The following is a 57,671-nucleotide window of genomic DNA, read 5'->3' on the forward strand; positions in this document are numbered from 1 at the left end:
TTGCGTTCACTGTATGGTTTTTGGATAACAATCCCGTAGGTTTGCGGTGATTATAGCGAGAGGGAAACGCCTGGTTCCATTCCGAACCCAGAAGCTAAGACTCTTCGCGCCGATGGTACTGCACTTTTGTGGGTGTGGGAGAGTAGGTCATCGCCGCTTTATTATTCAATAGCCCCGGCTTCGCCGGGGCTATTTTTGTTTGGGGAGGCCTAACCGCCTCCCCATTTGTCTTTAACATCCCATCAGTACGGGTGCACGGAAGGTGTTCTCTATACTAGAATGGTATGGCTTATGTTTAGGCATTAGCGGGTGCATCTAAGCACCCCTCATAGAGTTGATGCCTCAGGCAGCGGTTCGCCCGAATCGACTGCATACCCTACCCGCCCAAGAGCGGATACCTCCCAAGGAGATTCATGTCTGAGACCCCCCGTCACGAGTCTAACGGCTCCGGCCCCCGCCAGCACCGCAAGAACAGCGGAGGAAAGGACTTCCGCTCCAAGAAGGGCGGCAAGAACTTTGGCGGCAAGGGCGGTTTCAAGCGTAACGACCGCGGAGGCAAGAAGTTCGACGGCCGTCGCTCCGACTCCCGTTCCAAGGCACCTCGCTCCAACGGTCCCGAAGCAGAAGCACCTCGCGAAGAAGTACGCAGCATCGGTGGCCGTGTAGGCTACCGCCCCGCAAAGCCCAAGGCACCGGAAATTGACGATGACATCACCGGTCGCGAGCTGGACGGTGCAACCTTCCGTCAGCTGCGTGCTCTGGAACCCCGCAACGCAGAAACCGTTGCAAAGCACCTCGCCATGGCCGGTCGCTACCTCGACATCGACCCCGAATTCGCGCTGGAACACGCCGTTGCAGCATCCCGCAGTGCAGGCCGTATTGCCGCAGTACGTGAAGCCGTTGGCGTCGCCGCATACGTTGCAGAAGACTTCGAACTGGCACTGCGCGAACTGCGCACCCACCGCCGTATTAGCGGCTCCGTAGATCACCTGGCACTGCTGGTGGACTGCGAACGTGCACTCGGCCGTCTGCCCAAGGCAATGGAAATGATTGCAGAATTCAAGAAGGAAGAACTGCCCGCCAACGTGCGCGTAGAGCTCGCCATCGTTGAATCCGGCATCCTCAGTGATCAGGGCAAGAAGTCTGAAGCTGTCGTAGCGCTGCAGATTCCTCAGCTGAACCCCAAGCGTGCCTTCGAGTACAGCCCCCGTCTGTTCAGCGCATACTCCGACGCGCTGGCTAACGCAGGCCGTAACCAGGAAGCAGAACGCTGGGCACGCCTCGCATTCATGGCAGAAGCAGCACTGGGCCAGGGCAACTTCGCAGAACCCGAAATCTTCGACATGTTCGGTGAAGCAGGCCTCTTCGAACAGGAAGAGAAGTCCGTAGAACTCACTGAAACCGCAGAAGACGCTGAAGGGACCGCGGATGCTTCCGCTGAAGAGGAAGCAAACGAAGCTCAGGAAGAAGTAGCTGAGGACGAGAAGACCGAAGCGCCTAAGTCTGATGCGCCTAAGTCTGAAGAAGCAGAAGAAACCTCCGCAGAATAAGACTGCAGAGAATCTAAGAATTCTAAATACGTGACCTAAGTGTCAGCGTGAAACCGCTGGACGCCACACCCAAGCAGGGGAGAGCGTCCAGCGGTTTCGCACATAATCACCGGAAGGCACCTACGTATGAGTGTCTAACAGGTACGATTAATAGCGACAACCGCCAGAGCCCCCGAGAGGAACACTCTATGACCACGAACGCACTCCTATCCCGCTACGATGCCCTCCTCTCCGATCTGGACGGCGTGGTCTACGCGGGTCCCTTCGCCATCGAAGGCGCACCCGAAGCGCTCAACCGTGCCGAAGAAGAACTCAATGTACCGGTCATCTTCGTCACCAACAACGCATCGCGCTCCGTAGAATCCGTAGCAGAGCACCTGCGCGAACTGGGCGTGCACACCCGAGCAGAACGAGTCGTCAGCTCCGCACATGCAGGCGCCGCACTGCTCGCACAGCACGTACCCGCAGGCTCCAAAGTACTCATCACCGGCACCGAAGCACTCGCCGACTGCGTTCGTGCGGTAGGCCTCGAAACCGTACGCAAGGAAGAAGAAGGCCCCGTAGCCCTCATCCAGGGCTTCAACCCGAAGATGGGTTGGGAAGACCTCGCAGAAGCCGCCTACACCCTCGCAAACCCCGATGTGCTGTGGATCGCAACCAACACCGACCAGACCATCCCCAAGGAGCGCGGTCAGGCGCCCGGCAACGGAACTCTCGTTGCTGCCGTAGCAACCGCCTCACGCCGTACCCCGCTCGTTGCGGGCAAGCCCGAAGCGCCCATCTTCCACACTGCAGCAAAGGCCGTGAACTCCAGCCGCCCCGTCATTGTGGGCGACCGCCTGGACACCGACATTCTCGGTGCCAACAACGCAAAGATGGACGGTGCCCTCGTCCTCACCGGCGTACAGACCTACCAGGACGTCATCGAGGCAGTACCGAATCAGCGTCCGACCTATATTCTGCGCACCCTCGAGGACTTCTTCGCACCCTACCCCGAAATTGAGGTGCTCTACGAAGGCTACGAAGTCACCGCAACCGGCCCCACCTGGCAGGCACGAGTCCGCGGTGAAAACCTGAGCCTGACCGGCCCCGAGGTTGAAGACGCCGAAGCATTCGCAGGCAGCGAGAGTGAAGCCGAAGCATGGCGCGTAGCCTGCGCAGCATGGTGGGCAGCAAACCCCGAGCAGGCAGCACGCCCCAACATTCAGGGGATTCCCGGTGCCTAAGGACCAGGACACTAACAACAAAGCGGAGGAAACCGCTGAGCTTGACGCAGAATTCGAGCGCCAACTCGCGGTGACCCTCGCCATGGACCCTGTAGAGCGCGTCAAGCGCCTCGAAACGATGAGCGAGCAACTGGAAAAGGACCTCGAAAACCTCTCCTAGCTCGCGGCGGTGAACCCTCAGACAGCAAAGCTCTGAGGGTTCACCTGCACTAGATAACCCGTCGCCAGACAACGACAGAAAGAAGATAAGGACACGTGCGCCTCGATAAATACCTGGTCGAAGCCGGATTCGTGAGCTCCCGAACCCTCGCCGCAAAGCTTATTGCCGCCGGGGACGTGCAGGTCAACGGCAAGGCCGCGCGCAAGGCATCTATGATCGTGGGCCCGGAGGACACCCTCTACGTGCGCCAGAGCGAGCTGACTGAATACGTCAGCCGCGCAGGTCACAAGCTCGCCGGTGCCCTCGATGCATTCCCCGATATCGAGGTGGAAGGCAAACGTTGCCTGGACGCGGGAGCATCCACCGGAGGCTTTACCGACGTACTGCTTCGCCGAGGCGCCGCCCATGTGGCTGCCGTGGACGTGGGACACGGACAGCTTGTAGACGCGCTACGTGAAGAACCGCGAGTTGGCGTGTACGAAGGACTCAACGTCCGCTACATGAAGCCCGAAGATATTGGCGGGCAGGTCGAACTGACGGTTTCTGACCTCTCGTTCATCTCGCTGACCCTGGTTATGGAGGCGCTAGCGAACGCCACCGAAACCGGCGGCGACCTGGTGCTCATGGTCAAGCCGCAGTTCGAGGTCGGCAAGCACCGCATCGGACGTGGGGGAGTGGTGCACGAAGAATCCGCCCGCCGTGAAGCAGTAGAAAAAGTTCAGGCATCTGCGGTCAGCCACGGATTGCGTGTGATGGGTATGGAACCCAGCCCGCTCCCCGGACAGGACGGCAACGTAGAGTACTTCCTATGGTGCAAAAAATAAAGGTCTTCGGAATATATAGTGGAATTACTTTCTTAATAGTTTAAAAACAACTGGTGTTTAAATCGGATTTTCTGGTGGGATGTTAGGATAATCAATAGTATTATATAAAAGTATCAATCACATACGAGTGATACTTTGGGAAAAAAATAAAATAGTCCAATTTACTTGACCGTGTACTATGGTACATGGTTTATAATATTCAGGGGGTGAAATAAGATGATTTATCGCATTAGTGAGTTTGCAGATAAATGTGGAGTTAATAAAGAAACGATCAGATATTACGAGCGAAAAAATTTATTACAAGAACCTCACCGAACGGAAGCTGGTTATCGGATATATTCATATGATGACGTTAAGCGTGTTGGGTTTATTAAACGAATACAGGAACTTGGTTTCTCTTTAAGCGAGATTTATAAATTACTTGGTGTTGTAGATAAAGATGAAGTTCGTTGTTAAGATATGTTCGAATTTGTTTCTAAAAACAAAAGGAAGTGCAAAAACAAATAGAGGATTTAAAACGAGTTGAAACTATGTTATAGTAGAAACATTAACAAACGAAAGGAGCTTTTTTATGAATAAATTTAAGGTAAACATTTCAGGAATGACTTGTACGGGTTGTGAAAAACACGTAGAGTCAGCACTTGAAAAGATAGGTGCTAAAAATATTGAGTCTAGTTATCGTCGTGGTGAAGCAGTATTTGAACTGCCCGATGATATTGAGGTTGAAAGTGCAATAAAGGCGATTGATGAAGCAAATTACCAAGCCGGAGAAATTGAAGAAGTATCATCACTAGAAAACGTGGCGTTAATTAATGAAGACAATTATGACCTTCTTATTATTGGTTCTGGTGCTGCTGCCTTTTCTTCGGCAATTAAAGCTATAGAATACGGTGCAAAAGTTGGAATGATTGAGCGTGGAACGGTTGGGGGAACCTGTGTGAATATTGGCTGTGTTCCGTCAAAAACTCTTCTTAGGGCAGGGGAAATCAATCATTTATCAAAAGACAATCCGTTTATAGGTTTACAAACATCCGCTGGAGAAGTGGATTTAGCTAGTTTAATCACGCAAAAGGATAAATTGGTGAGCGAACTTCGGAATCAAAAATATATGGATTTAATTGATGAATATAATTTTGATTTAATTAAAGGTGAAGCAAAATTCGTTGATGCTAGTACGGTTGAGGTCAATGGGACAAAGTTATCTGCAAAACGCTTTTTAATTGCAACAGGTGCATCGCCTTCGTTGCCCCAAATTTCAGGACTTGAAAAAATGGACTATTTAACTAGTACAACACTTCTTGAGTTAAAGAAAATACCAAAACGATTAACTGTAATTGGTTCAGGATACATTGGAATGGAGCTTGGACAACTATTTCATCATTTAGGTTCAGAAATAACGCTTATGCAAAGAAGTGAGCGACTTTTAAAGGAGTATGATCCTGAGATTTCAGAGTCAGTTGAAAAAGCGTTAATTGAACAGGGTATAAACCTTGTCAAAGGGGCAACTTTTGAGCGTGTTGAACAAAGTGGAGAGATAAAAAGGGTTTACGTAACAGTAAATGGCAGTAGAGAAGTCATTGAATCAGATCAGTTACTTGTTGCCACTGGAAGAAAACCAAATACGGATTCTTTAAATTTAAGTGCAGCAGGTGTTGAAACTGGAAAAAATAATGAAATCCTGATCAATGATTTTGGTCAAACAAGTAATGAAAAGATTTATGCAGCAGGAGATGTGACTTTAGGACCACAATTTGTATATGTAGCAGCCTATGAAGGTGGAATTATTACTGATAATGCTATTGGTGGATTAAACAAAAAAATAGATTTATCGGTAGTTCCTGCTGTTACGTTTACGAATCCGACGGTTGCAACGGTTGGTTTAACAGAAGAACAAGCAAAAGAGAAAGGGTATGATGTGAAGACATCTGTATTACCTTTAGATGCTGTTCCAAGAGCAATTGTAAACCGTGAAACAACCGGTGTATTTAAACTAGTAGCAGATGCAGAAACACTAAAAGTATTAGGGGTTCATATTGTATCTGAAAATGCAGGAGATGTCATCTATGCAGCATCATTAGCTGTTAAATTTGGCTTAACGATAGAAGATTTAACAGAAACCCTAGCGCCATATTTAACAATGGCTGAAGGGCTAAAATTAGTTGCACTTACGTTCGATAAAGATATTTCGAAATTATCTTGTTGTGCAGGCTAAGGGAACTTTTTTACAACTCCCTATTCAACGATGTCGAAAGTAAATATAGTGCCGAAAATAAATAGTGGTATTGGCAGTCTGAGAAAACCGCTCGGTAACGCAGGACGCGTTGAGGGTGGGGCTTTCTCAGGCTGCCGCGCTATTCACAGGTATTTTTACAGGTATTTTAGAGATACCCCAGCTGTACATTATTCGAAATAATCTTCTAAAAATATAGTTCTTTAGAAAATCTTCGAGAACATATTCGGTATGATAGGTGTAGATACACCATCTCAACACCCCGATCTCAACACCTCGATGGGAGAGAGTCGTTATGGCAGAACACGAAAGCCACGCACCGCAGGAAGCAACCGCGCAGGAAGCTTCCGCGGGTGCGCGTCATGGTTCCGAACACCACAGTTTCGAACGTCATGGTTCCGAAGACTCGGTGGAACAACGTCACCGTAAGATTCTCGTCTTCGCCCACGTGGGGCGCAAAGAAGCACGAGATGCCGCCCGACAGGCATGCACCCAGCTCTACGAAGCGGGACTCGCGCCCGTCATGACTCGCTCCGATCTGGAGACCCTGAGTGAAAACTGGGACGAGCCCGTCCCCGTGCAGGTCGTCCACGAATCCGTGGCGCTCATCGATATTGAACTCGGCGTGGTGCTCGGTGGTGACGGTTCGATTCTTCGCGCCGCAGAAATGGTGCGCCGAACCAGTGTTCCGCTCATCGGCGTGAACCTGGGACACGTCGGCTTCCTCGCCGAATCCGAAGAGAGCGACCTGACCGAAACCGTTCGCTGCATCGTCAACAACGAATACACCGTTGAAGAACGCATGGCAATCGACGTGGAAGTCTGGAACGACGGCAAGCGCGTGCACAGCGACTGGGCGCTGAACGAAGCCAGTGTCGAAAAGGGCAACCGCGAAAAAATGATTGAAGTCATTATCGAGGTGGACTGCCGCCCGCTCAGCAGCTTTGGCTGCGACGGCGTGGTCATGGGAACCCCCACCGGCTCGACCGCCTACGCTTTCTCCGGCGGCGGCCCGGTCGTCTGGCCCGAAGTTGAAGCAATTCTCATGGTGCCGCTCTCGGCTCACGCGCTCTTCGCGCGCCCGCTGGTAGCAGCGCCGACCTCCACCCTGGCGGTAGAAATGATGCCCGGAAACGGCGCCTCCGGCGTGCTCTGGTGCGATGGCCGCCGAACCGTAGAGCTGGACCCCGGCTCCCGTATTGAGGTGCGACGCTCCGAAAAGTCGGTGCTGCTCGCCCGTATCCACCCGGCTCCCTTCTCTGAGCGACTGGTGCGTAAATTTGAGCTTCCGATCCGTGGCTGGCGTGGCCCGCAGGACACCGAGAAGCACTAAAGAAAAGGAATGAACGTTCGTGATTGAGGAAATCCATATTCGAGACCTCGGCGTCATCACCGATGCGAGGCTCCCCCTCGAACCCGGATTCTCCGTGCTGACCGGTGAAACCGGCGCAGGTAAAACCATGGTCGTCACCGCCCTCGGCATGCTCCTGGGCGCCCGATCCGACGCCTCCAGCGTGCGCAACGGTGCCAAGAGCGCCCTCGCCGAAGCCGTGATTCGCCTGCCCCACGGGCACCGCGCCCTCGAGCTTGCCGAAGAAGCCGGCGGCACCGCCGAAGACATCGACGAACAGACCTCCGAGCTGCTTCTGGCACGCACCGTCAACGCCTCGGGACGCTCCCGCGCCCACGTCGGCGGTTGCTCTGCACCCATCGGAACCCTGTCTCAGATTGGTCAGACTCTTGTTGCAGTCCACGGCCAGTCCGATCAGCTGCGCCTCAAATCAGCGGCAGAGCAGCGCCAGTCCCTCGACCTGTACGCCGGCGAAGAGCTCTCCAACCTGCTGGAGAAGTATCGCGAAAACTACGAGCGATACCGCGCCGCCGCCGCAGAGCTGAAGGAAGTACGCGAAAACTCGCGCGCACGAGCCCTCGAAGCGCAGACCCTGCAGGGCGCCCTCGAAGAAATCAGCGCCGTCAACCCTCAGGCCGGGGAAGAAGAAGAGCTCAAATCCGAAATGGTGAAGCTCATGAACGTTGAAGCGCTACGCATTGCCTCGGCAACCGCCTCCGCAGCGCTCAGCGGTAGCGAATACTCCACAGGCGACGAGCAGAGCGTCATGAGCCTGCTCGATGCAAGCCGCTCCGCGCTACAGGCGCAGGCAGACGCTGACGAAGAGCTTGCTTCTCTCGCCGCGCGCGTCAACGAACTGTTGATTCTTGCCACCGATATCTCCTCGGATCTGTCCTCCTACATGGCCTCCCTGGATGTTGAAGGCCCCGAACGTCTGGCGCAGGTGCAGACTCGCCGCGCCCAGCTGGCGACTCTCACCCGCAAGTACGGTGCCGATATTGCCGAGGTTCTCGAATGGGCCGAAGAATCCCGCGCACGCCTCGAGACCCTGGTGGATGATCCGCAGCGACAGGAAACCCTCGAAACCGAGCTGGTACAGCTACGCAAGGTGCTTGGCGCCCAGGCAGAAGAGCTGACCGCCCTGCGCCGTGCTGCCGCGCAGAAACTGGCGGATGCCGTCAGCGAAGAGCTCACTGCTCTTGCCATGCCGAACGCCTCCCTGGTCGTGGAGGTTGCCGAAGCTGAAAAGTTCTCGGTACACGGCCGAGACACCGTGACCTTCATGCTGGCGCCGCACCGAACCGCCGTGCCGCGCCCGCTCGGTAAGGGCGCCTCCGGCGGTGAGCTCTCCCGCGTGATGCTCGCTCTGGAGGTAGTGCTTGCCGAAGTGGACCCCGTACCCACCTTCATCTTCGACGAGGTGGACTCCGGCGTGGGCGGTAAGGCCGCTATCGAAATCGGTCGCCGCCTCGCTATGCTCGCTCGACACGTGCAGGTTCTGGTGGTCACCCACCTGCCGCAGGTTGCCGCCTTCGCGGACCAGCACATCCTCGTGCTGAAAAATGATGACGCGTCCCTCTCAAAGGTCAAGGTACTTTCCGAAGAGGAACGAGTGGTGGAACTGGCGCGAATGCTCTCCGGACACGATCAATCAGAATCGGCACGAGAGCACGCCCGAGAGCTGTTGGCAGCCGGTCGAGAAGTGCCGCAGGGGCGCTGAAACTGACGGCAAACCTGCCGGGAAAAGCATTGGGAAAGTGCTGGCAAACGCGCCGAAAGATGGCATCTTTCGCACTAAAGACCATCAAAGGGGGCTGAAGCGCGCGAGTGTGCCCCGGAAAGTTGTCAGTACAGCCCATGCTGGTGACCAATAGCGGCGCATGGAGCTCAGAGGATGTGAGATACTCTGTGAATGCTCCTACACCTGCTTCTACACGGCGCGGCGGGAATAATAAATCTCCAGCTCCGTTTACAGTGGTGATAAGGACAAATAGGGGAGGGAAAACCGCCGGAGAGAATCCTCTCACGGCAAAACCCTCTGCTTGGATAGCAGACAAGAAAATGGTAGGCTTAAATTCCGTGGTGAATGAAAAAAATAACGCTCTGAACGCGTCCTCTAACGACAAGGTAACCCGCCAGATTTTCGTGACCGGCGGCGTTGCATCTTCTCTCGGTAAGGGCCTGTCGGCCTCTTCCCTCGGTCAGCTTCTTCGCGCACGTGGCCTCTCTGTGACCATGCAGAAGTTCGACCCCTACCTGAACGTCGACCCCGGTACGATGAACCCCTTCCAGCACGGTGAAGTCTTTGTCACCGACGACGGTGCTGAAACCGACCTCGACATCGGACACTACGAGCGCTTCCTGGACGAAAACCTCGACCAGTCCGCTAACGTGACCACCGGCCAGGTCTACTCCTCCGTCATCGCAAAGGAACGCCGCGGCGAATACCTCGGCGATACCGTCCAGGTCATCCCTCACATTACCGACGAAATCAAGGCCCGCATGCGTCACGCAGCGGAAATTGACAACGCACCCGACATCATCATCACCGAAATCGGTGGTACCGTCGGCGATATCGAGTCCCTGCCCTTCATGGAAGCAGCACGCCAGGTACGCCGCGATGTTGGCCGCAAGAACGTCTTCTTCCTGCACGTCTCCCTGGTGCCCTTCATCGGCCCCTCCGGCGAGCTCAAGACCAAGCCGACCCAGCACTCCGTCGCAGCACTGCGCGGCCTGGGCATCCAGCCTGACGGTCTGATCCTGCGCTGTGAGCGTGAGGTCCCCGTATCGCACCGCACCAAGATTGGTAACGCATGCGACGTGGACAGCGACGCAGTCATCTCCTGCGCCGACGCACCCAGCATCTACGACATCCCCAAGACCCTGCACAGCCAGAAGCTCGACGACTACATCCTCGACTACTTCGGCATTGAGGCTCCCGCACCGGACTTCACCCAGTGGGACCGCCTGCTCGACGCAGTGCACCGCCCCGCAGCAGAGGTCAACGTTGGCCTGGTCGGTAAGTACATCGACCTGCCCGACGCATACCTGTCCGTCTCCGAGGCTCTGCGCGCCGGCGGCTTCGCAAACAACGTGAAGGTCAACATCAAGTGGGTTGCAGCCGACCTGTGCGCAACCGACGAAGATGCAGACCACCAGCTGCGCAACATGGACGCAATCCTCGTGCCCGGCGGCTTCGGCATCCGCGGCCTGGACGGCAAGATCGGTGCCCTCAAGTACGCACGCGAGCACAAGCTCCCGACCCTGGGCATCTGCCTCGGCCTGCAGTCCATGGTCATCGAGTACGCACGCAACGTACTGGGTCTGACCGAAGCATCCTCCACCGAGTTCGATCCGGAAACCTCCGTACCGGTTATCGCAACCATCGAAGAGCAGAAGCAGTTCGTCGAAGGTGCAGGCGACCTGGGCGGCACCATGCGCCTGGGCCTGTACGAGGCAAACCTTGTTCCCGGCTCTCAGGTTGCTAAGGCGTACGGTGCAACCGAGGTTGCAGAGCGTCACCGCCACCGCTACGAGGTGAACAACGAGTACCGCGAGCAGCTTGAAGAAGCAGGCCTGCGTATCTCCGGTACCTCCCCGGACTCCTCGCTGGTCGAGTACGTGGAACTGCCCGCAGAGGCACACCCCTACTACGTGGCAACTCAGGCACACCCCGAGTACCGCTCGCGTCCGACCCGCCCGCACCCGCTCTTCTCCGGCCTGATTAAGGCTGCTCTGGAGCGCCGCAGCGCCTAACATCTAGGCACAAACGTTCAGCATCCCGCTCACCCCGCGCAGGGGAGAGGGGGATGCTTTCGTTTAAACCTGAACATGCCTTATTCTATGCCCGTACCTGACGCGCCAAACGTAGCGGGGCTAAGAAGCCGCCTACAATGAAAGAATGAGCAACAACCAGCAGATTATTGATGCACCCTCCGAACGCACCATCCGCACCCGCACCGTGAAGTACAGCGGCTACGTGATCGAAACGACCGTTGAAGAGTACGAACTTAACGAAAACACCGTGCTGACCCGCGACGTCGTGGAAATGCCCGGCGCCGTCGCCGTGGCGGTCCTCAACGACAACAACGAACTGCTGATGCTAAACCAGTACCGCCACCCGGTGCGCATGAACCTCTGGGAAGTACCCGCCGGACTGCTCGACATCGACGGTGAAGACCCCCTGGTCGCCGCGCAGCGCGAACTTGCCGAAGAGGCAGACCTGCAGGCAGAAACCTGGAACGCTCTGACCGACTACTTCAGCAGCCCCGGCGCAACCAGCGAAGCAGGCCGCGTCTACCTGGCGCGTAATCTCTCGGAACTGCCCGCCGAAGAACGTAGCGAACGCACCGAAGAAGAAGCCGAAATGACCTACCGCTGGGTGCCCCTCGCCGAGGCAGTACAGCTGGTGCTGGGCGGAAAGGTTCATAACGCGCTCGCTATCCAGGCGGTACTCGCCACCTACGCGGCGGCGCAGAACAACTTTGAAGGCCTGCGCCCCGCCGAGGGCGGCTGGGAGTTCCACCCCTACATGGGCCAGCGCCGCGAAAAGCCGGAGAACTTCCGCAACCACTAAGAACGGAACGTAGAGTGGGGGAGTAGCCTCGCCTACGGCAACCCCAAATATCAAGAGAACCGACAGAGGAGATAGCGTGAAGCAGGCAAAAAGCACGGCGAGCAAGACACCCCGCGGCGCGGGTCTGCTCGGCGTGCCCTCTTCAGCCGGTTCCTCCGTGCTGGGTTTTTCTGCCCTTGGTTCTACTCCGAGTTCTTCCCATCAGGAGGCGCAGACCCCGCTGCAGAGAGCAATCGGGCAGTATCTCATCCACCTGCGCGTGGAGCGAGGAAGCAGCGAGCACACCATCGCCTCCTACGCGCGCGATTTGCGGCGATACAGCGCCTACATGGCGACCCTCGGCGTCATCGACCCCGAACGCATCACCACCGCGCAGGTACGCTCCTTCATGCGGGAACTCGCCGCCCCCACCGTACCGCTTGCCGGATTCGAAGCGGGGGAGAAGAACAAACAGAACGCGCAGGAAGCTCGGGAAGCACAGGACGAAGCCGCAGAATCGCTGGCGCTGATAATCGCCTCCGAGTCGGGGCGAGGTACTGGAAACGGGCGTGCTGGAAAAGGACGTGCCGGGCAGTCGGAGAAAGCCGGGGCGCCAGAAAAAGAAACGCCAACCGCTGAAGGGGCACCGAGCCTGCCCCTGCCCTTGGGGCCGAACTCCATCGCCCGCACCATGGCGGCAGTCCGCGGAGCACACGCCTTCTGGGTCTCCGCGCTCATCGTGCCCACCGACCCGGCGGCACCGGTCACCCCGCCCAAGAACGTTAAACGCCTACCCAAAGCAGTCAGCGTAGAAGACATCCAGCGGCTACTCGCCGTACCCGACCGCGAAACCGCAACCGGGCTACGTAACCGAGCCATCCTCGAGTTCCTCTACGCCACCGGCGCGCGCGTGAGCGAAATGCTCAACGCCGATATTGACGACGTGCACTTCGAAGGAACCCTCACCGATGAAGACGGCAACCAGATCACTTTGCCCGGCTACGTTCGACTCTTCGGTAAGGGAAACAAAGAACGGCTCGTACCCATCGGAAGCTACGCCCAAAAAGCAATCCAAGACTACCTGGTGCGTGCCCGCCCCTCCCTCGTAGCGCACGGTAAAGGCACCGCCGCACTGTTCGTCAACGGACGAGGCGGCAGACTCGGGCGCCAAGGCGCCTGGCTCATCCTCAAAGAAGCCGCTGAAGCCGCCGGGCTCAGCTCCGACTTCTCACCGCACTCCATGCGCCACAGCTTCGCAACGCACCTGCTGCAGGGCGGCGCCGATATTCGCGTGGTGCAAGAACTGCTCGGGCACGCCTCCATCGCCACCACTCAGGTGTACACCAAGGTCACGCCCGAGGGGCTCATGGAGGTATACCGCATGGCGCATCCGCGTGCTCACGAACGGGGATAAAACCCCGTCAATCCGCGGAACAGCCGCTCTTGAGGTAACCTTTATAGACAACGCTTAAACTTTAAAACTTCGAATTCATTGATGAAGGTGAACCATTGACTGAAGCTCAGGCTCAAGAACTCGGCCCCACCGGTCGACCCCTGCGCGTATACCCCGACCCGGCTCCGCTGAGCAGCCACGGTCCCGCCCGCATTATCTCTATGGTGAATCAGAAGGGCGGCGTGGGTAAGACCACCTCCACCATTAACCTGGGCGCGGCGCTGGCAGAATGCGGCCGTAAGGTGCTGCTGGTCGACTTCGACCCGCAGGGTGCTCTCTCCGCCGGTTTCGGTGCGAACCCGCACGAACTGGACCTGACCGTCTACAACGTCATGATGGACCGCAAGGTCGACATCAAGGACGTCATCCTGCCCACCGGCGTGGAGAACATCGACCTGCTGCCCGCCAACATTGACCTCTCCGCAGCTGAAGTTCAGCTGGTCAACGAAGTGGCTCGCGAGCAGGTTCTCGCCTCGGCACTGCGCAAGGTCCGCGACGAATACGACGTCATCCTCATCGACTGCCAGCCCTCCCTGGGCCTGCTGACCGTCAACGCACTGACCGCCTCCGAAGGCGTCATTATTCCGCTGATTTGTGAGTTCTTCGCGCTGCGCGCCGTCGCACTGCTGGTCGACTCCATCGAGAAGGTTCAGGATCGCCTGAACCCCGACCTCGAAATCTCCGGCGTACTTGCCACCATGTTCGATGCGCGCACCATCCACTCCAAGGAAGTTCTGGCACGCATCGTGGACGCATTCGGCGACAAGGTTTTCGACACCGTCATCAAGCGCACCGTGAAGTTCCCGGACGCGTCGGTGTCCGCTGAGCCGATTCTCAGCTACGCCTCCAGCCACCCCGGTGCGGAAGCATACCGCCAGGTGGCACGCGAACTGATCTACAAGGGCGGCGCACGCTAAAGCCCCCACACCTATACGCCCTCTGCTGAGGTGACTATCACCCTTGAGTCACACCGGCAGAGGGCGTATAATTGTGTGGATTCTAAATACCCCGCACACTGCTTACGCCGAAAAAGTAGGCGAAGTAAAAGCCGCATCTGAGACGGCATCAACGAAGCCGGGGAGAATAAACCTAAGGAGAATAGGTCGTTTATGACCACGAACGTCGCTGCCGTGAGGGTACCGACACCGAACGCAGACACCGCCGCGAACGCCCGGACTGAGGGCCGCGGCCTGCAGAACCCGGAACGCGGTTTCACCCTCACCCTCAGTAATTTTGAGGGTCCCTTTGATCTTCTACTGACCCTGATTTCGCGCCGCAAACTCGACATTACCGAGGTGGCGCTTGCAGAGGTTACCGACGAGTTCCTCGCATACCTGCACGCCCTCTACGCTGAAGGCACCGAACGCGCACTCGACGAAGCCAGCGAATTTCTGGTCACCGCCGCAACCCTGCTGGAACTCAAAACCGCACGCCTGCTCCCGCAGCATCGTGAACCCCTCGAAGAGGACGTTGCACTGCTGGAGGCACGCGACCTGCTTTTCGCCCGTCTGCTGCAATACCGCGCCTACCGCGAAGTCGCCGATATTTTTGCTGAACGCTGGGCGCAAGAAGCACAACGTTTTCCCCGTGCGGTAGCCCTCGAAGAACGATTCGCCCAGGCGCTACCCGAGCTGGTCTTCACCGGAGGTGCCGAAGAGTTCGCCCGCATTGCCGCAGCAGCGCTGAGCCGAACCCCCAAAGAGCCCGAACCGGAACCCGAAGAAATCGTTGAAGAACTCAACGAGCACCTGCACGTTCCGCTAACCACCATCGCGGCTGAAGAACACTACATTCTGCACAGCCTGCTCGATACCGCGGCGCGGGAACTGAGCTTCGCCGAACTGGTTCAAGGATCCGGCGAACTAGAAATCGCGGTGGTTCGTTTTCTCGCCCTGCTCGAGCTCTACAAAGAAGGCGCCCTGCACGTGGAACAGGACGCACCACTCGGAGCCATTCGGGTACGTGCGAGCGCGAGCGCCGCACAGTTCGTGATCCGCGAAGAAACTGCAGACACCGCAGGCACTCAGGATGCGCACGAAATCGGTGAAGCACCTGAATCACCCGAGGCGAACGAATCTGAAGCTAACACGGAACCGGTAGAGGAGGATTATGAGTAATCACGGCTCACGCTTTGACCGTGAATTCACCCCTGACGACCTTGCCATCGTGAACATGGGCTACTGGGATCCGAACGCAGACGAAGATTCGGAACAGGCTGACTCGGCGCCGGCAGAGGCTGAAATCTCAAAGCCTGCTGAGGCGGACGCTGAGCCGGCTGAGTACGAGGTAGCGGCAGCTCCTCTGGATGAGGTGACCGAAGACGCTGAGGTTACCGAAGATGCGGAGGAGGCTGAAGCCGCTGAAACGGTAGAGGACTCCGATGGTTCCGACATTTCCGACAGCTCTGGGGAATCGCAGGAAACTGCATCCCGCGAGTCGAAGGAATCGGTAACGAAACCGGTAGCGAAATCGGCAAAGATTCCGGCGGGAGGCCCCTCCACCGCACCCAGTGTGGCGGTCGATGCCGAAGCCGAATTCTCCAAGGTCGAGGCAATCCCCGGCGGCGTCAAAAGCGCCATCGAAGCAATCCTAGCCGTTGCCGAAGCGCCCGTGAGCGTGCGTGAACTCTCCGCCGCGCTCATCGTCAGTGAACGAGCTGTTGAGCACTCGCTCGACCAGCTGTACCGCGAGTACAACGGCGAAGAAAGCGGCTACGGAGAAGACGAAAACCGGGTGGCGCCCGAACCGCGCGGATTCCAGCTACGGAACATCGCAGGAGGCTGGAAGCTCTACGCCCGCGACGACTTCGCCCCCTGGGTGGCACGCTTCGTGACCCGCTCCAAGAGCGCGACGCTGAGCAAGCCCGCCTACGAGACGCTCGCCGTGATTGCCTACCAGCAGCCGGTGACCAGGGCGAGGGTAGCCTCCATTCGAGGCGTAAACGCGGACGCGGCAATCCGTCAGCTACTGCAACGGCAGCTGATTCGTGAGGCTGGTCGTGAATCCGGAAGCGGCGCGACCCTCTACGAAACCACGGAGCTGCTGCTGGTGAAGCTCGGGTTGAACTCCCTGGAGGAGCTGCCGGCGCTTGCGCCCTTCCTGCCCGACGACACGGAGGCGGCGGTCCTCGCCGAAGGTAACGACTAGCCCGCCAGCTACAGCCGTTTCGGCAATAACGAAACGTCCAACGGTTCTGCTGAAAACCTGCGGCAGAACTACCCGGATAAGCGCCCTTGGCGCTGACATAAACACCGCATATTCGGTGCCGGGGCACAAAGACTAACAAGAACTACGACTAACAAGAACTACAACGACAGAAAAGAGAAGAACACCATGGCATATGGAAACTCCTCCCGCGGCGGCCGCTCTGCATCCGGTCGCCCCCAGAACTCCCGCGGTGGCCGTCCCGGCGCTGCTCGTCCCGGTCAGGGCGGTAAGCCCGGCGCTAAGGGCGCATCCGCACGCGGCGGTCGTCCCGGCGCACCGAAGAGTGGCGCAGGCAAGGGCGGCGCAAAGGGCTTCGGCGAGAAGAAATTCGGTGACAAGAAGTTTGGCGAGAAGAAGTTCGGCGCAGGCCGCGCAGGTTCCGGCCGAGGCCGCGGCACCGAACTGCCCAAGCGCGAACGCCGCGCACCGGGCCGCCCCTACCGCTCCGGCGAAGCCTTCGCCCACGAGCGCGGCGAATACCGCGTCAGCAACTACGCTGGTCCGCACCGCCCCCGCCGCCCCCGCAACGCCCCGGTAGACCACTACGAGTTCTACGACCACGACGGCGTGCGCCTGCAGAAGCTGCTGGCTCAGGCCGGTGTGGCATCCCGCCGCGTCTGCGAAGAAATGATTACCGAAGGCCGCGTCACCGTCAACGGTGAAGTCGTGACCGAGCTGGGTGTGCGCGTGGACTCCTCCAAGGTGACCGTGCAGGTGGACGGCATGACCGTTCAGACCAACGACAAGCTCGTCTACATGGCATTCAACAAGCCCGCCGGCGTGGTCTCCACCATGGAAGACCCCGAAGGTCGCCCCTGCATCTCCGACTTCCTGCGTTCCTCCATGAGTGAGCGCGTGTTCCACGTGGGCCGCCTGGACGTCGAAACCGAGGGTTTGCTGCTGCTGACCAACGATGGGGAACTGGCGAACCGCCTCACCCACCCCTCCTACGAGGTGCCCAAGACCTACCTGGTGCAGGTTCCCGGCCCGATGGAGCCCGGCGTCGGCGCAGCCATGAAGAAGGGCATTCGCCTGGAAGACGGCGTGACCCGCGTTGACGAGTTCAAGCTGGTGGACTCCACCCCCGGCCACGTGCTCGTTGAGGTGACCATCCACTCCGGTAAGAACCGCATCGTGCGCCGTCTCTTCGACGCTGTCGGCTACCCGGTTGAGCGCCTGGTCCGCGTTGAGATGGGCCCGATCCGTATCGGTTCGCAGAAGCAGGGTACCGTCCGTAACCTCTCCAAGGTTGAGATCGGTCACCTGCTCGCTTCGGTGGACATGTAATAACGCTAAGGAGTTGTCATGAGCTCGCCCGCTGAGCTTTCCGCATCTGAGCTGCCCATGGACTCAACGCTGACCGGGCCGGTGCTCATTATCGGCTCGGGTCTGCTGGGTGCCTCTATTGGTTTGGGGTTGCGTGCGGCAGGATGCGAGGACGTGTACGTCCAAGATATTTCACCCACCGCCGAGGCTGTGGCGCAGGATATCGGTGCCGGTACAAGTTTCTCCACTCTGTCGGAGGAGGAGCGCACCGCCTTCGCCCCGCAGCTGGTGGTGGTGGCTGCGCCTCCGGATAGTGCCGGTGCCGTGTGCGCTCGCGCGTTGAACACCTATGCGCCTCGACCGGAGGCGGGCTACCCCGGCGCCGTGGTGACGGATGTTGCCTCGGTGAAGGTGCAGCCGCTGGCTGATGTGCTTGCCTCGAGTGCGGATGCGTCCCGTTACGTGGGTTCGCATCCGATGGCTGGACGTGAGAAGTCTGGCCCGGTGGCTGCTCGCGGTGAGCTGTTCCAGGCGCGTCCGTGGATCATCTGCGAGCACAATTCGGTTCGCCCCGAGTGTGTGCGTCTGGTGCGTTCTGTGGCGGTGGAGCTGGGCGCGATTGTGACTTCTCTGGGCGTTGAGGAGCATGATCAGACGGTTGCCCTGATTTCTCATGTGCCGCAGGCGATGAGCTCGCTGTTGGCTTCGCGTCTGCAGGACACTCCGCTGTATGCGCTGTCCCTGGCGGGTCAGGGTTTGCGCGATACGGTGCGTATCGCGGCTTCAGACCCGACGCTGTGGGTGCAGATTTTTGCGGCGAACGCTGACCCGATTGTGCAGACTCTCTACGGTGTGCGTGATGACCTGAACCGTCTCATTGCGACGCTGGAGAACCCGACGGCGTCTGGCGCTCGTCTGGATTTGGCACAGCTGATGAGCGAAGGCAACGCGGGCGTTAGCCGTATTCCGGGTAAGCACGGTACGGCCCCCGCCGCGTTCGCGAAGATGACGGTGCTGGTGGACGACACCCCCGGCACGCTGGCTCGTTTGCTTGCCGAAATTGGTGAGCTGGGCGCGAACCTTGAGGATTTGCGTCTGGAGCACTCGACGGGTGCCCCGGTGGGTATGGCTGAAATCTCGGTCAATCCGTCTATTCATGAGGCGCTGGTCCGCGATTTGTCGGCTCGCGGTTGGCGCGTTGTGAAGTAGAGTTAAAGCTGTACTTTCCGGCATAAAGTTTGAGACGAATTTTAAGGAGTGCTGATGCACGAGAACCCTAAACTGACGATTGCTATTGACGGTCCTTCCGGTTCCGGTAAGTCGTCTGTGTCTAAGGAAGTTGCACGCCACTTTGGCCTGGCGTACCTGGACACCGGTGCAATGTACCGTGCCGCAACCTACCGTGTGCTGGAACTTGGCGTTGACCTGAACGACGCTGAGGCGATCGTGAAGGCTGTCGAGGAGATGCCCCTGGTGTTCGGTACGAACATTAAGGAAGAAGAGATTCTGATGGGCTCGACCGATATCCGTGAGGAGATTCGTAGCGAGCGCATTTCTTCGGCCGTTTCTGCTGTGGCTTCGGTTCCGGCGGTTCGTGAGCACCTGATTGGCCTGCAGCGTTGGATGATTAACCACGCTATTAACGGCATGGTCGCTGAGGGCCGCGACATCACTACCGTGGTTGCTCCCGACGCTGATGCGCGCATCCTGCTGACTGCTTCTGAAGAGGTGCGCATGGCGCGCCGCGGCCTGGAGAACGCGGAGAAGTCCGGCGCTTCGGGTGACTTGAGCAAGCAGATCGCTGAGCGTGATGCGAAGGATTCGAAGGTCAATAACTTTATGAAAGCTGCCGAGGGCGTGACCCTGGTGGACAGCTCGGATCTTGATTTTAATGCGACGGTCTCTGCAGTGATTAACGCTGTGAATGACCAGTTGAAGGCGAAGCGCGCGGGCTAGGCCCCGCCGAAACGCTGGGGGAGTGGTGCATCCGCTCCCGATAAGACGTTGAGCCGCGCTCGCGTGCTGACCCTCGGGTTGGGCGTGGGGCGGGTAGAGAAAGGAATGCGCATGGCTGAGGACGCTATCCGCGACGATTACGAAGATAAGTACCTGGGCGGTGGCGAGGACGACGTTATCGAGCGCCTCGCTGAGATTGATGATGAGACCGCTGATCAGCGTGCTCAGGCTCTTCTTGAGGGTCTTGAGGACTACGACCTGGATGAAGAGGACCGCGCCCTGCTGGGTGCTTGGGGCTTCGACATTGAGGATGAGGAAGAGCAGCTCGCTGATCCGGTAGTGGCGATTGTTGGCCGCCCGAACGTGGGTAAGTCGACCATCATTAACCGTATTCTGGGCCGCCGTGAAGCGGTGGTTGAGGATAAGCCGGGTGTGACTCGTGACCGCGTGTCCTATAAGGCTGAGTGGCTGGGTAAGAGCTTCACCCTGGTTGATACCGGTGGTTGGGAGTCTGACGCTCGCGGTATTGATGCTCAGGTTGCTGAGCAGGCTGAGATTGCTGTGGAGCAGGCCGATGTTGTGGTCCTGGTGGTGGATGCCCGCGTGGGTGTGACCGCTTCGGACGAGCAGATCGTGCGTATGCTACGCCGCGTGAAGAAGCCGATCATTCTGATTGCTAACAAGATTGACGACGCTCACCTGGAGCCGGAGATTTATAACCTCTGGTCGCTGGGTATGGGTCAGCCGTTCCCGGTGTCGGGTCTGCACGGTCGTGGCCTGGCGGATGCTCTGGACGAGATCCTTGAGGTCATGCCGGAGCACTCGCAGTTTGCTCAGCCGGAGGCGCTGGGTGGCCCGCGTCGTGTGGCTCTGGTGGGTCGCCCGAACGTGGGTAAGTCGTCGCTGCTGAATAAGCTGGCTGGTTCTGAGCGTGCCGTGGTGAATGACCTGGCTGGTACGACTCGTGACCCGATTGACGAGATTATTGAGCTGGGCGGCTACCCTTGGCGTTTTGTGGATACCGCGGGTATTCGCCGTCGCCAGCACATGGCTAAGGGTGCGGAGTTCTACTCTTCGCTGCGTACTCAGACTGCTCTGGAGCGCTCTGAGGTTGCCGTGGTGCTGTTGGATGTTTCCGAGCCGATCTCTGAGCAGGATGTGCGTATCGTGCAGACCGTGATTGATTCGGGTCGTGCGATGGTCCTGGCATTCAATAAGTGGGATACCCTCGATGAGGACCGCCGCTACATGCTTGAGCGCGAGATTGAGCGCGACCTGGCGCACGTGCAGTGGGCTCCTCGCGTGAACATTTCGGCGAAGACCGGCTGGCACAAGGACAAGCTGGTGCCCGCCCTGGAGCACTCGCTGGAGTCGTGGGATTCGCGTATTCCGACCGGTCGCCTGAACGCGTTCCTGGGCGAGATTGTTGCCGCGCATCCGCACCCGCTGCGTGGTGGTAAGCAGCCGCGTATTCTCTTCGGTACTCAGGTGTCTTCGCGTCCGCCGAAGTTCGTGCTGTTTACTACCGGTTTCTTGGATCCGGGTTACCGTCGCTTCATTATGCGTCGTCTGCGTGAGACTTTTGATTTCACGGGTACTCCGATTGAGATTTCGATGCGTGTGCGTGAGCGCCGCTCCCTGGGTGAGCGTCAGAGCGCGAAGGCTAAGAAGGGTAAGGGCGGCCGCCGCTAGTAGCGGGGTGTCTGCTTGATGCCGTGTTGCTGGGCTGGCCCCTTGCTAGGCTGGCTCTTGTTAGGTTTGGCCCCCGCGCGCTGGATTCTGTACGGAAAATCTGCAAGGAAATCCGTGAGGAAAAGATTTTTAAGATTTTTTCTAAAAATGGTGAATCTGGCTTGCGCGGGGGTTAAAAGCCCGGTATAGTTATTCGAGTGTTCAGGGGAAACCTTGAAAACAATATCGTGAATAACGAATCGGGTTGTGGCGCAGCTTGGTAGCGCACTTGACTGGGGGTCAAGGGGTCGCAGGTTCAAATCCTGTCAACCCGACAGATAAAGCTCCGGAAGGTTTTTCCTTCCGGAGCTTTTTTGTATGCCGTTTAGGGGTTTGCGGGGATTGATGGTGCGGGGCTGGGTTGTGTCGGTTTGAATGTTCCCGAGGCACTGCATGCTCTGGCAGGGCTTTGGCGGGCCCTTGTTCCCTTGTAATAGCGGGGGAGGGAGGCTGGGTAAGCCCTCAAACCGGGGTGGGCTTTAGGTTAGTGTGCAATTATGAGCTTCGATCTAAATGTTGGAATATGCCCGATTTTGTGGGTGTTCAGTGGTACATTGGGTACACAAGGAATCACGTTTTAGCGGTCAGAAATTTTAGCTTTGGCACTGAATTTCCCTTGACAAATCAAGGAATATTTAGGTTTCTGTGACTAAAACACGACTTCATACACACTGAATTTCATAGCCGCAAAACCAACATGAACCCAAGTGAAGGCATATATCCCCAGAGGATAGCGCCCATAACGCATAAAACAGCTAGGTGCACGCACCTGCAACACACGGCACACACGCCGCCACAAGCGTCGCTGGGAAGGTTTTACGGCACAACTCGATCCCGCCCCCGTGGGCGTGGAAAGGAACACAATAAACCATGTGGCAGCAAGTCTACGACCCGCTGAACTCGAGCGCACTCTCCGCACTCGTAGCAGCAGTCCCGATTATTTTCTTCCTTCTGGGCCTCACCGTCCTGAAGCTCAGCGGTATTAAATCTGCCGTTATCTCCCTCGTTCTAGCTCTCCTCATCGGTTGCGCTATCTTCGGTATGCCCGTCACTGCAGGTGCCGGCTCCATCCTCTACGGTTTCCTCTCGGGCATGTGGCCCATCGGCTGGATCGTTCTCATGGCAGTGTGGCTCTACCGCATTTCCGTGCGTTCCGGCGGCTTCGAAATCGTTCGTTCCTCCATCTCCTCCATCTCTACCGACCAGCGCATCCAGATGCTGCTGATTGCATTCTGCTTCGGCGGCTTCCTTGAAGGTGCTGCAGGCTTCGGTATCCCGATTGCTATCTGTGCTGCACTGCTCGTGTCCCTGGGCTTCAACCCGCTCAAGGCTGCAATGTTCGCACTGATTGCTAACGTGAGCTCCGGCGCATATGGCGCTATCGGTATCCCCGTGACCACCGCAGCAACCCGCGGCGGCGTGGACCTGCACGGTCTGTCCATCGAAATGGTCCTGGTTATCCAGATCATGGCAGGCCTGATCCCCCTGGTGCTCGTCGCTATTCAGGACGGTCTGCGCGGTATCCGCGAAGTCGGTCTGGTAGCTCTCATGGTCGGCGTTATCTACTCCGGTGGCCAGTCCGTTCTGCTCGCAACCCTGGGTAACCCCGAGCTCGTTGACATCATCCCGCCGCTGCTGGCACTGGTCGCTCTGGCACTGGTCATGCAGAAGTGGCAGCCCAAGCACATCTTCCGCGAGCCCACCGCTCCCTCCCTGGAAGAAGTTCAGGCGCAGCAGAGCGTCAAGCACACCAGCGGCGAAATCCTCAAGGCTTGGAGCCCCTTCGTCTACCTGTCCGTCGTGATTCTGCTCTGGTCCACCGCTCTGAAGCCCCTCTTCGCTGCTAAGGGCGCGCTCGGCTTCACCAACATCTCCTTCCCCCTGCCCTGGCTGCACCAGAGCATCTCGCAGGCGGCACCGATTGTTGCAACCCCCAAGCCTATCGACGTGACCTACACCTGGAACATTGTGGGCGCATCCGGTACCGCAATTCTGGTGGCTACCATCATTACCATCCTGACCTCCAAGATTAGCTGGGGCGAGGCTATCGAGGAACTCGGCGCAACCTGGAAGCAGCTGCAGACCCCGATCCTCATGATCTGCCTGGTCATGTCCGTTGCTAACGTCATGAACTACGCGGGTATGATTACCTCCATCGCACTGGCTGTTGCCGCTGTGGGTGCTATCTTCCCGCTGCTGTCCCCGATCATCGGTTGGATTGGCGTGTTCGTGACCGGCTCTGTGGTGAACAACAACATCCTCTTCGCTGGCCTGCAGGCTACCACCGCACAGCAGATTGGCGTCAGCCAGACCCTGCTGGTTGCATCTAACACCGCCGGTGGTGTGATGGCGAAGATCGTTTCCCCGCAGTCCATCGCAATTGCAGCTGCTGCTGTGAACAGCGCAGGCGAGGAATCCAAGATTACCTCCATGGCGATCAAGTACAGTGCAGCTCTGCTGGCTGTCACCTGTGTTTGGGTTTATGTCCTGTCTCTGGTCGGCCTCTAAACAGCGTGAGAACCCGATGCGTGTAACCTACCTTCTCTGAAGGTAAGGTGCCCGCGACACGGTTGAGCGAAAGCCCCTTCTACTTCGGTAGGAGGGGCTTTTGCGTTATCTAGGATTGCTAGGGAGGCGCAGTTGGTGGTTCGAAGGGGAGCGGTGAGGAGCGAATACCAAGGAGTGTAAATATGCACATAAATATCGTTTGTGCACACTTAAGGTTATCCTATCCTGAACTCCACTAGGAGACCTGCTAGCTTAGACAGATAAAGTCATGAGCACCTAGTTAGCGGGAATAATCCCGCTTTCTTTCAGTTAAAACCAGGGAACAACTTCAGCCCCTGAGAACTGATGACCATAACGCTTCACCGATGGGCCACTCCGCCACATAGCGGAGGAACCCATCGGTTTTATGCGGCCTAGCGCTTCCATACAGCACGGGAGCCGTATCGGAAGAAGCGACCGCTAATACACACAGACCGAAAGGAACACCCGCCCCAATGTGGCAGCAAACCTACGACCCGCTGAACTCACCGGTGCTCTCCGCACTGGTTGCCGCAGCGCCCATCGTCCTCTTCCTGCTGGGCCTGACCGTCCTGAAACTCAGCGGCCTCAAATCAGCACTGCTGACCCTCGTCACCACCCTCATCATCGGTTGTGCCATCTTCGGCCTGCCCATCACCGCAGGTGCCGGTTCCATCCTCTCCGGCTTCCTCTCGGGCGCATGGCCCATCGGCTGGATCGTGCTCATGGCGGTGTGGCTCTACCGCATCGCCGTACGCGCCGGTAACTTCGACATCGTGCGTTCCTCCGTCTCCTCCATCTCGAATGACCAGCGCATCCAGGTGCTGCTGATCGCATTCTGCTTCGGCGGCTTCATCGAAGGCGCAGCAGGCTTCGGCATCCCGATCGCTATCTCTGCGGCACTGCTGGTATCCCTGGGCTTCAACCCCCTCAAGGCATCCATGCTGGCGTTGGTAGCTAACGCCGCGTCCGGCGCATACGGTGCTATCGGTATCCCCGTGACCACCGCAGCTAAGGTCGGCGGCCTGGACACCGCACACCTGTCCGCAGGCATGGTTCCGGTACTGCAGATCTTCGTCGCCTTCGTGCCGCTGCTGATGGTCGCGATCCAGGACGGTATGCGTGGCATCCGCGAAGTCGGCCTGGTTGCGCTCATGACCGGCGTCATCTTCTCCGGCGGTCAGGCAGCTATCCTGATGCTGCTCGGCTCTCCCGAACTGGTCGACATCATCCCGCCGCTGCTGTCCCTGGTAGCACTGGCACTCGTGATGCAGAAGTGGCAGCCCAAGCACATTTACCGCGAACCCACCGCTCCGACCCTCGAAGAAGTTCAGGCTCAGCAGAGCGTCAAGCACACCGGCGCTGAGATTGTTAAGGCGTGGAGCCCCTTCATCTTCCTCTCTGCAACCATCCTGCTCTGGTCCACCGCGCTCAAGCCCGTGTTCGCAACCACCGGTCCGCTGGGGGCTGCAACCCTGGCATTCCCCATCCCCAGCATTCACGAAGCCATCACCACCGGTGCCGGTAAGACCGTGACCGCCATCTTCTCCTGGAACACCCTGGGTGCATCCGGCACTGCAATTCTGGTGGCGGCACTCATCACCATCCTGACATCGAAGATCAGCTGGGGTGAAGCCTTCGAAGAACTCGGCGGCACCTGGAACCAGCTGAAGATGCCGATCCTCATGATCTGCCTGGTCATGTCTGTCGCAAACGTGATGAACCACGCCGGTATGACCACCTCCATCGCTCTGGCGCTCGCAGCAGCCGGCCCGGTCTTCCCGCTACTGTCCCCGATCATCGGTTGGATTGGTGTGTTCGTGACCGGCTCCGTGACGAACGCTAACGTGCTCTTCGCGGGTCTGCAGTCCACCACCGCAGCCCAGATTGCTGTTGACCCGACCCTGCTCGTGGCCGCAAACACCGCCGGTGGCGTGATGGGTAAGATCGTCTCCCCGCAGTCCATCGCAATCGCGGCGGCGGCAGTAAACAGCGCCGGTGAGGAATCGAAGATTACCTCCATGTCCATCAAGTACAGCGCTATTCTGCTGGGCCTGGTCTGCGTCTGGTCCTTCGCTCTGTCGCTCATGATGGGCTAAAGGCCGATACCGGATTCGGCGTCACCCCGCATAAGAAACCCCTCGAGGAGAACCCTGCACTTTCTCTGCAGAAGACGAATCGAGGGGTTTCACGCATATTCAGGGAAGTTTCAACAGACCGGGAAGAGGCGTAGAATTACTTCTTGTGCTTGCTCCCGCATGATTCTGCACATCACCACAGATTGTGCTCCAGAAGAAAGACCGGGCAGGTGCCTCATAGAACACCTACTACTCAAGGAGAAACAATGCAGGCGCTCGCAACGATTACTACTGTCTTTGCCTTCGTAGCAATTGCTATTCATGTCTACATCTGGATTATTGAATCCTTCCTCTGGACTAAGCCCAAGGGCCGCGAAACCTTCGGAATGACCGAAGAATTCGCCGAGTCTACCAAAGAGATGGCGGCAAACCAGGGCCTGTACAACCTGATGCTCGCCTGGATCGCCGCAACCGGTCTGCTGGCTTTCTGGTTCGGCTCCCCGCAGGTGGGCGTGGCGCTCATGTTCGCAGGCCTGGGCTCCATGGCGATTGCCGGTGTCTACCTGTTCCTCACCTCCCCGGATAAGCGCAAGCCGGCACTGATTCAGCTGACCCCGCCGCTGCTGGCGCTGATTTTCCTCTTCGTGATGATCTAACCCTGTGGCGATCTAATTCAGAGCGGAACCTCTCAACGTATAGAAGCCGCGTGCTTACTTCTACGAAGTGGCGCGCGGCTTTTCTGCGCCCTTGCACGCAAGCACGCCAAGCGTGGGGAGCTTAGGGCGAGGGGGCTTAGGTAAAGAGCCCCGAACAGCCTCGCCGATGCGAGTCCACCAGGTGCGCGTTGACCATACCGACCGCGCACATAAGCGCATAGGCGGTCACCGGACCCAAGAACACACCTCCTAGAGCTTTAAAAGATTTGGCAAGAAGCGCGGACTCGGGTGTATCTGTCGGGATATCCTCCAGGGTATGCGGCGCGATAGTCTCGTGTGGCGCGAAGGACCACAGCCACGCCGGCAGCCCGCCCGGTACACGTGTGCCGTCAGGCAGGGTGCGCTCGCGCATCCGGTCCAGGTCTTCATCGCTTAGCGTACGAACTCGACGGCGGCGTGCGGCTGTCGCCTCGGTACTGTCTGCCTTAGCTGAGATGGATGCCGGAGCAATGAGGGGAAGATTAATATCCTCCGCGGATGCGTCATACGGCGTGGCGGCAAGCTCACGCATCCGAAGGGTCAGCCGCGCGTTGGAGATGACCGCGCGAATCTTCCGCTCGTTACGGATAATGTCTTCGTTTTGGAGGAGTCGCGCAACATCCTGGTCGGTGAACGCAGCCACGCGTTCGGGATCGAACCCCTCGAAAGCGCAACGAAATGCCTCACGGCGGGCAAGAATCGTGCGCCAGGAGAGGCCCACCTGAAAAGCCTCGAGGCTCAGGGCTTCGAAGAGTCCCCGCTCATCGGTGACGGGTATGCCCCATTCGGTGTCGTAGTAATCGCGCAGAAGCTCATCGGTCACCCACGTGGGGTAACTCGGGGTGTTTTCGAGGGGGTTGGCGGGAATAGTAGGTTGCGAGGTCACGGTTTCTCTTCTCTGAGATTGCTGTGCTCATCCGAGTATTTCGGAAGCATGTTCTACTTAAACACTAGCCCTAGCGTGAGTAAATCGCAAGTATATTCGATTATGTGTCGTGGTGCAGAGCAACGAAACCGAAAACAGGTACGACAGAGGGCGGAGCCCGCATCCGATGCACGCTCCGCCCTCTGATAAGTCTCAATCACCGCCGGGTGACATCGCTAGAAGAGCCGCGCCTCCCGCACCTCTTCCGGCTCCTCCAGATCGAGGAGGAACTGCTTACGTTCAACACCGCCAGCGTAGCCAGTCAAACTACCATCAGCACCAATAACGCGGTGACACGGAATCATAATAGAAACCTTATTGCGGCCGACCGCCTGACCCACCGCCTGCGCCGGAGCACCGGGGCCAACCGCACGCGAAATCTCACCGTAAGTGGTGGTGTACCCGGCAGGAACAGTCTTCAGATGCTCCCACACAATCAGCTGAAAATCGGTGCCCTCAGGATCTAGCGGCAACGTAAAAGAAGTGCGCTTGCGCTCAAAATACTCGGAGAGCTCTGCCGCAGCACGCGACAGCAGCTGTGCCGCAGCGTACTCACCGGCTGGCTCTTCACCATCTGCAACGCCGTGCTCCCGCAGATAGACATCCGGATTCTCAATCAGTCCACCAAGCTCATGGGGGAGCGGAAAATGCGCCTGATCCTCGTACCAGATGCCCACAATTGCATCCGCACGGGCGGTAAGGTAGAGCACGCCGACGGGGCTCGAATAGCGAGTGTACCAGCGCGCGAGCGCTTCCGGCGGCTGCGGCGAATCGGTCGCTTTGGTCATGCTCTTCCTCGTTGGTTCGTGGGCGTGTATTGCAGATGGTATTAGAGGTAAATATCCCTTTCAACCATCATAGGGGAGGGGCGCCTCCGTACCGTACCCGTAGCGGGTTTTGTCTATAACTAACCGCTATATATGAGATGTATGCACCGCCGTTGAAACATCTCAGGATGCCCCGTCAATTTTGCCTGAACCTGAAGAGCTGGCATTCTGTGAAGTACACACCGATACACCGCAATTCAATACTCCGGCTTCTCCACCCCGCACCGGGTGGGGGATGACCTGTGTTTCTCGTACCCCAACGTTGGGTTCAACGACGACTGAAATTGCAAGGAGAAACATGGAAGACCTGAAAGACCTCCGCCGGGAACTCAAGGAAAACCCGGAGAGTCGAGAGCTCAATAACCGTTACGCGCAGGCGTGCCTCAACATCGCGAAAGAATACACCGTTATGTCCCAGGGGCATATCTTTATTTGCTCGCCCTCAGATTTTGAAGCCGTACAGTACGTCATGGCCAAAATCCCTGACGCTTCGCTTCTAGACGGCGAAACTCTGGAGGAATACAAACGCCTGGACAGAGCCGTTACCCAAGCTCGTATAAATAGAGGTAGGCCCGGTAGCATGATGGGCATTTACTATGCCCTCATCCTTTTTATAGTGATGCCCATAATGGCGGTACCAATCATTGCGCTGTGGGAACTCAGCGCGGGGAGCACCTCAGACCACACCCGCAACCCGAGCTTCCTCATTTACCTGATTCCGGTCGCTCTCATTACCGCTGCGCTTCTCTGGGTTGGGTGGCTTGTTGAACGAATCCCCGGCTGGAAATATAACGCTCTAATCGTCGAAAAGAACAAAAGACTAGAACTAGCCAGAGCCGAAGCTGAAACGCGTCAAAGTACTGACTCAAACCGTTCAGACATGGTTGCAGTACCGGACTCTGAACCGCAATCTTAAAGTAAATGTGCCGCCTCACCGGTATTGGTGAGGCGGCACATTCGCTGTCTAGGGGATGAAGAGCTCGCTACTTAGCGGCTGCCATGTCAGAATTACGCTCCATCAGAAGTACGCTCCGTGTGGTGCAGATGCGGCAGGTGAGTCGAGTGCAGGTCGTGACCGAGCACATCGTGTGCGTCCGGGTCCTCGTTCGGGAGCACGTGCGAGTACTTGGAGTAGTAGCGGTACAGCGCGTAGGCGCCAATCACCGTCAGTACGATAGCAACGCCCAGAGCCCACGGTACAGCTGCGGGAGAATACATGACAGAGAAGAGCATCAACAGCCAGGAGAGAGCAGCTGCAAGAACCGAAATGTTCATAGCAATAATTGCAAGCTTGCGGCGACGGACATCAACCATAATCGGTGCGGGAAACCCGCTCCCTCCTTCCAACGGAGCCTCTCTCCGTTCTCACGACCACCGGAAGGTGCCAGATGCATAACCAACCGCCATCTTCGGCGACCAGAATAGAATCAATAAGCCTATATATCTATGATACGGCGCTTGAAGTAGACATCAAAGGTTTACAAACACCATTAGAGCAACCCCACATAACAGGTGAACGGGTATCTCAACAAGGGGCATAAAACCAGTGATTTTTACAGCGAGAACTGCAACACGAAAAGCGAACCCCACTCATCGTTAACGCAGAGAACCTAGTAACAAGAGATAAAAGTCCGTCCGCCGCGGTACGTGAAGCACCACAGCGGACGGGAACGTAAATAAAGTATCAGCGCGAATCGTCGACTCCTGTCAGGACAGCGCATGAATATGTCGCGTACGCGTCCTGTGCGGTACTGACACCTCACGAACAACACCGCTCCAGGTAATCGGCGGAAGATACCAAATTTACAAAAACCAACGGTACCCTAGCACTAATTTTTGTAGAAATTACGCCGCAATAAACGCTGAATTGAGCGTCATAAAACAGCGAAAAGCCCCGGCTGCTTCAACCCCATAGCGGGGGAGAAGCAACCGGGGCGTCGCTAGTACGCGGGCCGTGCCGTTAGGCAACGGGTGCTGTGATTAGGCGGTCGGAACGTCCTCGTCAACCCACTCGAGGGTGCGGGAGACAGCCTTCTTCCACAGGCGGTACTGGCGGTCAACCTCTGCGGGCTCCATGGAGGGCAGCCAGCGCTTGTCCTCAGCCCAGTTGTCCACAACGTCCTGCTCGCCGCTCCAGAAACCAACAGCGATACCTGCAGCGTATGCTGCGCCCAGAGCGGTGGTCTCAACAACCTTCGGGCGGATCACGGGAACGCCGAGGATGTCAGCCTGGAACTGCATGAGGAACTCGTTAGCGGTCATGCCGCCGTCCACGCGCAGCTCGGAGAGCTCAACACCGGAGTCAGCGTTCATTGCGTCCAGAACCTCGCGGGTCTGGAATGCGGTTGCTTCCAGTGCCGCACGCACGATGTGTGCACGGTTCACGTAGCGGGTCAGACCAACGATGACGCCGCGAGCGTCGGAACGCCAGTGAGGTGCGAACAGGCCGGAGAATGCGGGAACAACGTAGCAGCCGCCGGAGTCCTTGACGGAGGTGGCCAGTTCCTCAGACTCTGCAGCGTGCTCAATCATGCGCAGGTTGTCGCGCAGCCACTGGATCAGGGAGCCGCTCATTGCGACCGAGCCTTCCAGAGCGTAGACGGGTGCTGCATCGCCAATCTTGTATGCGACGGTGGTCAGCAGGCCATTGTTGGAGAAGACGGGCTCGTTGCCGGTGTTCATGAGCATGAAGTTACCGGTACCGTAGGTGTTCTTCGCCATGCCCTTCTCGAAGCAAGCCTGACCGAAGGTTGCAGCCTGCTGGTCGCCGAGGATACCCGCGATGGGGGTGCCGCTGAGCAGACCGGTTGCGCGACCGAAGCCGTACACCTCGGAGGAGGACTTGATCTCGGGCAGCATGCTCATGGGGATACCCATATCTGCAGCAATCTGCGGATCCCATTCGAGGGTGCGGATGTCCATCAGCAGGGTGCGGGATGCGTTGGTTACGTCGGTGACGTGCACGCCGCCGTCAACACCACCGGTCAGGTTCCAGACCAGCCAGGTGTCGGTGTTGCCGAAGAGCAGGTCGCCGCGTTCTGCGCGCTCGCGTGCGCCTTCAACGTTGTCCAGGATCCACTTGATCTTGGGGCCGGAGAAGTAGGTAGAGAGGTTCAGGCCGACGATGTCGTGGTACTTGCCAACGCCCTCTTCGCCTGCGAGCTCTTCAACGATTTCCTGGGTGCGGGTGTCCTGCCAGACGATTGCGTTGTAGACGGGCTCACCGGTGTTCTTGTCCCACACGACGGTGGTTTCACGCTGGTTGGTGATGCCGACTGCAGCGATTTCGTGGTGGTTGACTTCGCCGTTTGCCATAGCCATTGCTACGACCTTACGGACGTTCTGCCAAATTTCGGTTGCGTTGTGCTCGACCCAGCCGGCCTTGGGGAAGATCTGCTCGTGCTCGAGCTGGCCTTGAGCCACGTTCTCGCCCGCCTTGTTGAACAGGATCGCGCGGGAGCTGGTGGTGCCCTGGTCGATGGAGAGGATGTACTTGCGCTCGACGTTGAGGGTTGCGGAGTGCAGAGAAGTCGTCATTGATTTTTCCTTAGAACAAAAGAACGGGGGGGGTATTAGAGAGGTTTAGAGGGGCAGAACTGCCGGAACGATCAGGCCTGCGAGGATAGCGCCGATGATTGGGCCAACAACCGGAACCCATGCGTAAGACCAGTTGGAGCCGGTCTTACCGGGGATGGGCAGGAAGGTGTAGGCGATACGGGGGCCGAGGTCACGTGCGGGGTTGATAGCGGAACCGGTTGCGCCACCGAGGTTCATACTGATGGATACAACGACCAGGGCAACAGCCAGGGGGCCGAGCTCGCTGGGGGTCTTACCGGATGCGATGATCCAGCCAATCAGGACGAAGGTGCCGATAATCTCGGTGAGCAAGTTCCAGCCGTAGGACTTGATGGCGGGGCCGGTTGCGAAGATGCCGAGGCGGTCGCCCGGGTCCTCATCGAAGTGCTTCTTGTAGGTGAGATACGCTCCGGTTGCGCCGGCCATTGCGCCGAGCATCTGAGCGACGATGTACAGGGCAATGTTGCCGGGGGTTGCGGGAACACCGGTCGCCAGGTCGCGGCCTGCGGTTGCCAGGCCAACGGTCACAGCGGGGTTCATGTGTGCACCGGAATGGAAGGAGAGGTACACGGCGGTGAACACTGCCAGACCCCATCCGAAGGTGATAACACCCCAGCCTGCGTCCTTAGCGTAGGACTTCTTGAGGGTCACTGCGGCGCATACGCCGGCACCGAGCAGAATCAGGATGAAGGTGCCGAAGAACTCGGAAGCGAAGATTCCGAGGGTGGTGGGGGCGCCGGATGCATCCACGAGAGCGGAAGAGCCGGCTGCAAGTACAGTTCCTGCGGAAGCAAGAAGAGACATTGTTGCTCCTTGAAGACGAAGCGTCTGGAAGGCAAGCGAACCTTTGCTTGCGCATTCCCGTGCGTCCTCACCGCACGGGCGGATCGGGGCACAACGCTGTGCTGAAATGTGTAGCGGTTGCTACGAAAAATTGATAGATGTTTCTGGATGAGAAGCAGATCGTACCAGTGGGTTAACCCTGTATTTAGCTCGCTGCTTCTTATGCAGGGGATTATCGTAAACGGTTATTTAACCTCTCGTCCACCCCTCACCGAAAATATGAGATAACCCATGCTCGGTGAGGGGTGAACGGTCGGTTCGTACCAAATAATCGGTTACGAAAGGTATGTGTGGAATCTTTAAGGATTAGAGCTTCACACGAGGTGCCACGGGGGTGACAGCCTCAATCTTTGCCGATGCCTCAGCGTCGGTGGAGGTGGACTCCGCCTCGCGGATAGCCTGCACGCGTGCGGCGTAGAGGTCGCGCTCTTCCTTGACCTTCTTGTCGTCCCAGCCGAGCTCGGCACGCATGATGTCGAGGATTTCGTCTGCTGCTGCCAGGCCGCGATCGCGCTGCTCAAGGTCGAGGCGTACGCGGCGGACCAGAACGTCCTCCAGGTGCAGGGCACCTTCGTAGCGGACAGCGAAGACGACGTCTGCACGCAGGAACTGGGGTGCCTTAGCCAGGGGAGCACCGAGGGAGGGGTCAGCATCGATGAGAGCGCCGAGGTCCTCAATCTGCGATCCGTAACGCTCGAGCAGGTGGGTGATACGGTCCTCATCCCAGCCGTAACGCTCTGCGTAGCGTGCACGGTTAGCAGCGATTGCGTGGTAGCCGTCTGCGCCGACCAGGCCGATGGTTGCGGTCACGGAGGGGTTCTGCTTAGCTTGCTCGCCCAGTGCGAAGTCGACAGCGTCGGCAGCCATGACACGGTAGGTGGTGAGCTTGCCGCCTGCGATAGCGCTCATGCCGGGTGCAACCTCGGTCACGGTGTGCTCGCGGGAAACCTTGGTGGATGCTGCGCCGTCCTTGACCTTGGGTTGCAGCAGCGGGCGCAGGCCGGTGTAGGTGCCGATGATGTCTTCGCGGGTCAGCGGGTTAGCGATCAGCTTGTTCGCCTGCATCAGGACGTAGTCGATGTCCTTGCTGGTTGCGACGGGGCGCTCGCGGTCCTCGGTGTAGGGGGTGTCGGTGGTACCGATGATCCAGTAACGCTGCCAGGGGATGATGAAGAGAACAGACTTTTCGGTCTTGGTGAAGATACCGCTGGTTGCGTTGATGCGGTCGCGAGGAACCACGATGTGGATACCCTTGGATGCGAGAACCTCCAGGCCTGCATCGGGGTTAGCCAGGGACTCGGACTCTTCGGTCCACACACCGGTTGCGTTGATGATGTGCTTTGCGCGTACGTTCAGGCGCTCGCCGGTCTCCAAGTCTGCCAGCTCTGCGCCGATGACGCGGCCGGATGCATCCTTGGTGAAGCCGACAACCTGGGTGCGGGATGCAGCCAGTGCGCCGTAGCCTGCAGCGGTGCGGACGACGTCGATGACGAGGCGTGCGTCGTCAACGCGTGCGTCGTAGAACTGGATTGCGCCGCTGAATGCGGAGTCCTTGATGTCGGGGAAGACGGTCTTGGTGCCGGTCTTGGTGAAGTGACGCTGGGAGGGGACGCCCTTGTTGCCGCGGGAACCGAGGAATGCGAGGGTGTCGTACATGCCGATGCCGATTGCGGAGTATGCGCGCTCGATGACGGGCATCTTCAGGGGCCACAGGAAGGGCTGTGCGTGCACCAGGTGGGGTGCGATCTTGTTCAGCAGCAGGCCGCGCTCGGTCAGTGCTTCGGTCACGAGCTTGAAGTCGAGGTTGTAGAGGTAGCGCAGGCCGCCGTGAACGAGCTTGGAGGACCATGCGCTGGTGCCTGCAGCCCAGTCGCCTGCTTCGACGATACCGGTGCGCAGACCGCGGGTTGCTGCGTCGAGGGCAATGCCTGCACCGGTGATGCCGCCGCCGACGACCAAGATGTCGAGTTCTTCGTTGACCATGCTCTTGAGCGCCTTGGCGCGGGACTCGGCGGTCAGCTGAGACTGCTGTGCAATGTGCTGGGAGCTCATGTACTGCTCTTTCCTGTATTGCCGCTTGTGCGGCGTGGGGGTTTCATCTTGCATTTAGTAAAACCCAATGGTGAAATAATAACCAAGCAGTATGAACGGATTTTCACTGGGGGTCTGTGGCAGATGAACGAACGCGCTAACCATACCTATGAGGCAGCGCAGCTGTACTACATCCACAACATGACGATGGATGCTATCGCGGCTCGTCTGGGGGTCTCTCGAGCCACTGTGTCACGTCTGCTTAAAAGTGCTCGTGAAAGCGGCATGGTGCAGATCCGTCTAGATGATTCCTTCCGTGCCCGCAGCGAGCTTGAGCGCCGCATCGGTGAGCGCTATAAGGTGCGCGTTACCCTCGTGAATGTCCGTTCGGATGCCACCCCGATTGCTCGCATGAGCCAGGTATCCCGCACCGCAGCGGCGCTACTTGATTCCCTGATTGATAACGGCACGAGCCTGGGTGTGGCGTGGGGTTCAACGATGACTGAGATTTCTCGTCATCTGCCGCGTCGTCCTCTGAAAGGCGTGACTGTCGTGCAGATGAACGGCGCCGGTAACGCTCACCATTCCGGTATTCCGTACCTGGGTTCTCTGCTGGGGCAGCTGGTGAGCGCTTACGATGCGCAGACGATTCACTTCCCGGTTCCCGCGTTCTTTGACTATGCGGACACCAAGACCGCCATGTGGCGTGAGCGTAGCGTGCAGAAGAATCTGCATGCCCAGCAGAATGTTGACCTCGCTATTTTTGGTGTGGGCGCTTTTGGTGGACCTATCCCTTCTCACGTGTATTCGGGTGGCTATTTTGAGGCGCAGGAGCAGCGTCAGCTGCGTGAGCTGGGCGTTGTGGGGGATATGTGTACGATTCTTCTGCGTGAGGACGGCTCCTGGGCTGATTTGGAGCTGAATAAGCGTGCATCCGGTCCGACTCCGAAGGAGCTGGCTCGTATTCCGCGCCGTATTTGCGTCGCGTCCGGTACTCACCGTGTGCGTGCTTTGCGTGGTGCGTTGCGTACGGGTGCGATTACTGACTTGGTTCTTGATGATGCTCTGGCAAAGGCGCTCATGGAGAAATAGCTAAAAATAATCGCCGCGGGCATGAGGGCCCGTGAGTATGAAGGTCCGTGGTGATGGGTTAAAGGGGCACCTTGATCTGAAAGGGTAGTGCTGAGGGGTTTCCTGGTGAAGCTCTCAAGTGTCGCCTGAACAATGTTTCAAGGTGCCCTTTAGTGTCGTCAAAAACTGCTTTCTGACCCTACAATGTGAAACGTTTGCGCATGTGAAAGCGCATATTTGTGCACTCCATTGAAGGTGTGCGCCACTCACCGTTAGAAAGAACCAACCATGACCCCCACCTATAACGCCCAGGTGAATCCGCACCTGGGCGCACCCGGCATTACCACCATGCACGGTGATGCCCAGTCTTCCGATGCTACTCCTCTTGCCGGTCCCGGCGCAGGCAATTGGAAGATTACCGGCACGAAGCTCGGCGGCGCCTGCCCGACAATCCTTGCCGGACGCGACGGCTTCATTCAGGTGCTCTGCACCCAGGTCTTCGCCCACGGCGAGTTCATCACCCCGAAGCTCTCTATCCTTGACCCGCATACCGGCCGCGAGCTTTCCCACCTGGACATCCCGAAGGGTGCACTGCTCGGTGGCGTGTATGCCTACCTTGACGCGCAGGACCGCATGGTTCTGGTGGATGGCTCTCAGTGCCTGTTGCGCCTCTCCCACTCTGCTGACGGTCGCAGCATCCGAGTTGATGAGCGTATTGACCTGAGCCGCATGCTCGCCCAGAGCGCCAATGACGCTGTGGTTGGTCTGGTGCCCGACTGGTCCGGTCGCATTTGGGTTGCGACGAAGAACGGCTACATCGCGGTGATTGATTCTGCCCGCGGCACGATTCGCTCGATGCGCCTGAATAAGGCGTCGATTGCGGGTGAACGTATCGATAACTCGATTTCGGCGTGCCCGCAGGGTGTGAGCGTGGTTACTTCCCACGCTATTTATATGCTGAACGCTACCGCAACCGGCGCGCCCACCCTCAAGTGGTGGCATGCGTACGATCGAGGTAGCGCCCGCAAGCCAGGTAAGCTCGCGTGGGGTTCCGGTGCCTCCCCGACGTTCTTTGGTCCAAACGGTTCGGATTACGTGATGCTGACCGATAACTCTGATATTCAGGAATCGGTCATTGTGTACCGCACCGATAACGGTGCGAAGGTCGGTAGCGCCGGCCTGTTTACTGCCGGTACCTCTGGCACTGAGAACTCCATGATTGGTGTGGGTAACACGATGGTCGGTGCAAGCACCTACGGCTACCCCTACCCGAAGTACCCGGAGGGTGCTGGCCCGTCGGTTCCTGCGAATGCGCTTTTTGCTCCCGGTATGGAACGTTGGGATATTACCGACCGCGGTCTGCGTAAGATTTGGGACCGTAAGGACGTGTACTCTTCGGCTGTTCCTCGCTATTCCACCGCTGACGGTCTGATTTATACCTGTGAGCGTCGCCGCGGTCCGGCTGGTTTGGCGAATGGTGCTTACGCGTGGGCTGTCGCGCTGGACATGAAAACCGGTAAGACGATGCACGAGCAGCGCCTGCCTCAGCATGTGAGCCTGCTGTTTGGCGGTGGTGACACCCTGCAGATGGTAGGCACGATTGACCGTTACGGCACCTGGTGGCAGGGCACGATTAGCGGCGTGTACCGTATCGCGAAGGCTTAGGGGAGTAGAAAATGACTAAGAATAATCTGATGAATGCTTCTCGCCGTACCGCGTTGAAGGTTGCGGGCGCTTCGGCTGCCCTGGTAGCTGGCGGCGTGAGCGCTGCGGAGGCGGCAACTCGTTCGGGCGGTAAGCGCGCTCGCGTGACCCCTGTGACCCAGCGCCCTGGCGGACAGCACGGCGGGCAACGCGGTCAGCACGGTGGTGGACAGCACGGTGGCGCGGCGAGTTCTGCGCTGGTGCAGGTTCCGATGCGCTACAACGAGTCGTGCATCCGCCTGGAGTTAAAGGCTGCTAACGGTGTGCAGGCTGTGCCTTTGCAGAGTCAGCCGGCGCGTACTGTTGCTTTCCGGAACCTGCCGACTCGCCTGAGCATTATTAATGAGGGCAATTCGACGCTGCCGGTGGGTACTCGCCTGATGGTGCGTGCTCGCGCGCAGGACCCGAAGACTGGTTTGTTGTTGAATCCTGCGGTGACTCTTCGTGTTGCCTCGGGTCAGGCGGTGCTGCCTTCGGGTAATCTGGGTGCTTCGGCCCTGGTGGCTCCTGTGGATGCTCTGAATCTTGATGCGGTGCGCCGTAGCGAGCAGACTGGCCAGGCTGGTGCCGGTAGCGAGAATGTTCTGGAGTTGCGCACTGCTATTCCTCGCGGTCATCGCCTGGATGTTCAGCTGAATTATCAGGTGGCTTCGGGTGTTGCTGGTTCTGCGTTGAAGCAGGTTCATGTGAGCGCTGTGCTGGATATGGCGGCGGCTGGTTTGTCCTCTTCGTTCTACGAGGTGCAGAGCTCGGCTGTGGTTGCTTCGCTGAACTAGCAGTTGGGCTGGCTCCTGTGAAGGATGGGCACGGCGGGGGAGTAGCTCCGTTGTGTGTTTTATACCTTATATATAGGCGCCTGTTCAAAAAGGTATGTTGAAAGGTCGGGGTCGTTCGTGGGAACGGCCCCGACCTTTGCATTGTCTAGTCTTCCGGCGTGAGCGGTAGCTGATTTTTCCTATGCGGTTTCGGTCCTGTCGTGTTCGCCGAATGCCACCTGCACCGCGTGATGCAGTGCTTCGCGCACCATGGCGATGGCGGGGTTGGCGGCGGACTCTCGGCGTACGGCGGTAAAGATTTTGCGGCAGGGCTTGCCGGGTAGCTCTACGATGCGTAGCCCCTCGGTGGTGGAGAGGGAGGAGAGGATGAAGCCGGGCACGATGGTGACGGCGAATCCTGCTTTGACGAGGTTGGAGTTCGTAATCATGTCATTGGCGCTGTAGCGGATGACCGGCTCGAATCCTGCGGTGCGGCACTGGTTGAGTGCCCAGCTGCGGGAGGTGTTCTGTTCCATTTCGAGAACCCAGGGCAGTGCGTGCGCTTCCTCAATCGAGGTGATGGTGGAGGTGCTGGGCACAATCAGGCTGAGCGGGTCTTCGGTGAGTAGTTCGGAGTGCAGTTCGGGGTATTCGGGGATGTGGTGGTGCGGGTAGGCTTCGGAGAGCACCATGTCGTATTCGCGGCTTCGAGTCAGGGAGGTTCCGGTTTCGGGGTCGATTTGCAGTACCTGCAGGGTGAGTGAGGGTGCGTGTTCGGTAAGGTAGCTGAGGGTTTCCGGTAGCAGTGCGAAGGCTGCGGACTGGAAGATGGCGAGGCGGACCATGCCGGCGGGTTCGCCGGTGAGGTTGGCGACGGAGGTTTGCATGCGGTCGAGTTCGCGCAGGATGCTACGGGCGCTGTCGACGATGATGAGTCCGGCGCTGGTGAGCTGTACGCGCCTGCCGATGCGCTGCAACAGCGGGGTGCCGGTTTCTTTTTCGAGGGTGGCAATCTGCTGGGAGACGGCGGAGGGGGTGAGGCTGAGTGCTTCTGCGGCGGCGATGATGGTGCCGCGTTCTTGGATTTCGAGGAGCATTTGCATGCGTCGGATGTCGTAGATTGACACGTTATTTCCTCCCTGGCGCGCCCGGTTGTTCTGCAGTTTGTGCCGCTGAGCTCTTCCGTGGTGCGTCTCTCATTGTGGACTCTTGTCTATGGTACCGCGTGGGCTTTGTTGCGGCTCTTTTTGAGACGGCGGGAGCCGCGGATGTGTGTGTTGGCTTGTGTAGCGAGTATTTTTGCGCTGAATGTGATGATTCTTGGGGTTGAAGATGCTTCTGGGACTGGTTTTGAAGTGTTCGTCTGTTACGAAGTGGGTTCGATATTTGCGCTCTGAAAGTGCTAGCCTGAGAGAGATGGATAGCGATGTCGCTACAAACTTCACCTTGTCTCTTCGAACAGGAGGTTCGGAGGGGGCGTGGGGTGAAAACCTCACCGCACAATCATTTAGAAAAACTAAATGGATTTTGGAAAAAACATTCAGTTTTTCTAATGAGGTATTTATTACCCTTTTGTGGTGAAATAGAGACATCGCCAAACGTGGTGTGCACCGCACACAGTGAGATAGTTAGGAGTCAAGGATGACCCATCCTTTCGCATCTGAGCACTACCAGAAGATGGCTCTGGAAGCTCGTCAGCTTGTTCGCCAGTGGGTAAACGAGTCCCAGTCGATCAAGCCCACCTTCGCGGCTGAGCAGCTCGCCGGTGTTCTGAAGGACCCCAATGGTCTTCCCTTCACCGTCGGCTTTGTTGATGGCGTTATTCGCCCCGAAGACGACAACGTCTCCGGCCGCAACCTCTCCCGCATTTCCGGCCTGGCACCTTCCTTCCTGCCCTGGTACATGAAGTCCGCTGTTGGCTTCGGTGGCAAGCTGGCTGGCAAGGTCGCATGGCCCACCGTTCCCGTTGCACGCCGCGTGCTGCGCGAGATGGTTGGTCACCTGATCGTCGACGCTTCCGAGGAGAAGCTGGGCGACGCAATTGCAGAGCTGACCAAGACCGGTAACCGCCTGAACGTCAACCTGCTCGGTGAGGCAGTTCTGGGTGACAAGGAAGCAGAGCACCGCCTGGCTGAGACCAAGCGCCTGCTGGCACGTGACGACGTTGACTACGTCTCCATCAAGGTGTCCGCTGTTTCCGGCCCCCACCAGCACTGGGCATTCGACGAGGTCGTTGAGACCGCTGTTCGCCGCCTGACCCCGCTGTACGAGCTGGCTGCATCCAGCTCCCCCAAGAAGTTCATCAACCTGGACATGGAGGAGTACAAGGACCTGGACCTCACCATTGAGGTGTTCACCAAGATCCTGGACCAGCCCCACCTGAAGGACCTGGAAGCCGGTATCGTGCTCCAGGCATACCTGCCCGACACCCTGGCTGCAATGCAGCACCTGCAGGAGTGGTCCGCAAAGCGCGTTGCTGCTGGCGGCGCAGGCATCAAGGTCCGCCTGGTTAAGGGCGCAAACCTCTCCATGGAAATCGTCGAAGCTGTTATGCACGGCTGGCCGCTGACCACCTGGGACACCAAGCAGGCTGCTGACACCAACTACAAGCGCGTTCTGGACTACGCACTGCGCCCCGAGCACGTGAAGAACGTTCGCCTCGGTATTGCAGGCCACAACCTCTTCGACGTTGCTTTCGCACTGCTGCTGTCCGAGGACCGCGGCGTGAAGGACCGCGTCGAGTTCGAGATGCTGATTGGTATGGCTGAGCAGCAGGCAGAGATCATCCGCCGTCGCGTTGGCCACCTGCTGCTGTACGTGCCCGTCGTGAACCCCAAGGAATTCGACGTTGCTATCGCATACCTGATCCGTCGTCTCGAGGAGAACGCTTCCTCCGAGAACTTCATGTCCGGTATCTTCGACCTGGCAACCGACGAGTCCATCTTCAAGCGCGAAGAGGACCGCTTCATGCGTGCACTGAACTCCGTCACCGACGAGGTTCCCGCATCCAAGCGCACCCAGAACCGTCTGACCGAGAACGAGGACAACGTCTTCGTACCGGCAGGCCGCTTCGAGAACACCCCCGACACCGACCCCGCACTCTCCGGTAACCGCGAGTGGGGCCGCGCAATCCTCGAGCGTTCCAAGACCACCAAGCTGGGCATCGACACCCTCAAGGCTAACGAGCTGACCAGTGAGGCTGAGGCTGAGAAGCTGATCAAGGAAACCGAAGAGGCTGGCAAGGCATGGGGCAAGCTCTCCGGCCACGAGCGTGCAGAGATTCTGCGCAAGGTCGGTAAGGCTATCGCACTGCGCCGCGGTGACCTGCTGGAGGTTATGGCAGCTGAGGCTGGCAAGACCCTGGAGCAGGGCGACACCGAGGTCTCCGAGGCAATCGACTTCGCATACTACTACGCAATGCTGGCTGAGGACCTCGAGAAGATCGACGGCGCAAAGCCCAAGTCTGTTGACCTGACCCTGGTTGTTCCCCCGTGGAACTTCCCGACCGCTATCCCCGCTGGTGGTGTTCTGGCTGGTCTGGCTGCAGGTTCTGCTGTCATCTTCAAGCCCGCAACCATCACCGCTCGCACCGGTGCCCTGATCGCAGAGATCATGTGGGAAGCAGGCGTTCCCAAGGAAGTTCTGAAGCTCGTCAAGGTTGTTGACCGCGCTGCAGGCAAGCTGCTCATCTCGCACCCCGAGGTTGACCGCCTGATCCTGACCGGTGGTTACGAGACCGCTGAGCTCTTCCGCTCCTGGCGTGATGACCTGCCCCTGTTCGGTGAGACCTCGGGTAAGAACTCCATCATCGTCACCCCGAACGCTGACATCGACCTCGCCGTCAAGGACGTCGTTTACTCGGCATTCGGTCACGCAGGTCAGAAGTGCTCCGCTGGCTCCACCGTCATCCTGGTTGGCTCCGTGGCACAGTCCGAGCGTTTCCGCCGTCAGCTGCTTGACTCCGTCAGTTCCCTGCACGTGGCACACCCGCAGGACATTGAGTCCGAGATGGGCCCCGTTGTTCAGAAGCCGGAAGAGAAGCTGCTGCGCGGTCTGACCACCCTCGGCCCGGGCGAGCGCTGGCTCGTTCAGCCCAAGGAACTGGACGAGACCGGTCGCCTCTGGAGCCCCGGTGTTCGTGAAGGCGTCAAGCCCGGTTCTGAGTACCACATGACCGAGTACTTCGGTCCCATCCTGGGTATCATGACCGCTGACACCCTGGAAGAGGCAATCGAGCTGCAGAACGCACCCGATTACGGTCTGACCGCAGGTCTGCACTCGCTGGATGCTGATGAGCTCGAGCTGTGGCTCTCCAAGGTCCAGGCAGGTAACCTGTACGTCAACCGTGCAATTACCGGTGCAATCGTTCAGCGTCAGCCCTTCGGTGGTTGGAAGAAGTCCACCGTTGGCTCCGGTACCAAGGCTGGTGGCCCCAGCTACCTGATCGCTCTGTCCGATTGGGAGCCCGCACAGGCAACCGCAACCGCTGTCACCCAGTCCGTGACCGTCCGCGAGACCCTGGCTACCATCGAGAACTCCGAGCTGGGCAAGCGCGAGGACTTCGCATTCATCAAGCGCGGTGTCTCCTCTGACGCACACGCTTGGGACACCGAGTTCGGCTTCGGCCACGATCCCTCGAAGCTGGGCGTGGAGCGCAACATCCTGCGCTACGTACCCACCCAGGTTCTGGTTCGTGCAGACGAGTCCGCATCCGCAGCAGAGACCCTGCGCGTTGTGCTCGCCGGTCTGGCAGCTAACGCACCGGTTGCTCTGTCCGTCGGTAAGGACCTGCCGGTCGACGTCCGTGGCGTCCTCGAGAACAAGGGCATCAAGTACGAAGTCAAGTCGGACGCTCAGTTCCGCGAGTACCTGGCTTCGAACGCTAAGACCCCGGTTCGCGCACTGGCTGGTACCCCGCTGGAAGGCACCCGTATCCGCTACATCGGTAACGATGAGAAGTCCCTCTACACCGCACTGGGTGGTCGCCCGGACGTTGCAGTGTACTTCGCACCCGTCACCGAGGCTGGCCGTATCGAGATGCTGCCCTTCCTCCGCGAGCAGGCTGTTTCGATTACCGCACACCGTTTCGGTAACCCGAACCGCTTCTCCGAGCGCGTCATTTCTTCCCGCTAAGGCGCTGTGAGAGTTTAGCTCTCTAGCCTAAGGCTCAGGGCCCTGCACCATCATGGTGTGGGGCCCTGAGCCTTTTGGTGTGTCTGATGGCTCCCTGCTGGAGGTGAGTAATAGGGGTGCTTCTAGGGCCTTGGGAAGGGGCGCTTGTTGAGCGGTTAGATAGGATAAGGAAAATATAGTGTCATAGAAGTGGTACGGGGGTGTTTGGACGTGCCCCGCGTTACTTCTTATGTGATAATTGGTGTAGGACGTTCCGTCATCCCACATACGGAACGACACCGTGCGCGGGACGGTCCGCGCTACGCAAGAACACACTGAAAGGACACCGCTGCTATGAGCAACGTTCCCGCAGAACTCTCGTACACTTCTGAGCACGAGTGGGTTTCCGCTCTCACCGCCGAGGGCACCGTACGTGTTGGTATTACCGACCACGCTCAGGATGCACTGGGTGACGTCGTCTACGTCGACCTTCCCTCTGTCGGCGATTCTGTAGCTGCTGAGGATAGCTTCGGTGAGATTGAGTCCACCAAGTCTGTCTCTGATCTTTTCGCTCCCATTGCGGGCGAGATTGTCGCAGTGAACGAGGGCCTGGAGGATGACCCCGCACTGGTTAACTCCGATCCCTACGGCGAGGGCTGGATCATTGAGATTCGCCCCGAGAACGCTGATGACCTGGCTAACCTGCTGGATGCAGAGGCGTACAAGGCTGAGCTGGCTAAGCTCTAAGTCGATAGTCTAGCTCGATAGACTCTATAGCTCTGGCGTCCCTCGTGTTAAGAGGTACGTACTGATGAAACGGCGAGACCGATTGGTCTCGCCGTTTTTCTTTTAAAATGCACACAAACGCAAATAGTTGGGCGCATTTAAGGTTCGTCTTGAAGGTGTAGGAATTCACTAAAGGGGCTTGAAGGATGACTAAACCCCTAGTGGGAGCCTCTTTCAAGTTAAATGTGATGAAAACTTCAACTATCGCGAGAAGATAAAATTTTCCTCGTAAAGCAGTCCAATATGAGATATATGTGTTCGAAGTATTGGAATTTTGCTAAAATTGGTACTGTCTCTACTGATTAATGTTTGATTGTGTGGCTATTTTTGGGTTCAAAAAGCCCCTGAAAAGGGCGAACTAAATAGCAAAATGCCTTGTGAGGCTATAAGATTGTCTCGAAGGTTTGCGGTTTATCATTTCGTGATAAACAACTAAACTTATCTATCACACTCTCAACACTAAGCAAAGATGTTCGGCACGGAGCGAGACCCCCGACCGGGGGAACGAGCCACTCACTCAAATTTCGGCTCGTATCGACATCGTCTGAACAAGTACCCGAAAGACATAGATGACCTCACGCATCGATGAGAACCTCACTAACGCTGAGGTTCAACTAGAGGACGTGGAGAACGGCGGCTCTGACCGTAACCCGCGTGACGTTAAGAGCCGGACCATTGGTCAGGTTCTTAGCCAGCTTGACCTGGAGTTCCCCGGAATTAGTGCATCCAAGATCCGCTTCCTGGAGGAGCGCGGTCTCGTGCACCCCAGCCGTACCGAAACCGGTTACCGCAAGTACTCCCAGACGGATATTGAGCGCCTGCGCTACATCCTCACCATGCAGCGCGACCACTACATGCCGCTCAAGGTAATCCGTCAGCACCTGGAGGACATGGAAGCCGGTCGCGTACTGAACTCCATGCCTGCCACCGTAAGCGAAGACGTGCTAGACACCGTCCTTGGCCCGAACGAGCAGGAAGGTCGCACCTACACTCTCCGCGAGCTGGCAGAATACGCTAACACCACCCCCGAACTGATTCGCGAGCTGATTGACTTTGGACTGCTCGAAGACGGGTCGGATGTGGAGTACACCGATTACGATGTGCTGATTGCCCGCGTTAGTGCAGAACTGACCCAGCACGGCATTCAGCCTCGTCACCTGCGCGCATTCAAGTCAGCGGCAGACCGCGAAATTTCCCTCGTGGAAATTGCGGTGGCTCCGCTGGCATCACGCCGCGACGCAGCCTCTCAGGCTCAGGCGCAGGAACGAGCCGACAAGATCCGCAAGTTGTGCTTGCAGCTGCACGCAACTCTGGTCGAATCGGCGATGCCTACCTACGAGTAGGCGCACGAAGACGCAGACTACCGGACAGTCTGCCGCTCGTAAACCCTCAGCGGTTCTACCACACCCCAAACGGGGATTTCCCTCGGGAAACACCACTGACCACGGTGATTCCCTCTATAGTCCCTACCCCTTACCAACGGGTAGCGGCCTCTAGACTTGGACGAAGCCGACGCTGGCACGCTCGGAATTTCTACCCCTTCGTCCAACACGAAGAGCTTTCTCACCAGGGGGCTCCCGGCCTGCCAAGGCTGTTCACTCAACTCAGCTGTAAATGCGTACGGACTACCTATCCGTACGCATTTACTTTTTAAACTCCCCTGTGGGATGGATACCCAGAAAAAGCGAGGAGAATAGCGGGGGAGGAGCACCCCCACAGGGCGTTAAAGAGGTACGAATGAATCTGAAAAGATCATTCGCTTCGGTGGGTTCAATTTTAAGTAGAGCCCTCTATCAGTTAAAATAGATTGAACAACCGCGCCTATCGCGCATCGGTCGCACTATCGAATCGTGTTCTACGAACCGAATAGTCGAGCCAATGTGTAGTATTGAAAACCGCGCCGGAACCCAGTAGAGGAGCCACGCGAATCATAGACGCAGATTCTAGACCTCAACCCTAGAATCTCACCCCGAGAATCGGGTCTACACCGGAACGACATCGACCGCATTGATGGGGCGCGGTGAAGCACTTAAAAGGGTTTAACGAAAAGGAGGGACCGTGCTAGAGCAGCAGGTAGCCGAAAATGCAGGCGAGGTCGCAACCACGCACGCACCCCAGGGCTTTGATCAGCCCCTGGATGGCTTCGACACCCTCTTCCCCGTAGCACCGCCTCCGCGTGGTGAACAGGGCGTACTCTTCACCGACCCTGTCTCTGTCGTCGAGGAAAACCTCGGCTACCGCGGCGCCATCGCCTGCAAGGCAGCCGGCATCACCTACCGCCAGCTCGACTACTGGGCACGCACCGACCTGGTCGTACCCACCGTGCGTGGAGCCTCCGGATCCGGTACCCAGCGCCTCTATAGCTTCCGCGACGTGCTCGTGCTCAAGATTGTGAAGCGACTGCTCGACACCGGCGTGTCCCTGCAGCAGATCCGTACCTCCATCGAGCATCTGCGTACCCGCGGCATTGACGACCTGGCGAACATCACCCTCATGAGTGACGGCACCACCGTCTACGAATGCACCTCCCCGAGCGAGGTCATTGACCTGGTTCAGGCAGGTCAGGGCGTCTTCGGTATCGCGATTGGCCGCGTCTGGCGCGAAATCGAAATGAACCTCAACGGCCAGCCCGGCGAAGAGATGCACGAAAACTTCGAAGGCGACGAACTTGCCGCCCGCCGTGCCCGCCGCGCACAGGCATAAAACACAAAACGTGAATCAGCCCGCGCTCACTACCTATCGGGTAGCGAGCGCGGGCAGAACCTTTAAGCCTGAGAGAATATTCATTGCTCACTTGAGAAAAAACTCAAGATACACCCCTGTCAGACCCGGAAGAAAAGCGAAGATTCGCTAAAATAAAGGGGCATTACACCTCACTCATAAAAGGGACCTGCATGCCCCGCATCGTCAGTATCAGCAGCCTCAAAGGTGGCGTCGGCAAAACGTCCATCACTTTGGGGCTCGCGTCCGCAGCTTTACACAGCGGACTCTCCACACTCGTTATTGACCTCGACCCCCACGGCGACGCCAGCACCGGTCTGGCGGTGGATGAAACCATCCCCGACGTTGCCTCCCTGATTGCCAGCTCCAATGAGCGTGCCTTCGCGGAGGAAGCCGGTAGCTCCTCTTGGAACTCGCTCGTCGGCAAACCCACCCTGCTGACCAATAACCCCGTGACCACCGGTAGCGTGAAGGTGGCGCGCGGTTCGGCTCGTTCCACCCTCGTGGACCGGCAGGAAGCCGCGCCGTTCATCCGCCGATTCAAGCGCATGGTGGAGGCGGCTGCGGACGCCTACGACGTCATCCTGATCGACTGCCCGCCGTTCCTCGGAACCCTGTCTTCGATGGGCTGGGCGGTTAGTGAGCGCATCCTCTCGGTCGCTGAGCCTTCCCTTTTCTCTGTAGCGGGCACCGAACGAACCCTGCGCGCCATCGTGCGTTTTCAGCAGGAAAGCGGCATCAGCATTGACGGTGCGGGAGTAGTTATCAATAAGATGCGCCCCAACGATAGCGAACACCGCTACCGACGCGACGAAATGCGCTCCCTTTTCGGCGATCTTGTCGCAGAGCCGGTGCTCGCTGAAAGCCCCGTGCTGCAACGCGCCCAGGGTGCGGCGTACCCGATTCATTTTTGGCCCGACGAAGAATCGGTTGATCCCGCCATTGACTTCACCCGTCTGCTGGCTGGGCTTATGGCAGACATCTAATCGCTGACCTCTTAGCGCAGACATATACGCGTCACTAATCCGCGGGCTCGAATAGTTCTCAACGCTTGAGTGCGTCTTCTCAAAGAACCGCTGTGTTCTCAGCGCTGTGGTTCTTTGGGACGGCGCACCTTTCGCATATCCGTCAACATTGACACCAGATAGTGGGAATAGCCGGTAGCCTCCACGCGTTATAGTGGCAGTAACAGAAATAACCCCGCTATCGAGGGGCACGCTGGGAACGAGCCCAGCCTCAACATCATCAACGAGAGGACCACATGAGCATCGAGAACGTAGAACGCATTGACGGCGTAGCACAGTACGACCTCATCGTCATCGGCTCCGGATCCGGCAACACCCTCATCGGCCCCGAATGGGACGACAAGAAGGTCGCCCTCATCGACGGCGGTATCTTCGGCGGCACCTGCCTGAACGTTGGCTGCATCCCCACCAAAATGTACGTCTACCCGGCGACCATCGCGCAGAAGACCCGCGAGGTCAAGCACCTGGGCGTCGACGCACACGTAGACGCCGTGCACTGGGCGCAGATTCGTGACCGTATCTTTGCCTCCCGCATTGACCAGATTGTTGAAGGCGGCCGCAACTGGCGTGCCGGTCTGCCCAACGTCGACTTCTACGACCAGTACGCGCGCTTCGTCGGCTCCCACACCGTCGAGCTGACCGACGGCACCCGCCTGCAGGGCCGCCAGATTGTTGTTGCGGCAGGTTCACGCGCCGTGCTGCCTCCCGTACCCGGTATCGACTCCTCCAAGGTCTACACCAATGACAACGTCATGCGCATGGACGAGCTGCCCGCCCGTATGGTCGTCATCGGCGGCGGCGTGATTGCGGCAGAATTCTCCCACGTTTTCTCCGCATTCGGTACCGAAGTAACCCAGCTGAACCGCTCCTCCCGCCTGCTACGTGGCGTGGACGAAGAGGTCGTGGCACGCTTCGAAGAAGCCGCAAGCAAGCAGTGGAACATCGTCAAGGATGCGTCCCTCTCCGAAATCCGTGAGAACGCCGACGGCAGTGTGACCGTCGTAGCTAAGCACACTACCGAGAACGGTGAAGAACTGCTCGAAATCCCGGCAGACGCTGTGCTCGTGGCAACCGGTCGTCGCCCCAACACCGACACCCTCAACGCGAAGAACTACTTCGACGTGCAGGACGGCGGCCAGCTCAGCGTCGATAAGTACCAGCGCGTGCTCTACAACGGCGCGCCCGTACCCGGCGTCTACGCCCTCGGCGACGTGTCCAGCCGCTACCAGCTCAAGCACGTGGCAAACCACGAGGCACGCGTTGTGCAGCACAACCTCAGCCACCCCGAGGACCTGCGTGCCAGCGACCACCGCTACGTACCGGCTGCCGTCTTCAGCAACCCGCAGATTGCTGTGGTCGGCATGACCGAAGAGCAGGCGCGCCAGGCGGCTGAACGTGAAGGCTTTGAGATTACCGTCAAGGCACAGAACTTTGGCGACACCGCCTACGGCTGGGCAATGGAAGACAAGATTGGCCTGTGCAAGCTCATTGCCCGTAAGGACAACGGTGAGCTGCTCGGTGCACACCTGGTCGGTGAAGAGTCCTCCGTGCTCATCCAGCCGCTCCTGCAGGCAATGAGCTTCGGCATGGATGCGCGCACCCTCGCACGCGGCCAGTACTGGATTCACCCGGCACTGACCGAAATCGTTGAGAACGCGCTGCTCGGTCTGGAATTCAACGAGCCCGCCAACTAACGCCGGCTAGATAACGCCCGGAAGCCGAATGCTATGGGCGGTCAACATACACGAGCCAATATACGAGAGGAGGGGGTCGTACCACAGCGGTACGACCCCCTCCTCTCGTTTCGGTAGCTAGAGCCGGTTAGGCGTTGTCGCTTTCAGACTTCTTCTCAGCCTTCTTAGCTTCTGTCTTTTCAGCCGGAGCTTCAGCGGAAGAATCCTCAGCCTTCTCAGACTTATCGGACTTCTTAGCGTCGTCCTTAGCCTCAACCTTCTCTTCCTGAGGCTTCTGCATCATTTCGGCGGTCTGCTCACGCAGCTCCTCAAACTTCTCAGCCGCCTGCTCGCGCAGCTCGGCAAGACGCTCCGCCTGGTGGTCCGCATACTCGTGCAGACGCTCGGCAGCCTGCTCACGCAGTTCAGCGAACTTCTCAGACTGCTCCGCCGCGTACTCCTGCAGACGAGCCAAAGAATCCGACGTGCTATCAGAAACCTTGCCGTACATTTCGTCCACGTAGGAGGAGAAATCCTGCAGCACCTTCGCGCGGCGAATCTTGTGCGAGGGGGTCAGATAGCCGTCCTCCTCGGTCAGATCGCGGTTCATGATGCGGAACTCGCGGATACCCTCGGCGCGCGAGACCAGCTGATTCGCCTCGTCCACAATTCGCTGCACGGCGGCGCGTACCGCCGGATGCACGGCCGCCTCCGGGATGGACAGTGAGCGCGGCAGCCCCAGGTGCTCGAGCTGCTCGGGCAGGGTATCCGGATCCAGGGTCACGAGGGCCGCGATGAAGGGCTTCTCATCCCCCACCAGCATGGCCTGGGAGACCAGGGGAGAGGTACGCAGATGGTTCTCCGCAATGCCCGGAATGACGTTCTTGCCGCCGGCGGTGACGATGATTTCCTTCTTGCGTCCCACAATCTTCAGCAACCCGGCCTCGTCGAACTCGGCCAGGTCGCCGGTACGGAGCCAGCCGTCCTCGGTGAACGCCTGGGCGTCCTCCTCGGGGTTCTTGTAGTACCCCTTCATGACGCCCACACCGCGCACCAGTAGCTCGCCGTCCTCGGCGATGGTGCCCTCGGCACCTGGAAGAAGCGGGCCAATCCTACCGATCTGATACGGGGTGATACGCCCGGCCGCGATGGGAGCGCAGGTCTCAGTCAGGCCGTAGCCCTCGATGACCTGCACGCCCACCGCGTGGAAGAAGTGCGCGAGGCGCTCGCCCAGCGGGCCGCCTCCGGAGACCGCGTAGTGTAGCTGCCCGCCCAGAGCCGCACGCAGCTTGGAGTACACGAGACGGTCGTACAGGGCGTACTGCGCCGCGAGCTTGAAAGATACATGTCCGGTGACCTTCGCCTTCGACCAGGCAATCGCGATGTCCACCGAGCGGTCGAAAAGAGCTTTGTTGAGAGAACCGCCCTTCTCTGCCTTGGCCTTGGCCCCCTCATACACCTTCTCGAAGACTCGGGGGACCACCAGCAGCATGGTCGGCTTGAAGCTATCAAGGTCGGCCGCGAGGTTCTTAATGTTCGGGGAGTGGCCGATAACCACACCGGCGTCCAGGGCCAGCACCTGAATCAGGCGAGCCAGCACGTGGGCCAGCGGCAGGAAGAGAATCGACGAGTTGCGGGGGTTCGCAATTTCGCTTTCCACGAAGCGCGTGTTGGCGCTCAGGTTCAGGAAATTGCCGTGGGTGAGCGGGCAACCCTTGGGGCGGCCGGTCGTGCCGGAGGTGTACACAATGGTCGCGAGGTCGTCACAACCGGCTGCGGAACGTACCTGCTCCAGCCGCTCATCGCTTACCTCGGAGGCGCGAGTGCTCAGGGTATCGAGGTCACCGTTCTCAATGACCCAGCGGTGCTTCAACTGCATGGGCTCCTGGGTCGTGGAGGCGAATTCCTCAGCCTCCGCGATGCGCGCCAGAAGCTTCTCATCCTCAACGAAGATGGCGGTAGCCTCCGAGTGGGCGAGCGCCCACGCCGCCTGTGCGGGTGCGTTGGTCTCGTACACCGGCACGGAGATGGCGCCCGCGTACCAAATCGCGAAGTCAATGACGGTCCACTCGAAGCGGGTGCGGCTCATAATGCCCACACGGTCACCCGGGCGGATGCCCGCAGCAATCATGCCCTTAGCTAGGTCGGTTACCATCTGGTGGAACTGCTGGGCGCGAATCGGCTGCCAGTTACCCGGAGACATCTGGCGACGGTACAGCACCGGGTTGGAGCTGTCGGCTCGGTGACGCTCAACAATGCTTGTCAGGTTCAGTGAGGGGTCGACAAGAACCTCAGCGGGAGTGGAGAAGACTTTCATAATGCGCCTTTCGAATCAGGGCGTAAGCTCGGGCGGTCCGGGCCGCGGGCTGTCCTCGAATGCTCGAGGTGCCGTGATGGCTTTCTGGTTGTTCTGCTCGCCGCGGCGGGTGATGCATTCGCCGGTGTGCAGCGGGCGGAACTGTCAGAATTTAGTGGTTTAGGGATGCGACAAAAGCTTGAACAGTAGAGAAAAGATACTCGGCGTCGTAGTCGAGCGTTGCCACATGGTAGCTGCGGGTCAGCCACCTAAATTCTACAGGAACTGAACAATGTTCGAGAAAATATTTATGGGAGCTATCCGACACAGTATGATCGCCCAGTGAACGCAAATACAGAACCGGCGACTTCAACTGCGGGATCAGAGCACGAGTCTCAGCACCCAAAAGATGTAGCTGATGCACCGCTGCCGTTGGAACGATAGAATACGCGCCCTCGCTCACACCCGGAACCGCAATATCAGACCCGATCGCCTTGAGCACCGGCAGAACCTTCGACACCTTACCGGCGTGACGCATCATCGGGTTCACATCCACCATGTAGGGGTTGATGAGTACCGTACCCGCCACCGGCAGGCGCGCCGACAGATGGGTCGCCACCGTGCCGCCCATCGACATACCAACGACCACCACACGCAGACCCTGATCGGCTAGGCGACGGTACCCCTGCTCGGCAGAAGCTAGCCACTGCTCATAGGTGCTATCGCGCAAATCTTTCCAATGAGTACCGTGACCGGTCAGCAACGGCATCTCCACCGCATACCCGAGCTCCATAAAATGCTGAGCCAACGGGCGCATGCTATGCGGTGAACCCGTAAAACCGTGCACCAGCAAAATACCCACAGAATGCTGCGCCGGGTCAGGACTAAAAGAAACGGGGGAGTGATCGAACGCTTCCTGGTCGCCCTCGAGGCGACGCGCCAGGGAGTCCTTAACATTTTGGGTCGCTAGAAGCCTGCGCTCGCGAGCCTTGCGGCGCATCCGCTTGAGCGGCTCCAACGAGTTATCAAAAATGCTCATGGTCCTCCTTAGCCAACCTGCGCGAATATGAACGCAGGTGCAGGCTCTATAGCGTACCCCGACCGGCTACCGCGGGCACAGCGCCGATGCTGGTATATCGCCTCCAGCGCACCCAATACACCGGTGCGCAGAAAAATCGTTCTCTTTTCTTTAATTATCGCGCGTTCTCTCGCGCCTCTCCAGACACGCTAGAATTGAGCCGGGAACATTCAGAGAGGAGACCCCATGCCTAACGCCGCCCTCTATTCAACGCTCAAGATTCTTGGCTCCCCCCTGCTGCAGGGACTGTACCACCATGACGTGGTGGGCCTTGAGAATCTGCCCGAGGGTCCCTACATTGTCGCAAGCAACCACCTGGCGTTCTGTGACTCCATTTTCATTCCTCTCGCCATGCCTCGCACCGTGAACTTCCTCGCCAAGAGCGACTACTTCACCACCCCCGGCGTGAAGGGCCGTGCCATGGCGGCGTTCTTCCGCGGCGTCGGCCAGCTTCCCATGGACCGCTCCGGCGGCCAGAAGAGCCAGGAATCCCTCAATGCCGGCGCGCAGGTCCTCAAGGACGGCGGCATCATCGGCATCTATCCCGAAGGCACCCGTAGCCCCGACGGACGCGGCTACCGCCCCAAGGTCGGTGTCGCCCGCCTCGCAGTTGAAGCAGGCGTGCCCGTAGTGCCCGTCGGACAGATCGGTACCGACCTGATTCAGCCCTCCGGCTCGAACCGTATCCGTCTGCGCCATGACGGCAAGCCCATCCAGGTGCGTACCATTATCGGCAAGCCCCTCACCTTCGAGGAATACACCGACGGCTCAGACCTGAGCCACCGCGTTCAGCGTGAAATCGCCGACCGTATTGGCTCCGAGATCCGTGCCCTCAGCGGCCAGGAATACGTGGACGTGTACGCCGACCGCGTCAAGAAGCTCATGGCTGATAAAAACATGAGCGCTGATGAGGCGGTCGCACACCTGCAACGCTAAACGTTGAGACAACACCCTGAGACAGCACCCCGGGTGCACACATACGACAGATACACACATGCGCCAGAGGGCGGGATGCGGTACGCGCCGCATCCCGCCCTTTCGTATGCCGTTCTGTCAGGGCGCTTTTCACCCCTCGTATCGCCGACACCGGGTGGCGCCATCTAAACATGTGAGATGTACCTGACTGCAGGGTTAGGTGTTGAAGCAAGCAAGAGTACAATTAGGTCTATTCAGCCTGAAGAATCGCAAGCCAGCACGCCGCACACGGCGCGCCGAGCACCCGAAACGCGGCTGAATCAGAAAACGCACAAGACCATCCCGATGGAGTGAAGATGAGCAATCAAAACCTCAACACCTCGCAGGCCACCGACCACGGCCTAGACACCTGGCGTCAGCTGCACATTGACCAGCAGCCCACCTGGAGCGAGCACGAAGATTTTGAGAGCACTATCGCCGAGCTGAACTCGGTACCGCCGCTCGTCTTCGCCGGTGAGGTCGACGCCATGCGCCAGGCACTCGGTGAGGTTGCTGAAGGCCGCGCATTCCTGTTGCAGGGCGGCGACTGCGCAGAAACCTTCGCTGGTGCAACCGCCGACAAGATTTCCGGCCGCGTCAAGACCATCCTGCAGATGTCTGCTGTGCTCACCTACGGTGCCTCCATGCCCGTGGTGAAGATGGGCCGCATGGCGGGTCAGTTCTCCAAGCCGCGCTCCGCAGACATGGAAACCCGCGGCGACGTCACCCTGCCCTCCTTCCGCGGCGAGACCGTCAACGGTTTCGACTTCACCCCCGAAGCCCGCGTACACGACCCCAAGCGTATGCTGCGCGGCTACCACACCAGCGCATCCACCCTGAACCTGGTGCGTGCCTTCACCAAGGGCGGCTTCGCAGACCTGCGCGCCGTGCACCAGTGGAACCGCGGCTTCACCTCCAACCCCGCGCATGAGCGCTACGAGAAGACCGCCAACGAAATTGGCCGCGCCCTCAAGTTCATGGAAGCATGCGGCGTGAACTTCGAAGCACTCAAGACCACCGACATGTACGTCGGCCACGAAGCCCTGGTCATGGACTACGAGCGTGCCCTCACCCGCATCGACTCGCGCACCCAGCTGCCCTACGACACCTCCGCACACTTCCTGTGGATTGGCGAGCGCACCCGCGGCGTCGACGATGCACACGTAGACTTCCTCTCCAAGGTGCGCAACCCCATCGGCGTGAAGCTGGGCCCGACCACCACGGCAGAGGATGCACTCGCACTGATCGACAAGCTCGACCCGAACCGCGAGCCCGGCCGCCTGACCTTCATCACCCGCATGGGTGCGAAGAATATCCGCGAGAAGCTGCCCGCAATCGTTGAGGGTGTGCAGGCTGAAGGCGCGAAGGTCGTCTGGGTTACCGACCCGATGCACGGCAACACTATCTCCGTGCCCTCCGGCTACAAGACCCGCCGCTTCGACGACGTGCTCGACGAGGTTCGCGGCTTCTTCGAAGTACACGAGGCACTGGGCTCGTTCCCCGGCGGTATCCACGTGGAAATGACCGGCGACGACGTGACCGAATGCCTGGGCGGCTCCGACGCCATCGACGAGGCAGCACTGGCTGACCGCTACGAGTCCCTGTGCGACCCGCGTCTGAACCACTCGCAGTCCCTGGAAATCGCGTTCCTGGTCTCCGAGTACCTTAAGAACCGCGCATAAAACGCTCACGCTTTTCGTCGCGATAAGTGGCGGGGAGTAGCAGACACGACAATGCCCGGGTCTTCACCTGACAAAGATGAAGACCCGGGCATTGTGCTGTGCGGCAGAAGAACGGCTCAGCAAAAGAGCGGTGCGGCAGGCGCTAGAAGGTCAGGAACGCCTCAATATTGCGCCACCACTGCGACTGCACCAGCGAGGTCGCAAGCCACCAACCGGTAAAGCTCGAACCCATACCCAACAGAATCAGCACCAGAGCCCAACCGCCCACAGCCATACCGGAGGGCGGAGTCCTAAACTGCTTGGTGGGTAGGCGAGGATCCTTCTGCGCAGACTGCTCGGAATCATCAGAAGTACCCGCAGACTCCTCCGCCTCAGATGCGCTCGCCGAGCCCTTAGCCTTCGAACGGCGCGAACCCGAGGGGCTCAACGAACGCTCGGCATGAATCGGTGCGTACTCGCCGTGAGCTGAGATAAACTCCTGCTCTGTCTGCGGGCCAATACCAACGGACTGAGTGAGCGGGCCCTTCGCAGCTGCGGCGCGGCGGCCCATGAACGAGCCCAGGCCGCGCTTGCCGGATTTGCCCTTTGCGCCGTCCGGCTCATCCTCAGAGTCGTCAGCATCGGAGGCGGAACTTACCAGCGGCGGAATGCCCTGGCGGTTCAGCACGGAGTCCTCAGCGTCAACGTCGGCAAGGTGCACGCCCTGCCCCGCAGCCGATGCATCATAGACGAGACTGTCAGGGGAGTACACATCGTACGCCAGCAGATCGCGGGCATCGCTAAAAGCACTAATCGGGGTGTTACGCACCATCTGCGCGGCACCGCTACGCTCCGCAATATCGGCAACAGCCTCCCAGAGGGGAAGCTCCGGCTCCGGGCACGAGGGGGCACGCCAAGCGCGCTCGGACTCACCCAGCGACTCAGAAATCTCCAGCAGAGCCGTAAACAGCTCGGTCGCATCCTCCGGGCGGGCATGAGGCTGCTTGCGGGTACACCACGAAATCAGCCCCGCAATATCGCGGTCCGCACCCGGGGCAACATCGGTCAGCGCGGGCATCTCAATGTTGGCGTTGTGGTAGAGCACCTGCTGGTCATTCTCCAGACCCACAAAGGGCAGACGACCTGAAAGCATGCGGTACATCATCACGCCGAGCGCAAAAATATCAGCCTGCGCGCCAACCTTCACCTTCGGGTCCAGGACCTCCGGCGCAACGTAAGCGGGGGTACCCATGGGGGCGCCCGCATCCACCTGATCATCACGGCGGGAAAGGCCGAAGTCCGTGAGCTTCACCTGACCGTTAGCGTCCAGCAGAATATTGCCCGGCTTAATATCGCCGTGCAGGTAGCGGTTCGCGTGCACCTCCGAGAGCGCCTCCACCACCGGAATGAGAATATCCAGAGCCTCACCCAGGGACAGGGCATTACGCACACGCAACAGCTGGCTCAGGGTGCAACCGTGCACATACTCCAAGACGATGTACATGACCATCTCGCCCGAAAAATATTCGGTACCCGAAGAAATCACACCCACCGTATGCCCGCCGCCGCCCACCTGGCGCATCGAACGCTCTTCACGGTGGAATTTCTGGCGGTTCGCCGCATCCTTCGCCAGGGTGGGGGAGAGGACCTTGAGCGCGACCGGGTTATTCGACCACAGGTCCAGCGCATAATAGACCTCGCTCATGCCGCCGCGGCCAATGAGCGAACCCACCTGGTAATGACCCTCAATAATGGCGCCACTGAGCCACTGCGAAGAACCGATAGCGGTATCCGGGGCAGCGGGGCGAGTGGCGGGAGGAACAGA

Annotated in this window: 42 protein-coding genes, 1 tRNA gene, 1 rRNA gene and 1 pseudogene (1 of these 45 running past the window's edge); 35 read left to right on the plus strand and 10 right to left on the minus strand. The window is 58.7% G+C overall.

Annotated features, from left to right (window positions below):
* Positions 1 to 42: 42 nt before the first annotated feature.
* The 23 genes and pseudogenes from rrf (at position 43) to HMPREF2919_RS08520 (ending at position 26,769) form a co-directional block, all read left to right on the plus strand.
* A 5S ribosomal RNA gene (gene rrf / locus HMPREF2919_RS08420) occupies positions 43 to 159 on the plus strand.
* 254 nt (positions 160 to 413) lie between these two features.
* A complete protein-coding gene (locus HMPREF2919_RS08425; protein ID WP_049354921.1) occupies positions 414 to 1,550 on the plus strand; it encodes a tetratricopeptide repeat protein in 1,137 nt (378 codons plus the stop codon).
* Positions 1,551 to 1,738: 188 nt separating this feature from the next.
* The gene (locus HMPREF2919_RS08430; protein ID WP_070667201.1) at positions 1,739 to 2,776 is read left to right on the plus strand and encodes an HAD-IIA family hydrolase; all 1,038 of its coding nucleotides are present in this window, start codon (positions 1,739 to 1,741) and stop codon (positions 2,774 to 2,776) included.
* A complete protein-coding gene (locus HMPREF2919_RS08435) occupies positions 2,769 to 2,936 on the plus strand; it encodes a hypothetical protein (RefSeq protein ID WP_049353034.1) in 168 nt (55 codons plus the stop codon). Before HMPREF2919_RS08430 ends, HMPREF2919_RS08435 begins: the two co-directional genes overlap by 8 nt.
* 95 nt (positions 2,937 to 3,031) lie before the next feature.
* Positions 3,032 to 3,760 carry a TlyA family RNA methyltransferase gene (locus HMPREF2919_RS08440; protein ID WP_049353033.1) on the plus strand — a complete coding sequence of 243 codons (729 nt, stop codon included), beginning with the start codon at positions 3,032 to 3,034 and terminating at the stop codon, positions 3,758 to 3,760.
* A 216-nt stretch (positions 3,761 to 3,976) separates the two neighbouring features.
* Positions 3,977 to 4,296 (plus strand): annotated as a pseudogene (merR, locus tag HMPREF2919_RS09050) (Hg(II)-responsive transcriptional regulator); the annotation flags it as partial.
* A 35-nt stretch (positions 4,297 to 4,331) separates the two neighbouring features.
* Positions 4,332 to 5,972: a mercury(II) reductase gene (gene merA / locus HMPREF2919_RS09055; RefSeq protein ID WP_001031938.1), complete on the plus strand. Its 1,641-nt coding sequence runs from the start codon at positions 4,332 to 4,334 to the stop codon at positions 5,970 to 5,972.
* A gap of 313 nt (positions 5,973 to 6,285) precedes the next feature.
* Positions 6,286 to 7,323, plus strand: a complete 1,038-nt coding sequence (locus tag HMPREF2919_RS08445; protein ID WP_141752965.1) for an NAD kinase — start codon at positions 6,286 to 6,288, stop codon at positions 7,321 to 7,323.
* 19 nt (positions 7,324 to 7,342) lie between these two features.
* On the plus strand, positions 7,343 to 9,061 hold the full coding sequence (recN, locus tag HMPREF2919_RS08450) for a DNA repair protein RecN (protein WP_070667203.1): 1,719 nt from the start codon (positions 7,343 to 7,345) through the stop codon (positions 9,059 to 9,061).
* Between the two features lie 341 nt (positions 9,062 to 9,402).
* A complete protein-coding gene (locus tag HMPREF2919_RS08455) occupies positions 9,403 to 11,097 on the plus strand; it encodes a CTP synthase (RefSeq protein WP_070667205.1) in 1,695 nt (564 codons plus the stop codon).
* Between the two features lie 145 nt (positions 11,098 to 11,242).
* Positions 11,243 to 11,917: an NUDIX domain-containing protein gene (locus HMPREF2919_RS08460; protein ID WP_070642020.1), complete on the plus strand. Its 675-nt coding sequence runs from the start codon at positions 11,243 to 11,245 to the stop codon at positions 11,915 to 11,917.
* Between the two features lie 76 nt (positions 11,918 to 11,993).
* Positions 11,994 to 13,310 carry a tyrosine recombinase gene (locus tag HMPREF2919_RS08465; RefSeq protein ID WP_070667206.1) on the plus strand — a complete coding sequence of 439 codons (1,317 nt, stop codon included), beginning with the start codon at positions 11,994 to 11,996 and terminating at the stop codon, positions 13,308 to 13,310.
* Between the two features lie 95 nt (positions 13,311 to 13,405).
* On the plus strand, positions 13,406 to 14,266 hold the full coding sequence (locus HMPREF2919_RS08470) for a ParA family protein (RefSeq protein WP_005506637.1): 861 nt from the start codon (positions 13,406 to 13,408) through the stop codon (positions 14,264 to 14,266).
* 192 nt (positions 14,267 to 14,458) lie between these two features.
* Entirely contained in the window at positions 14,459 to 15,466 is a 1,008-nt protein-coding gene (locus tag HMPREF2919_RS08475; RefSeq protein ID WP_070667208.1) for a segregation and condensation protein A, read from the plus strand.
* The gene (gene scpB, locus HMPREF2919_RS09060; RefSeq protein ID WP_083311127.1) at positions 15,459 to 16,496 is read left to right on the plus strand and encodes an SMC-Scp complex subunit ScpB; all 1,038 of its coding nucleotides are present in this window, start codon (positions 15,459 to 15,461) and stop codon (positions 16,494 to 16,496) included. Before HMPREF2919_RS08475 ends, scpB begins: the two co-directional genes overlap by 8 nt.
* Before the next feature lie 186 nt (positions 16,497 to 16,682).
* The gene (locus HMPREF2919_RS08485) at positions 16,683 to 17,843 is read left to right on the plus strand and encodes a pseudouridine synthase (RefSeq protein WP_070604556.1); all 1,161 of its coding nucleotides are present in this window, start codon (positions 16,683 to 16,685) and stop codon (positions 17,841 to 17,843) included.
* An 18-nt stretch (positions 17,844 to 17,861) separates the two neighbouring features.
* On the plus strand, positions 17,862 to 19,031 hold the full coding sequence (locus HMPREF2919_RS08490; protein ID WP_070667209.1) for a prephenate dehydrogenase: 1,170 nt from the start codon (positions 17,862 to 17,864) through the stop codon (positions 19,029 to 19,031).
* A 54-nt stretch (positions 19,032 to 19,085) separates the two neighbouring features.
* Positions 19,086 to 19,778, plus strand: a complete 693-nt coding sequence (gene cmk, locus HMPREF2919_RS08495; RefSeq protein ID WP_070667211.1) for a (d)CMP kinase — start codon at positions 19,086 to 19,088, stop codon at positions 19,776 to 19,778.
* 111 nt (positions 19,779 to 19,889) lie between these two features.
* Positions 19,890 to 21,470, plus strand: coding sequence for a ribosome biogenesis GTPase Der (gene der, locus HMPREF2919_RS08500; RefSeq protein ID WP_049353025.1), 1,581 nt, complete (start codon positions 19,890 to 19,892; stop codon positions 21,468 to 21,470).
* Positions 21,471 to 21,710: 240 nt separating this feature from the next.
* Positions 21,711 to 21,784, plus strand: a tRNA-Pro gene (locus HMPREF2919_RS08505).
* A gap of 595 nt (positions 21,785 to 22,379) precedes the next feature.
* Entirely contained in the window at positions 22,380 to 24,017 is a 1,638-nt protein-coding gene (locus HMPREF2919_RS08510) for an L-lactate permease (RefSeq protein WP_070667213.1), read from the plus strand.
* Positions 24,018 to 24,511: 494 nt separating this feature from the next.
* A complete protein-coding gene (locus tag HMPREF2919_RS08515; protein ID WP_070667215.1) occupies positions 24,512 to 26,134 on the plus strand; it encodes an L-lactate permease in 1,623 nt (540 codons plus the stop codon).
* A gap of 245 nt (positions 26,135 to 26,379) precedes the next feature.
* A complete protein-coding gene (locus tag HMPREF2919_RS08520; protein ID WP_049340790.1) occupies positions 26,380 to 26,769 on the plus strand; it encodes a DUF1304 domain-containing protein in 390 nt (129 codons plus the stop codon).
* Positions 26,770 to 26,905: 136 nt separating this feature from the next.
* Here HMPREF2919_RS08520 and HMPREF2919_RS08525 read toward each other — a convergent pair whose 3' ends face one another.
* Positions 26,906 to 27,694: a DNA-3-methyladenine glycosylase I gene (locus HMPREF2919_RS08525; protein WP_070667216.1), complete on the minus strand. Its 789-nt coding sequence runs from the start codon at positions 27,692 to 27,694 to the stop codon at positions 26,906 to 26,908.
* Positions 27,695 to 27,909: 215 nt separating this feature from the next.
* Positions 27,910 to 28,521, minus strand: coding sequence for a methylated-DNA--[protein]-cysteine S-methyltransferase (locus tag HMPREF2919_RS08530; protein ID WP_070667217.1), 612 nt, complete (start codon positions 28,519 to 28,521; stop codon positions 27,910 to 27,912).
* A gap of 337 nt (positions 28,522 to 28,858) precedes the next feature.
* On the opposite strand from HMPREF2919_RS08530, the gene HMPREF2919_RS08535 reads away from it, so the two are divergent.
* Positions 28,859 to 29,476 carry a hypothetical protein gene (locus HMPREF2919_RS08535; RefSeq protein WP_070667218.1) on the plus strand — a complete coding sequence of 206 codons (618 nt, stop codon included), beginning with the start codon at positions 28,859 to 28,861 and terminating at the stop codon, positions 29,474 to 29,476.
* A gap of 92 nt (positions 29,477 to 29,568) precedes the next feature.
* On the opposite strand, the gene HMPREF2919_RS08540 is transcribed toward HMPREF2919_RS08535, so the two are convergent.
* From HMPREF2919_RS08540 to HMPREF2919_RS08555, 4 genes are all read right to left on the minus strand, one after another.
* Entirely contained in the window at positions 29,569 to 29,874 is a 306-nt protein-coding gene (locus HMPREF2919_RS08540) for an N-acyl-D-glutamate deacylase (protein ID WP_246824077.1), read from the minus strand.
* A 666-nt stretch (positions 29,875 to 30,540) separates the two neighbouring features.
* Positions 30,541 to 32,097 (minus strand): glycerol kinase GlpK, encoded by a 1,557-nt coding sequence (gene glpK / locus HMPREF2919_RS08545; RefSeq protein WP_049350376.1) that lies wholly within the window; start codon positions 32,095 to 32,097, stop codon positions 30,541 to 30,543.
* 45 nt (positions 32,098 to 32,142) lie between these two features.
* On the minus strand, positions 32,143 to 32,940 hold the full coding sequence (locus tag HMPREF2919_RS08550) for an MIP/aquaporin family protein (protein ID WP_070667220.1): 798 nt from the start codon (positions 32,938 to 32,940) through the stop codon (positions 32,143 to 32,145).
* A 345-nt stretch (positions 32,941 to 33,285) separates the two neighbouring features.
* Entirely contained in the window at positions 33,286 to 35,031 is a 1,746-nt protein-coding gene (locus HMPREF2919_RS08555; RefSeq protein WP_070667221.1) for a glycerol-3-phosphate dehydrogenase/oxidase, read from the minus strand.
* Between the two features lie 123 nt (positions 35,032 to 35,154).
* Between HMPREF2919_RS08555 and HMPREF2919_RS08560 the strand changes: the two genes are divergently transcribed.
* The 3 genes from HMPREF2919_RS08560 (at position 35,155) to HMPREF2919_RS08570 (ending at position 38,561) form a co-directional block, all read left to right on the plus strand.
* The gene (locus HMPREF2919_RS08560; protein WP_049337529.1) at positions 35,155 to 36,102 is read left to right on the plus strand and encodes a sugar-binding transcriptional regulator; all 948 of its coding nucleotides are present in this window, start codon (positions 35,155 to 35,157) and stop codon (positions 36,100 to 36,102) included.
* Between the two features lie 267 nt (positions 36,103 to 36,369).
* Positions 36,370 to 37,746 carry a 6-pyruvoyl tetrahydrobiopterin synthase gene (locus HMPREF2919_RS08565; RefSeq protein ID WP_070667222.1) on the plus strand — a complete coding sequence of 459 codons (1,377 nt, stop codon included), beginning with the start codon at positions 36,370 to 36,372 and terminating at the stop codon, positions 37,744 to 37,746.
* 11 nt (positions 37,747 to 37,757) lie between these two features.
* The gene (locus tag HMPREF2919_RS08570; protein WP_070667224.1) at positions 37,758 to 38,561 is read left to right on the plus strand and encodes a transcriptional initiation protein Tat; all 804 of its coding nucleotides are present in this window, start codon (positions 37,758 to 37,760) and stop codon (positions 38,559 to 38,561) included.
* A gap of 179 nt (positions 38,562 to 38,740) precedes the next feature.
* Here the strand turns inward: HMPREF2919_RS08570 and HMPREF2919_RS08575 are convergent, their stop codons facing one another.
* Positions 38,741 to 39,667: a LysR family transcriptional regulator gene (locus tag HMPREF2919_RS08575; RefSeq protein ID WP_070667226.1), complete on the minus strand. Its 927-nt coding sequence runs from the start codon at positions 39,665 to 39,667 to the stop codon at positions 38,741 to 38,743.
* Between the two features lie 514 nt (positions 39,668 to 40,181).
* Between HMPREF2919_RS08575 and HMPREF2919_RS08580 the strand changes: the two genes are divergently transcribed.
* The 6 genes from HMPREF2919_RS08580 (at position 40,182) to HMPREF2919_RS08605 (ending at position 49,878) form a co-directional block, all read left to right on the plus strand.
* The gene (locus tag HMPREF2919_RS08580; RefSeq protein WP_049326875.1) at positions 40,182 to 43,673 is read left to right on the plus strand and encodes a bifunctional proline dehydrogenase/L-glutamate gamma-semialdehyde dehydrogenase; all 3,492 of its coding nucleotides are present in this window, start codon (positions 40,182 to 40,184) and stop codon (positions 43,671 to 43,673) included.
* Between the two features lie 333 nt (positions 43,674 to 44,006).
* A complete protein-coding gene (gcvH, locus tag HMPREF2919_RS08585; protein WP_005507722.1) occupies positions 44,007 to 44,399 on the plus strand; it encodes a glycine cleavage system protein GcvH in 393 nt (130 codons plus the stop codon).
* 608 nt (positions 44,400 to 45,007) lie between these two features.
* Positions 45,008 to 45,781, plus strand: a complete 774-nt coding sequence (locus tag HMPREF2919_RS08590; RefSeq protein ID WP_049337539.1) for a transcriptional regulator FtsR — start codon at positions 45,008 to 45,010, stop codon at positions 45,779 to 45,781.
* 715 nt (positions 45,782 to 46,496) lie between these two features.
* Positions 46,497 to 47,141: a MerR family transcriptional regulator gene (locus tag HMPREF2919_RS08595; RefSeq protein ID WP_070667228.1), complete on the plus strand. Its 645-nt coding sequence runs from the start codon at positions 46,497 to 46,499 to the stop codon at positions 47,139 to 47,141.
* Positions 47,142 to 47,332: 191 nt separating this feature from the next.
* Positions 47,333 to 48,145, plus strand: a complete 813-nt coding sequence (locus tag HMPREF2919_RS08600) for a ParA family protein (RefSeq protein ID WP_049340760.1) — start codon at positions 47,333 to 47,335, stop codon at positions 48,143 to 48,145.
* A gap of 275 nt (positions 48,146 to 48,420) precedes the next feature.
* Positions 48,421 to 49,878 carry a mycothione reductase gene (locus tag HMPREF2919_RS08605; protein ID WP_049340759.1) on the plus strand — a complete coding sequence of 486 codons (1,458 nt, stop codon included), beginning with the start codon at positions 48,421 to 48,423 and terminating at the stop codon, positions 49,876 to 49,878.
* Positions 49,879 to 50,005: 127 nt separating this feature from the next.
* On the opposite strand, the gene HMPREF2919_RS08610 is transcribed toward HMPREF2919_RS08605, so the two are convergent.
* Together HMPREF2919_RS08610 and HMPREF2919_RS08615 are read right to left on the minus strand one after the other, a co-directional pair.
* Positions 50,006 to 52,174 carry an AMP-dependent synthetase/ligase gene (locus tag HMPREF2919_RS08610; RefSeq protein WP_049340757.1) on the minus strand — a complete coding sequence of 723 codons (2,169 nt, stop codon included), beginning with the start codon at positions 52,172 to 52,174 and terminating at the stop codon, positions 50,006 to 50,008.
* Positions 52,175 to 52,325: 151 nt separating this feature from the next.
* The gene (locus HMPREF2919_RS08615) at positions 52,326 to 53,192 is read right to left on the minus strand and encodes an alpha/beta hydrolase (RefSeq protein WP_049340755.1); all 867 of its coding nucleotides are present in this window, start codon (positions 53,190 to 53,192) and stop codon (positions 52,326 to 52,328) included.
* Positions 53,193 to 53,417: 225 nt separating this feature from the next.
* Here HMPREF2919_RS08615 and HMPREF2919_RS08620 point away from each other — a divergent pair, with 225 nt between their 5' ends.
* Both HMPREF2919_RS08620 and HMPREF2919_RS08625 read left to right on the plus strand, forming a co-directional pair.
* Positions 53,418 to 54,167, plus strand: a complete 750-nt coding sequence (locus HMPREF2919_RS08620) for a lysophospholipid acyltransferase family protein (RefSeq protein WP_070506767.1) — start codon at positions 53,418 to 53,420, stop codon at positions 54,165 to 54,167.
* Between the two features lie 335 nt (positions 54,168 to 54,502).
* The gene (locus HMPREF2919_RS08625; protein WP_070667230.1) at positions 54,503 to 55,867 is read left to right on the plus strand and encodes a class II 3-deoxy-7-phosphoheptulonate synthase; all 1,365 of its coding nucleotides are present in this window, start codon (positions 54,503 to 54,505) and stop codon (positions 55,865 to 55,867) included.
* 142 nt (positions 55,868 to 56,009) lie between these two features.
* Here the strand turns inward: HMPREF2919_RS08625 and HMPREF2919_RS08630 are convergent, their stop codons facing one another.
* Positions 56,010 to 57,671: the 3' portion of a serine/threonine protein kinase gene (locus HMPREF2919_RS08630; protein ID WP_246824078.1), read on the minus strand. It continues 27 nt past the right edge of the window; only the last 1,662 of its 1,689 coding nucleotides appear in the window; the start codon falls outside the window, past its right edge — the gene reads right to left on this strand; its stop codon occupies positions 56,010 to 56,012.

Origin of the sequence: Rothia sp. HMSC068E02, assembly GCF_001813565.1 — a bacterium.
Classification (GTDB): Bacteria; Actinomycetota; Actinomycetes; order Actinomycetales; family Micrococcaceae; genus Rothia.

What these genes read in the sequence shown, in the direction of transcription:
- HMPREF2919_RS08625 (WP_070667230.1), top strand. Translation starts at nt 54,503, where the DNA reads ATGAGCAATCAAAACCTCAACACCTCGCAGGCCACCGACCACGGCCTA.
- HMPREF2919_RS08615 (WP_049340755.1), bottom strand. Translation starts at nt 53,192, where the DNA reads ATGAGCATTTTTGATAACTCGTTGGAGCCGCTCAAGCGGATGCGCCGC.
- HMPREF2919_RS08600 (WP_049340760.1), top strand. Translation starts at nt 47,333, where the DNA reads ATGCCCCGCATCGTCAGTATCAGCAGCCTCAAAGGTGGCGTCGGCAAA.
- gcvH (WP_005507722.1), top strand. Translation starts at nt 44,007, where the DNA reads ATGAGCAACGTTCCCGCAGAACTCTCGTACACTTCTGAGCACGAGTGG.
- HMPREF2919_RS08565 (WP_070667222.1), top strand. Translation starts at nt 36,370, where the DNA reads ATGACCCCCACCTATAACGCCCAGGTGAATCCGCACCTGGGCGCACCC.
- HMPREF2919_RS08510 (WP_070667213.1), top strand. Translation starts at nt 22,380, where the DNA reads ATGTGGCAGCAAGTCTACGACCCGCTGAACTCGAGCGCACTCTCCGCA.
- merA (WP_001031938.1), top strand. Translation starts at nt 4,332, where the DNA reads ATGAATAAATTTAAGGTAAACATTTCAGGAATGACTTGTACGGGTTGT.
- HMPREF2919_RS08550 (WP_070667220.1), bottom strand. Translation starts at nt 32,940, where the DNA reads ATGTCTCTTCTTGCTTCCGCAGGAACTGTACTTGCAGCCGGCTCTTCC.
- HMPREF2919_RS08430 (WP_070667201.1), top strand. Translation starts at nt 1,739, where the DNA reads ATGACCACGAACGCACTCCTATCCCGCTACGATGCCCTCCTCTCCGAT.
- der (WP_049353025.1), top strand. Translation starts at nt 19,890, where the DNA reads ATGGCTGAGGACGCTATCCGCGACGATTACGAAGATAAGTACCTGGGC.
- cmk (WP_070667211.1), top strand. Translation starts at nt 19,086, where the DNA reads ATGCACGAGAACCCTAAACTGACGATTGCTATTGACGGTCCTTCCGGT.
- HMPREF2919_RS08540 (WP_246824077.1), bottom strand. Translation starts at nt 29,874, where the DNA reads ATGGTTGATGTCCGTCGCCGCAAGCTTGCAATTATTGCTATGAACATT.
- scpB (WP_083311127.1), top strand. Translation starts at nt 15,459, where the DNA reads ATGAGTAATCACGGCTCACGCTTTGACCGTGAATTCACCCCTGACGAC.
- HMPREF2919_RS08580 (WP_049326875.1), top strand. Translation starts at nt 40,182, where the DNA reads ATGACCCATCCTTTCGCATCTGAGCACTACCAGAAGATGGCTCTGGAA.
- HMPREF2919_RS08425 (WP_049354921.1), top strand. Translation starts at nt 414, where the DNA reads ATGTCTGAGACCCCCCGTCACGAGTCTAACGGCTCCGGCCCCCGCCAG.
- HMPREF2919_RS08485 (WP_070604556.1), top strand. Translation starts at nt 16,683, where the DNA reads ATGGCATATGGAAACTCCTCCCGCGGCGGCCGCTCTGCATCCGGTCGC.
- glpK (WP_049350376.1), bottom strand. Translation starts at nt 32,097, where the DNA reads ATGACGACTTCTCTGCACTCCGCAACCCTCAACGTCGAGCGCAAGTAC.
- HMPREF2919_RS08530 (WP_070667217.1), bottom strand. Translation starts at nt 28,521, where the DNA reads ATGACCAAAGCGACCGATTCGCCGCAGCCGCCGGAAGCGCTCGCGCGC.
- HMPREF2919_RS08490 (WP_070667209.1), top strand. Translation starts at nt 17,862, where the DNA reads ATGAGCTCGCCCGCTGAGCTTTCCGCATCTGAGCTGCCCATGGACTCA.
- HMPREF2919_RS08535 (WP_070667218.1), top strand. Translation starts at nt 28,859, where the DNA reads ATGGAAGACCTGAAAGACCTCCGCCGGGAACTCAAGGAAAACCCGGAG.
- HMPREF2919_RS08515 (WP_070667215.1), top strand. Translation starts at nt 24,512, where the DNA reads ATGTGGCAGCAAACCTACGACCCGCTGAACTCACCGGTGCTCTCCGCA.
- HMPREF2919_RS08475 (WP_070667208.1), top strand. Translation starts at nt 14,459, where the DNA reads ATGACCACGAACGTCGCTGCCGTGAGGGTACCGACACCGAACGCAGAC.
- HMPREF2919_RS08445 (WP_141752965.1), top strand. Translation starts at nt 6,286, where the DNA reads ATGGCAGAACACGAAAGCCACGCACCGCAGGAAGCAACCGCGCAGGAA.
- HMPREF2919_RS08605 (WP_049340759.1), top strand. Translation starts at nt 48,421, where the DNA reads ATGAGCATCGAGAACGTAGAACGCATTGACGGCGTAGCACAGTACGAC.
- HMPREF2919_RS08460 (WP_070642020.1), top strand. Translation starts at nt 11,243, where the DNA reads ATGAGCAACAACCAGCAGATTATTGATGCACCCTCCGAACGCACCATC.
- HMPREF2919_RS08590 (WP_049337539.1), top strand. Translation starts at nt 45,008, where the DNA reads ATGACCTCACGCATCGATGAGAACCTCACTAACGCTGAGGTTCAACTA.
- HMPREF2919_RS08455 (WP_070667205.1), top strand. Translation starts at nt 9,403, where the DNA reads ATGGTAGGCTTAAATTCCGTGGTGAATGAAAAAAATAACGCTCTGAAC.
- HMPREF2919_RS08620 (WP_070506767.1), top strand. Translation starts at nt 53,418, where the DNA reads ATGCCTAACGCCGCCCTCTATTCAACGCTCAAGATTCTTGGCTCCCCC.
- HMPREF2919_RS08520 (WP_049340790.1), top strand. Translation starts at nt 26,380, where the DNA reads ATGCAGGCGCTCGCAACGATTACTACTGTCTTTGCCTTCGTAGCAATT.
- HMPREF2919_RS08610 (WP_049340757.1), bottom strand. Translation starts at nt 52,174, where the DNA reads ATGAAAGTCTTCTCCACTCCCGCTGAGGTTCTTGTCGACCCCTCACTG.
- HMPREF2919_RS08560 (WP_049337529.1), top strand. Translation starts at nt 35,155, where the DNA reads ATGAACGAACGCGCTAACCATACCTATGAGGCAGCGCAGCTGTACTAC.
- HMPREF2919_RS08570 (WP_070667224.1), top strand. Translation starts at nt 37,758, where the DNA reads ATGACTAAGAATAATCTGATGAATGCTTCTCGCCGTACCGCGTTGAAG.
- HMPREF2919_RS08555 (WP_070667221.1), bottom strand. Translation starts at nt 35,031, where the DNA reads ATGAGCTCCCAGCACATTGCACAGCAGTCTCAGCTGACCGCCGAGTCC.